General features: G+C 71.1%; 51 protein-coding genes. 23 read left to right on the forward strand and 28 right to left on the reverse strand.

Annotated elements, in window-relative coordinates:
- Positions 1–126: 126 nt before the first annotated feature.
- Positions 127–1,107, forward strand: coding sequence for an alpha/beta hydrolase family protein (locus ADK66_RS08540; protein ID WP_053653379.1), 981 nt, complete (start codon positions 127–129; stop codon positions 1,105–1,107).
- Between the two features lie 88 nt (positions 1,108–1,195).
- Here ADK66_RS08540 and ADK66_RS08545 read toward each other — a convergent pair whose 3' ends face one another.
- The 3 genes from ADK66_RS08545 to ADK66_RS08555 are packed head-to-tail and all read right to left on the reverse strand — an operon-like array spanning position 1,196 to position 4,579.
- Positions 1,196–1,960: a succinate dehydrogenase/fumarate reductase iron-sulfur subunit gene (locus ADK66_RS08545; RefSeq protein WP_053653380.1), complete on the reverse strand. Its 765-nt coding sequence runs from the start codon at positions 1,958–1,960 to the stop codon at positions 1,196–1,198.
- A complete protein-coding gene (locus ADK66_RS08550; protein ID WP_053653381.1) occupies positions 1,957–3,894 on the reverse strand; it encodes a fumarate reductase/succinate dehydrogenase flavoprotein subunit in 1,938 nt (645 codons plus the stop codon). Before ADK66_RS08550 ends, ADK66_RS08545 begins: the two co-directional genes overlap by 4 nt.
- Before the next feature lies 1 nt (position 3,895).
- Positions 3,896–4,579: a succinate dehydrogenase cytochrome b subunit gene (locus ADK66_RS08555; protein ID WP_082377338.1), complete on the reverse strand. Its 684-nt coding sequence runs from the start codon at positions 4,577–4,579 to the stop codon at positions 3,896–3,898.
- An 83-nt stretch (positions 4,580–4,662) separates the two neighbouring features.
- Here ADK66_RS08555 and ADK66_RS08560 point away from each other — a divergent pair, with 83 nt between their 5' ends.
- The gene (locus tag ADK66_RS08560) at positions 4,663–5,592 is read left to right on the forward strand and encodes a LysR family transcriptional regulator (protein WP_053653382.1); all 930 of its coding nucleotides are present in this window, start codon (positions 4,663–4,665) and stop codon (positions 5,590–5,592) included.
- 9 nt (positions 5,593–5,601) lie between these two features.
- Here ADK66_RS08560 and hrpA read toward each other — a convergent pair whose 3' ends face one another.
- Positions 5,602–9,663 (reverse strand): ATP-dependent RNA helicase HrpA, encoded by a 4,062-nt coding sequence (gene hrpA, locus ADK66_RS08565; protein ID WP_053653383.1) that lies wholly within the window; start codon positions 9,661–9,663, stop codon positions 5,602–5,604.
- A 135-nt stretch (positions 9,664–9,798) separates the two neighbouring features.
- Here hrpA and ADK66_RS08570 point away from each other — a divergent pair, with 135 nt between their 5' ends.
- Positions 9,799–10,155, forward strand: coding sequence for a cytidine deaminase (locus tag ADK66_RS08570; protein WP_053653384.1), 357 nt, complete (start codon positions 9,799–9,801; stop codon positions 10,153–10,155).
- Positions 10,156–10,178: 23 nt separating this feature from the next.
- On the opposite strand, the gene ADK66_RS08575 is transcribed toward ADK66_RS08570, so the two are convergent.
- Positions 10,179–10,538 (reverse strand): YciI family protein, encoded by a 360-nt coding sequence (locus ADK66_RS08575; RefSeq protein ID WP_053653385.1) that lies wholly within the window; start codon positions 10,536–10,538, stop codon positions 10,179–10,181.
- Positions 10,539–10,680: 142 nt separating this feature from the next.
- On the opposite strand from ADK66_RS08575, the gene ADK66_RS08580 reads away from it, so the two are divergent.
- From ADK66_RS08580 to ADK66_RS08600, 5 genes are all read left to right on the forward strand, one after another.
- Complete coding sequence (locus tag ADK66_RS08580; protein WP_053653386.1) at positions 10,681–11,727, forward strand: iron ABC transporter permease; 1,047 nt, start codon at positions 10,681–10,683, stop codon at positions 11,725–11,727.
- Positions 11,724–12,839, forward strand: a complete 1,116-nt coding sequence (locus ADK66_RS08585; protein WP_231639969.1) for an iron chelate uptake ABC transporter family permease subunit — start codon at positions 11,724–11,726, stop codon at positions 12,837–12,839. The genes ADK66_RS08580 and ADK66_RS08585 overlap by 4 nt, the downstream gene beginning before the upstream one ends.
- Before the next feature lie 86 nt (positions 12,840–12,925).
- Positions 12,926–13,873 carry an ABC transporter ATP-binding protein gene (locus tag ADK66_RS08590; RefSeq protein WP_053653387.1) on the forward strand — a complete coding sequence of 316 codons (948 nt, stop codon included), beginning with the start codon at positions 12,926–12,928 and terminating at the stop codon, positions 13,871–13,873.
- Complete coding sequence (locus ADK66_RS08595) at positions 13,873–14,823, forward strand: ABC transporter substrate-binding protein (RefSeq protein WP_053653388.1); 951 nt, start codon at positions 13,873–13,875, stop codon at positions 14,821–14,823. Before ADK66_RS08590 ends, ADK66_RS08595 begins: the two co-directional genes overlap by 1 nt.
- A 107-nt stretch (positions 14,824–14,930) precedes the next feature.
- Positions 14,931–17,048 (forward strand): acyltransferase family protein, encoded by a 2,118-nt coding sequence (locus tag ADK66_RS08600; RefSeq protein WP_053653389.1) that lies wholly within the window; start codon positions 14,931–14,933, stop codon positions 17,046–17,048.
- Between the two features lie 84 nt (positions 17,049–17,132).
- Here the strand turns inward: ADK66_RS08600 and ADK66_RS08605 are convergent, their stop codons facing one another.
- Complete coding sequence (locus ADK66_RS08605) at positions 17,133–17,777, reverse strand: hypothetical protein (RefSeq protein WP_053653390.1); 645 nt, start codon at positions 17,775–17,777, stop codon at positions 17,133–17,135.
- A gap of 336 nt (positions 17,778–18,113) precedes the next feature.
- Between ADK66_RS08605 and ADK66_RS08610 the strand changes: the two genes are divergently transcribed.
- Positions 18,114–18,824: a class I SAM-dependent methyltransferase gene (locus ADK66_RS08610; RefSeq protein WP_053653391.1), complete on the forward strand. Its 711-nt coding sequence runs from the start codon at positions 18,114–18,116 to the stop codon at positions 18,822–18,824.
- Between the two features lie 203 nt (positions 18,825–19,027).
- Here the strand turns inward: ADK66_RS08610 and ADK66_RS08615 are convergent, their stop codons facing one another.
- The 8 genes from ADK66_RS08615 to ADK66_RS08650 all read right to left on the reverse strand — a co-directional run bounded on the left by ADK66_RS08615 (position 19,028) and on the right by ADK66_RS08650 (position 27,315).
- On the reverse strand, positions 19,028–19,846 hold the full coding sequence (locus tag ADK66_RS08615; protein ID WP_053653392.1) for a phytanoyl-CoA dioxygenase family protein: 819 nt from the start codon (positions 19,844–19,846) through the stop codon (positions 19,028–19,030).
- A complete protein-coding gene (locus tag ADK66_RS08620; protein ID WP_053653393.1) occupies positions 19,843–21,264 on the reverse strand; it encodes a glycosyltransferase in 1,422 nt (473 codons plus the stop codon). Before ADK66_RS08620 ends, ADK66_RS08615 begins: the two co-directional genes overlap by 4 nt.
- 18 nt (positions 21,265–21,282) lie before the next feature.
- Positions 21,283–21,942 carry an SIS domain-containing protein gene (locus tag ADK66_RS08625; RefSeq protein ID WP_053653394.1) on the reverse strand — a complete coding sequence of 220 codons (660 nt, stop codon included), beginning with the start codon at positions 21,940–21,942 and terminating at the stop codon, positions 21,283–21,285.
- Positions 21,939–22,727: a hypothetical protein gene (locus tag ADK66_RS08630; RefSeq protein ID WP_053653395.1), complete on the reverse strand. Its 789-nt coding sequence runs from the start codon at positions 22,725–22,727 to the stop codon at positions 21,939–21,941. Before ADK66_RS08630 ends, ADK66_RS08625 begins: the two co-directional genes overlap by 4 nt.
- Positions 22,724–23,674 (reverse strand): transketolase family protein, encoded by a 951-nt coding sequence (locus ADK66_RS08635; RefSeq protein WP_053653396.1) that lies wholly within the window; start codon positions 23,672–23,674, stop codon positions 22,724–22,726. Before ADK66_RS08635 ends, ADK66_RS08630 begins: the two co-directional genes overlap by 4 nt.
- Complete coding sequence (locus ADK66_RS08640) at positions 23,671–24,552, reverse strand: transketolase (protein ID WP_167945049.1); 882 nt, start codon at positions 24,550–24,552, stop codon at positions 23,671–23,673. Before ADK66_RS08640 ends, ADK66_RS08635 begins: the two co-directional genes overlap by 4 nt.
- Positions 24,553–25,073: 521 nt before the next feature.
- Positions 25,074–26,054: an aldo/keto reductase gene (locus ADK66_RS08645; protein WP_053653398.1), complete on the reverse strand. Its 981-nt coding sequence runs from the start codon at positions 26,052–26,054 to the stop codon at positions 25,074–25,076.
- Positions 26,055–26,106: 52 nt separating this feature from the next.
- Complete coding sequence (locus ADK66_RS08650) at positions 26,107–27,315, reverse strand: MFS transporter (RefSeq protein WP_053653399.1); 1,209 nt, start codon at positions 27,313–27,315, stop codon at positions 26,107–26,109.
- Positions 27,316–27,368: 53 nt separating this feature from the next.
- On the opposite strand from ADK66_RS08650, the gene ADK66_RS08655 reads away from it, so the two are divergent.
- Positions 27,369–28,430: a LacI family DNA-binding transcriptional regulator gene (locus tag ADK66_RS08655; protein WP_231639970.1), complete on the forward strand. Its 1,062-nt coding sequence runs from the start codon at positions 27,369–27,371 to the stop codon at positions 28,428–28,430.
- A 30-nt stretch (positions 28,431–28,460) separates the two neighbouring features.
- Here ADK66_RS08655 and ADK66_RS08660 read toward each other — a convergent pair whose 3' ends face one another.
- Positions 28,461–29,033, reverse strand: a complete 573-nt coding sequence (locus ADK66_RS08660) for a TetR/AcrR family transcriptional regulator (protein WP_053653401.1) — start codon at positions 29,031–29,033, stop codon at positions 28,461–28,463.
- 112 nt (positions 29,034–29,145) lie between these two features.
- Here ADK66_RS08660 and ADK66_RS08665 point away from each other — a divergent pair, with 112 nt between their 5' ends.
- The gene (locus ADK66_RS08665; protein ID WP_053653402.1) at positions 29,146–29,865 is read left to right on the forward strand and encodes an MBL fold metallo-hydrolase; all 720 of its coding nucleotides are present in this window, start codon (positions 29,146–29,148) and stop codon (positions 29,863–29,865) included.
- A gap of 9 nt (positions 29,866–29,874) precedes the next feature.
- Here the strand turns inward: ADK66_RS08665 and ADK66_RS08670 are convergent, their stop codons facing one another.
- Both ADK66_RS08670 and trmB read right to left on the reverse strand, forming a co-directional pair.
- On the reverse strand, positions 29,875–32,388 hold the full coding sequence (locus tag ADK66_RS08670; RefSeq protein WP_053653403.1) for an RNA helicase: 2,514 nt from the start codon (positions 32,386–32,388) through the stop codon (positions 29,875–29,877).
- 52 nt (positions 32,389–32,440) lie between these two features.
- Positions 32,441–33,139 carry a tRNA (guanosine(46)-N7)-methyltransferase TrmB gene (trmB, locus tag ADK66_RS08675; protein WP_053653404.1) on the reverse strand — a complete coding sequence of 233 codons (699 nt, stop codon included), beginning with the start codon at positions 33,137–33,139 and terminating at the stop codon, positions 32,441–32,443.
- A gap of 130 nt (positions 33,140–33,269) precedes the next feature.
- On the opposite strand from trmB, the gene ADK66_RS08680 reads away from it, so the two are divergent.
- Together ADK66_RS08680 and ADK66_RS08685 are read left to right on the forward strand one after the other, a co-directional pair.
- On the forward strand, positions 33,270–33,851 hold the full coding sequence (locus tag ADK66_RS08680; protein ID WP_053653405.1) for a hypothetical protein: 582 nt from the start codon (positions 33,270–33,272) through the stop codon (positions 33,849–33,851).
- 187 nt (positions 33,852–34,038) lie between these two features.
- A complete protein-coding gene (locus tag ADK66_RS08685) occupies positions 34,039–34,704 on the forward strand; it encodes a class F sortase (protein WP_053653406.1) in 666 nt (221 codons plus the stop codon).
- Between the two features lie 81 nt (positions 34,705–34,785).
- On the opposite strand, the gene ADK66_RS08690 is transcribed toward ADK66_RS08685, so the two are convergent.
- The 3 genes from ADK66_RS08690 to ADK66_RS08700 are packed head-to-tail and all read right to left on the reverse strand — an operon-like array spanning position 34,786 to position 36,893.
- Positions 34,786–35,103, reverse strand: a complete 318-nt coding sequence (locus ADK66_RS08690) for an antibiotic biosynthesis monooxygenase (RefSeq protein ID WP_053653407.1) — start codon at positions 35,101–35,103, stop codon at positions 34,786–34,788.
- A gap of 34 nt (positions 35,104–35,137) precedes the next feature.
- Positions 35,138–35,935: an exodeoxyribonuclease III gene (locus ADK66_RS08695; RefSeq protein ID WP_053653408.1), complete on the reverse strand. Its 798-nt coding sequence runs from the start codon at positions 35,933–35,935 to the stop codon at positions 35,138–35,140.
- A gap of 37 nt (positions 35,936–35,972) precedes the next feature.
- Complete coding sequence (locus ADK66_RS08700) at positions 35,973–36,893, reverse strand: proteasome assembly chaperone family protein (RefSeq protein WP_053653409.1); 921 nt, start codon at positions 36,891–36,893, stop codon at positions 35,973–35,975.
- Positions 36,894–37,292: 399 nt separating this feature from the next.
- Between ADK66_RS08700 and ADK66_RS08705 the strand changes: the two genes are divergently transcribed.
- From ADK66_RS08705 to ADK66_RS08710, 3 genes are all read left to right on the forward strand, one after another.
- Complete coding sequence (locus tag ADK66_RS08705; protein WP_082377334.1) at positions 37,293–38,156, forward strand: peptidase M23; 864 nt, start codon at positions 37,293–37,295, stop codon at positions 38,154–38,156.
- A 108-nt stretch (positions 38,157–38,264) separates the two neighbouring features.
- Entirely contained in the window at positions 38,265–38,411 is a 147-nt protein-coding gene (locus tag ADK66_RS31820; protein WP_167945039.1) for a hypothetical protein, read from the forward strand.
- A gap of 43 nt (positions 38,412–38,454) precedes the next feature.
- Positions 38,455–39,210: an EcsC family protein gene (locus tag ADK66_RS08710; protein ID WP_053653410.1), complete on the forward strand. Its 756-nt coding sequence runs from the start codon at positions 38,455–38,457 to the stop codon at positions 39,208–39,210.
- A 143-nt stretch (positions 39,211–39,353) separates the two neighbouring features.
- On the opposite strand, the gene ADK66_RS08715 is transcribed toward ADK66_RS08710, so the two are convergent.
- Complete coding sequence (locus ADK66_RS08715; RefSeq protein ID WP_053653411.1) at positions 39,354–40,205, reverse strand: GDSL-type esterase/lipase family protein; 852 nt, start codon at positions 40,203–40,205, stop codon at positions 39,354–39,356.
- A gap of 194 nt (positions 40,206–40,399) precedes the next feature.
- On the opposite strand from ADK66_RS08715, the gene ADK66_RS08720 reads away from it, so the two are divergent.
- The 3 genes from ADK66_RS08720 (at position 40,400) to ADK66_RS08730 (ending at position 43,158) form a co-directional block, all read left to right on the forward strand.
- Entirely contained in the window at positions 40,400–40,663 is a 264-nt protein-coding gene (locus ADK66_RS08720) for a DUF6343 family protein (protein ID WP_053653412.1), read from the forward strand.
- Positions 40,664–40,675: 12 nt separating this feature from the next.
- The gene (locus ADK66_RS08725; protein ID WP_053653413.1) at positions 40,676–42,091 is read left to right on the forward strand and encodes an NADP-dependent succinic semialdehyde dehydrogenase; all 1,416 of its coding nucleotides are present in this window, start codon (positions 40,676–40,678) and stop codon (positions 42,089–42,091) included.
- A gap of 101 nt (positions 42,092–42,192) precedes the next feature.
- Complete coding sequence (locus ADK66_RS08730) at positions 42,193–43,158, forward strand: TIGR03885 family FMN-dependent LLM class oxidoreductase (protein ID WP_053653414.1); 966 nt, start codon at positions 42,193–42,195, stop codon at positions 43,156–43,158.
- A 103-nt stretch (positions 43,159–43,261) separates the two neighbouring features.
- Here the strand turns inward: ADK66_RS08730 and ADK66_RS08735 are convergent, their stop codons facing one another.
- The 4 genes from ADK66_RS08735 to ADK66_RS08750 form a co-directional block, all read right to left on the reverse strand.
- Entirely contained in the window at positions 43,262–43,921 is a 660-nt protein-coding gene (locus tag ADK66_RS08735) for a GNAT family N-acetyltransferase (RefSeq protein WP_231639971.1), read from the reverse strand.
- A 64-nt stretch (positions 43,922–43,985) separates the two neighbouring features.
- Positions 43,986–44,534, reverse strand: coding sequence for a YciI family protein (locus tag ADK66_RS08740; protein ID WP_053653415.1), 549 nt, complete (start codon positions 44,532–44,534; stop codon positions 43,986–43,988).
- A gap of 351 nt (positions 44,535–44,885) precedes the next feature.
- Positions 44,886–45,839, reverse strand: coding sequence for a hypothetical protein (locus tag ADK66_RS08745; protein ID WP_053653480.1), 954 nt, complete (start codon positions 45,837–45,839; stop codon positions 44,886–44,888).
- A gap of 178 nt (positions 45,840–46,017) precedes the next feature.
- A complete protein-coding gene (locus tag ADK66_RS08750; protein WP_053653416.1) occupies positions 46,018–48,627 on the reverse strand; it encodes a glycoside hydrolase family 9 protein in 2,610 nt (869 codons plus the stop codon).
- A 263-nt stretch (positions 48,628–48,890) separates the two neighbouring features.
- Here ADK66_RS08750 and ADK66_RS08755 point away from each other — a divergent pair, with 263 nt between their 5' ends.
- Entirely contained in the window at positions 48,891–49,616 is a 726-nt protein-coding gene (locus tag ADK66_RS08755; protein ID WP_053653417.1) for a PP2C family serine/threonine-protein phosphatase, read from the forward strand.
- Positions 49,617–49,623: 7 nt separating this feature from the next.
- Here the strand turns inward: ADK66_RS08755 and hrpB are convergent, their stop codons facing one another.
- The 3 genes from hrpB to ADK66_RS08770 form a co-directional block, all read right to left on the reverse strand.
- Positions 49,624–52,161, reverse strand: coding sequence for an ATP-dependent helicase HrpB (gene hrpB, locus ADK66_RS08760; protein WP_053653481.1), 2,538 nt, complete (start codon positions 52,159–52,161; stop codon positions 49,624–49,626).
- Positions 52,162–52,242: 81 nt separating this feature from the next.
- A complete protein-coding gene (locus tag ADK66_RS08765; RefSeq protein WP_053653418.1) occupies positions 52,243–52,443 on the reverse strand; it encodes a DUF397 domain-containing protein in 201 nt (66 codons plus the stop codon).
- 39 nt (positions 52,444–52,482) lie between these two features.
- Positions 52,483–53,307, reverse strand: coding sequence for a helix-turn-helix transcriptional regulator (locus ADK66_RS08770; protein ID WP_255353025.1), 825 nt, complete (start codon positions 53,305–53,307; stop codon positions 52,483–52,485).
- Positions 53,308–53,487: 180 nt separating this feature from the next.
- Between ADK66_RS08770 and ADK66_RS08775 the strand changes: the two genes are divergently transcribed.
- From ADK66_RS08775 to ADK66_RS08785, 3 genes are read left to right on the forward strand one after another with little or no spacing between them, the layout of a single operon-like run.
- Positions 53,488–54,114, forward strand: a complete 627-nt coding sequence (locus tag ADK66_RS08775; RefSeq protein WP_053653420.1) for a GPP34 family phosphoprotein — start codon at positions 53,488–53,490, stop codon at positions 54,112–54,114.
- A gap of 43 nt (positions 54,115–54,157) precedes the next feature.
- Positions 54,158–55,672 (forward strand): APC family permease, encoded by a 1,515-nt coding sequence (locus ADK66_RS08780; protein WP_053653421.1) that lies wholly within the window; start codon positions 54,158–54,160, stop codon positions 55,670–55,672.
- Entirely contained in the window at positions 55,669–56,259 is a 591-nt protein-coding gene (locus tag ADK66_RS08785; protein ID WP_053653422.1) for an N-acetyltransferase, read from the forward strand. Before ADK66_RS08780 ends, ADK66_RS08785 begins: the two co-directional genes overlap by 4 nt.
- Positions 56,260–56,336 lie beyond the last annotated feature (77 nt).

The raw sequence follows: 56,336 nt of genomic DNA on the forward strand, positions 1-56,336 counted from the left end.
CCACAAACGACATCTACGTCGCCCTCTCCACCGGCACCGGATTCGCCCCCAGCACCAAATGGCACGACCACTTCGGCCTCAACGGCGAAACCACCCTCTAATCCCGACAGACCGCCAGGAGGATCCATGGATCACCACCCCGTGAGCAGGCGACGACTCCTCACCGGCGCTGCCGGCGTCGCCGCGGCCGGTGCCCTCGCCGGTGCCTTCTCCGCGCCGACCTCGGCAAGCGCCGCAGGCAACGGGTACGGCCTGCGCATCGTCGCGCGGAACGAGAACGGCGGCCGGTTGCAGTACTACCGGTTCGCCACCGACGCCATCGAGTGGGACCCCGCGGTCAACGTGCTGCTGCCGGACGGCTACCACACCAGCGGCAAGCGATACCCGGTGCTCTACCTGCTGCACGGCGGCAACGCCGACTTCCGCACCTTCCACATGCAGGACAACATCATCAACCTCACCGCCGGCCGGGACATCATCGTCGTCATGCCGGACGCCTCCACCGGCTGGTATTCCAACCCGGTCACCAGCAACACCGGACCCCGCAACTGGGAGACGTTCCACATCGCCCAGTTGCTGCCCTGGATCGATGCCAACTTCCGGACCTTCGCCGAGTACAACGGCCGCGCGGTGGCCGGCTTCTCGATGGGCGGCTTCGGCGCTCTCAAGTACGCCGCGAAGTACTACGGCCATTTCTGCTCGGTGAGTTCCCACTCGGGGCCGGCCAGCCTGCGCCGCGACTTCGGTCTCGTCGTGCACTGGGCAAACGCCACATCGGCCGCCCTCGACCTCGGCGGCGGCACCGTCTACGGCGCGCCGCTGTGGGACGAGGCCCGGGTCAGCGCCGACAACCCGGTGCAGCGCATCGAGAGCTACCGCAACAAGCGCATCTTCCTGGCCGCCGGCACCTCACCCGACCCGGTCAACTGGTTCGACACCGTCAACGAGACCCAGGTCCTGGCGGGCCAACGCGAGTTCCGCGGCGCGCTGGCCCAGGCCGGCATCCCGCACGAGTGGCGGGAGGTTCCGGGCGGCCACTACTTCCGTCACGAACTGTTCGTCCAGGATCTCGGCGGCATGCTGGGACGGCTGCGTCGCGCCGGCTGACCCCGTACAGGGCGGTCGCCCGACCCCGTGTAGAGCACAGGCCGCCGTACCCGGAAAGGTACGGCGGCCTGGTCGGCGCGGTGGAGCCTCAGGAGCCGGGTGTGTTGCCGGCGCCCTTGGTGGTGGCAGTGAGGTAGTCGCGGTTGAGCCGGCCGATCGTGTTCAGTGGAATGCCCTTCGGGCAGACCACGGTGCACTCGCCAGCGTTGGTGCAGCCGCCGAAGCCGGCCTCGTCGTGCGCGTCGACCATGCCGATGACCCGGGTGTAGCGCTCCGGCTGGCCCTGCGGCAGCAGTGAGAGCTGGGTGAGCTTGGCGGCAGTGAAGAGCATGCCGGAGCCGTTCGGGCAGGCCGCCACGCAGGCGCCGCAGCCGATGCAGGCGGCCGACTCGAAGGCGGCGTCCGCGTTGGCCTTGGCCACCGGCGTGGAGTGCGCCTCGGGCGCGCTGCCGGTCGGCGCGGTGACGTAGCCACCAGCAGCGATGATCTTGTCGAAGGCGTCCCGGTTGACCACCAGGTCCTTGATGACCGGGAAGGCGCTGGCCCGCCACGGCTCGATGTCGATCGTCTCGCCGTCGGAGAACTGCCGCATGTGCAGCTGACAGGCGGTGGTACCGCGCTGCGGGCCGTGCGCGTCACCGTTGATCATCAGACCGCACATGCCGCAGATGCCCTCGCGACAGTCGTGGTCGAACGCCACCGGGTCCTCGCCGTCGAGGATCAACCGCTCGTTGAGCACGTCGAGCATCTCCAGGAACGACATGTCCGGGGACACGTCGTTGACCGGGTAGGTCACCATCCGACCCTTGTCCTCAGGGCCCTTCTGGCGCCAGATGCGCAGGGTCAGGTTCACTTGTAGCTCCGCTGCGTGGGGTGGACGTATTCGAACTTCAGGTCTTCCTTGTGCAGCACCGACGGCTCGCCGGTGGCGGTGAACTCCCACGCCGCCACGTACGCGAACCGGTCGTCGTCGCGCTGCGCCTCACCGTCGGGCGTCTGGTGCTCGGCCCGGAAGTGGCCGCCGCAGGACTCCTCGCGGTGCAGGGCGTCGATGCACATCAGCTCGGCCAGCTCGAAGAAGTCGGCGACACGGCCGGCCTTCTCCAGCGACTGGTTGAACTCCTCGCCGGTGCCGGACACCTTGACCCGCTGCCAGAACTGCTCGCGCAGGGCGCGGATCTCGTCGATCGCCTTGCGCAGGCCGGCCTCACTGCGCTCCATGCCGCAGTGCTCCCACATGATCTGGCCCAGCTCCCGGTGGAACGAGTCCACCGTCCGGTCGCCGTTGACCCCCAGCAGCCGCTGGATGCGGTCCTCGACGTCGGTGCGCGCCTCCACCGCCGCCGGGTGGCTGGCGTCGACCTTCTCCAGCGGGCCGGAGGCCAGGTAGTTGGCGAGCGTGGTGGGCAGCACGAAGTAGCCGTCGGCGAGGCCCTGCATCAGCGCGGACGCGCCGAGCCGGTTCGCGCCGTGGTCGGAGAAGTTCGCCTCCCCGATCACGAACAGGCCCGGGATGCTCGACTGGAGGTCGTAGTCGACCCACAGGCCACCCATCGTGTAGTGCACGGCGGGGTAGATCCGCATCGGCACCTCGTACGGGTCCTCGCCGGTGATCCGCTCGTACATCTCGAAGAGGTTGCCGTACTTGGCCTCGATGGCCTTGCGGCCCAGGCGGTTGATCGCGTCGGCGAAGTCGAGGTAGACGCCGAGCTTCGTCGGTCCCACGCCCCGACCCTCGTCGCAGACGTTCTTGGCGGCACGGGAGGCGATGTCGCGGGGGACCAGGTTGCCGAAGGAGGGGTAGATCCGCTCCAGGTAGTAGTCCCGCTCGTTCTCGGGGATGTCCTTCGGGCTGCGGTCGTCGCCCTTTGTCTTCGGCACCCAGACCCGGCCGTCGTTGCGCAGCGACTCGCTCATCAGGGTCAGCTTCGACTGGTGGTCGCCGGAGACCGGGATGCAGGTCGGGTGGATCTGCGTGTAGCAGGGGTTGGCGAAGTACGCGCCCTTGCGGTGCGCCCGCCAGGTGGCGGTGACGTTGCAGCCCTTGGCGTTCGTGGAGAGGTAGAAGACGTTGCCGTAACCGCCGGAGGCGAGCACGACGGCGTCGGCCATCTCGGTGGTGATCTCGCCGGTGACCATGTCCCGGACGACGATGCCCCGGGCCTTGCCGTCGATGACGACAAGCTCCAGCATCTCGTGCCGGGCGTTCATCTCCACGTTGCCCAGGCCGATCTGCCGCTCCAGGGCCTGGTACGCGCCGAGCAGCAGCTGCTGACCCGTCTGGCCCCGGGCGTAGAAGGTGCGCTGCACCTGGGCGCCACCGAAGGAGCGGGTGTCCAGCAGGCCGCCGTACTCGCGGGCGAACGGCACGCCCTGGGCGACGCACTGGTCGATGATGTTCACCGACACCTCGGCGAGCCGGTGCACGTTCGACTCCCGGGAGCGGAAGTCGCCGCCCTTGACGGTGTCGTAGAACAGCCGGTGCACCGAGTCGCCGTCGTTGCGGTAGTTCTTCGCGGCGTTGATGCCGCCCTGCGCCGCGATCGAGTGCGCCCGACGCGGGCTGTCCTGGTAGCAGTAGGACTTGACGTGGTAGCCCTGCTCGGCCAGCGTGGCGGCGGCGGACCCGCCGGCCAGGCCGGTGCCGACCACGATCACCGTCATCTTGCGGCGGTTGGCCGGGTTGACGAGCTTGGCCTCGAAGCGGCGGGTCTCCCAGCGCTTGTCGATCGGGCCGTCGGGAGCCCTGGTGTCGGCGATCGGGTCGCCCTCGGTGAAGAGTTCCATGTCAGGACACCAATCCGGTGAGAACGGCGAACGGGACCACCAGGTATCCGGCGCAGAGCGCCACGGAGAAGACCAGCGCGGCGTTGCGCGCCCGACGCTCACCTCGCGGCGTCTGCTGGCCGAGGCTGCGGAACGCGCTGAAGGCGCCGTGGCGCAGGTGGAAGCCGAGCGTGACGATCGCCAGGGTGTAGAAGAGCGTGACGTACCAGCGCTCCGGCGCGAAGTCGGCGACGACGTTGCCGAACGGCTTGGTGGGGTCGCCGACCGGGTTGAGCGTGCCGGTGGTCAGGTCCAGGATGTGGTAGATCACGAAGAGCAGGATGATCACCCCGCCCCACCGCATCGTGCGGGCCGCGTAGCTGCCCCGGACCTTCTTACGGTGGGCGTAGCGCACCGGGCGGGCGGCGCGGGCACGCAGCGCCAGCACCGTCGCGGCCCAGATGTGGCCGACGGCGGCCACCACCAGCCCGATGCGCATGATCCACAGGAACCACACACCGGGCAGCAGCGGCTTTCCGATGTCGCGCAGCCAGTGCGCGTAGCTGTCGAACGAGGATGCCCCCGCGAAGACCTTCAGGTTCCCGAGCATGTGCGCGATCAGGAACAGCACCAGCACAATGCCCGTCACCGCCATGACGGCCTTGAGACCGACGTTCGTGCGGATGGGCGACCGAGTTTTCGTCATGACCACGTGACCGACGCTAGGAGCACTTCAATCAGTCGTCCAATGCATCAAACTCGTAGTGTTGATAGCCGTAGGCTATGTAGATGCAGCTCCATCAGCTCCGGTACTTCGTCGCGGTGGCCGAAGTACGACATTTCACCCAAGCCGCCGACCTGGTAGGCATCACTCAGCCTTCTCTCAGTAAGCAAATTCACGCTCTGGAAACCGACCTCGGCGCCCCCCTCTTCGAGCGGGTAAGGGGAAACATCACACTGACCGCGGCCGGTGAGGTGCTGCTGCCGTTGGCGACCCGCATCCTCGCCGACGTGGAGACCGCCACCCGCGAGGTGCAGGAGCTGGTCGGGCTCCGGCGGGGCCGCGTGCGGCTGGGCGCCACCCCGAGCCTGGCCACCTCGCTCGCCCCGCCTGTGCTCCGCCGGTTCCGGGACGCCCACCCCACAGTCGACCTGCGCGTCGAGGAGGGCGGCTCCCAGGACCTGGTCCGCGACCTGCTCCGCGGTGACCTTGACCTGGCACTGATCATCATGCCGGCCCAGGGCGCGGACCCGGGCCTGCGCGTCGACCCGATCCTGCGGGAGAGCCTCGTGGTGGCCTCGGTGCACGAGGTGCCGACCGCTTCGGCGACCGGCGAGCTGCACATCACCGACCTGCGCGACCAGCCGATGGTGATGTTCCGGGAGGGCTACGACCTGCGCGACGCCACCATCCAGGCGTGCCGCGAGGCCGGCTTCGAGCCGACCTTCGCTGTCGACGGCGGCGAGATGGACGCCGTCCTCAGCTTCGTCGAGGCCGGGCTCGGCATCGCGCTGGTGCCGGGCATCGTGCTGGCCCGCCGCCCCGGGGTACGGATCACCCCACTGGCCCCGCCCGGGGTGCGACGGACCATCGCGGTGGCCCGCCGGAAGGACGTGGTGCCCACCCACGCCGGGCGGGAGCTGCGCCGGATCCTGCTCGACTACATCCAGTCCGCTATCGACCGCGACGACCTGCCGCCGGGCGTCGACCCGCGCTGACCCGCGAGGTCAGCGGCCCTCGGCGTCGTCCATGGCCCGGTAGATCCGCTGCTCCGAGACCGGGTACGGAGTGCCCAACGCCTGCGCGAAGACGTTCACCCGCAACTCCTCGATCATCCAGCGGATCTGGCGGACGGCGGCCTCCTGCCGGCGCGCGGGCGGCAGCGCGGCGAGCAGATCGTCGTACTCCTTCTGCACCACAGCGATCCGGTCCTGTTGCTGACGGTCGCGCTGCGGGTTGCCGCCGAGGCGGTCCATCCGGCGCTCGATGGCGGTCAGGTAGCGCAGCAGGTCGGGCAGGCGGGCGTACCCGGTCTCGGTGATGAACCCGGCGTGCACCAGGCCGGCGAGCTGCTTGCGGATGTCCGCCAACGCCGCCACCACGGCGAGGTTGCGGGTGGCGCCGAGCCGCTGCTCGACGGTGTACGCGGCGGCGAGGACCCTGCGCACCCGGTCCATCACCTCGACCACCGTGTCGACCAGGTCCGCCCGGACCTTCTCGCGCAACGCGGCGAAGCCCTCGGCGTCCCACGCCGGTCCACCGGCATCGCCGATCAGCCGGTCGATGGCAGCGCCCGCCGCGTCCTCGATCAGTTGCTGCACACCGCCGTGCGGGTTGCGGCTCAGCGCCAGCTTCGCCTCGTTGCTCAGCCGACCCTGGAGGAACCGGGCCGGGGAGGGCACTGTGAGCCGCAGCAGCCGCCGGGTGCCCGCCCACTGCGCCGCCTCCGCCTCGGCGGGGGAGTCGAACACCCGTACCCCGACCGTGGCGCCCTCGTCGACGAGCGCCGGATAGGCGGTCACCGCGTAGCCGGCGCGGACCTGTTCGATGGTCCGTGGCAGTGTGCCGATGCTCCACTCGCGCAGCCCGGTACGGGCCACCTCCGGCGCGGCGGCGGCCACCACCTGGCGTACCTCCTGGCGGAGTTGACGTTGCAGGGCCGGCAGATCCTTGCCCTCGGCGACCGGCTTCTCGTCGTCGCCCAGCACCCGGAACGTGACCCGCAGGTGGGCGGGCAGCTTCGCCGGCTCCCAGGCGTCCCGGGGCACTGTCACCCCGGTCATTCGCCGTAGTTGCCGGGTGAGCGCGTCAAGCAGCGGCTCCTCGCCCGGGGTGATCGCCGCCAGGGCGGCCCGCGCGAAGTCCGGCACCGGCACGAAGTTGCGGCGGATCGGCTTGGGCAGCGCGCGGATCAGCGCTATGACAAGCTCCTCGCGCAGCCCCGGCACCTGCCAGTCGAAGCTCTCCGCCGGCACCTGGTTGAGCAGCGGCAGCGGGATGTCCACTGTGACGCCGTCAGTGGGGGTGCCCGGCTCGAACCGGTAGGTCAGCGGCAGGGTCACCCCTTCGGCCTGCCACTCGTCCGGGTAGTCGCCCTCGTCCACCCCCGCCTTGCCGTCGTTTACCAGCAGGTCGCGGGTGAACGTGAGCAGCTCGGGCTGCTCCCGGCGGGTCTTCTTCCACCAGGTGTCGAAGTGCCGGCCGGAGACCACGTCGGCCGGGATCCGCTGGTCGTAGAAGCCGAAGATGGTCTCGTCGTCGACAAGGATGTCCCGGCGTCGGGCGCGGCTCTCCAACTCCTCGATCTCGCCGAGCAGGCGCTTGTTGTCGGCCCAGAAATGGTGGTGGGTCTGCCAGTCGCCCTCGACGAGCGCGTGCCTGATGAACAGCTCCCGGCTCAGCGCCGGGTCGATCCGCCCGAAGTTGACCTTGCGCGAGCTGACCAGCGGAACGCCGTACAGGGTGACCTTCTCGTAGGCCATCACCGCGGCCTGATTCTTCTCCCAGTGCGGCTCGCTGTAGCTGCGCTTGACCAGGTGCTGCGCGAGCGGCTCGACCCACTCCGGCTCGACCCGGCCGGCGATCCGACCCCACAGCCGCGACGTCTCCACCAGCTCGGCGGCCATCACCCAGCGCGGCGGCTTCTTGAACAGCGCCGAGCCGGGAAAGAGCGCGAACTTCGCGCCCCGGGCACCGAGGTACTCGTGCTTCTGGGCGTCCTTCAGGCCGATGTGCGACAGCAGGCCGGGCAGCAGCGACTGGTGCACCTTCGGGGTGTCGATCTCCTCCGGCAGGTCGGCCGCGTGCCGAGCCCGGCCGGCGTCCGCCTCACCGGAGGTGTCCCGCGCCGGCCGCCCGCCGCGCCTCTCGCCCTCGGCCGGGGTACGCAGCACCTGGCGCAGTTGACTGACGATGTCCTGCCACTCGCGGACCCGCAGGTAGTTCAGGTACTCCGCCTTGCACATCCGACGGAACGCGCTGGAGGACAACTCCCGCTGCTGCTCGCGCAGGTAGCGCCACAGGTTGAGGTACGCGACGAAGTCCGACTCCTTGTCGGCGAACCGGGCGTGCGCCTGGTCGGCCTGGGCCTGCTTCTCCGCCGGCCGCTCGCGCGGGTCCTGGATGGAGAGCGCGGCGGTGATCACCAGCACCTCGGCAGCGCAGCCGTTGCGCTCGCCCTCGACCACCATCCGGGCCAGCCGCGGGTCGACAGGCAGCTGCGCCAGCCGCCGGCCCAGCGCGGTGAGCCGCTTCGCCGGGTCGGCCTCGGTCGGGTCCAGAGCGCCCAACTCGTGCAGCAGGTTGACGCCGTCGGTGATGTTGCGCTTGTCCGGTGGGTCGATGAACGGGAACGCGGCCAGGTCGCCGAGTCCGATCGCGGTCATCTGGAGGATCACCGACGCCAGGTTGGTACGCAGGATCTCCGGGTCGGTGAACTCCGGCCGCGACAGGAAGTCCTGCTCGTCGTAGAGGCGGATACAGATGCCGTCCGACGTACGCCCGCAGCGCCCCTTGCGCTGGTTGGCCGACGCCTGGGAGACCGGCTCGATCGGCAGCCGCTGCACCTTGAGCCGGCTGGAGTAGCGGGAGATCCGCGCGGTGCCCGGATCCACCACGTACTTGATGCCGGGCACTGTCAGCGAGGTCTCCGCGACGTTCGTGGCGAGCACCACGCGCCGCGAGGTGTGCGCCGCGAAGACGCGGTGCTGCTCGGCGCTGGAGAGCCGCGCGTACAGGGGCAGGATCTCGGTGCCGAGCAGCGACCGTTTCTTCTGCACCAGTTTGGCCAGGGCGTCGGCGGTGTCCCGGATCTCCCGTTCGCCGCTGAGGAAGACCAGGATGTCGCCCGGCCCCTCGGCGGCCAACTCCTCGACGGCGTCGCCGATCGCCTGGATCTGGTCGCGGACGTTCTCCTCGTCACCGTCGCCGTCCTCCTCACCCTCGGCCAGCTCGACAAGCGGCCGGTAGCGCACCTCGACCGGGTAGGTCCGCCCGGACACCTCCACCACCGGCGCCGGTACGCCGTCGGGCTCGTCGGCGGTGGGCGGCCCGGCGAAGTGCCTGGCGAACCGGTCGGTCTCGATGGTGGCCGAGGTGATGATCACCTTGAGGTCGGGTCGTCGGGGCAGCAGCTCCCGCAGGTACCCGAGGATGAAGTCGATGTTGAGGCTGCGCTCGTGGGCCTCGTCGATGATCAACGTGTCGTACTGGCGCAGCATCCGGTCGGTCTGCAACTCGGCCAGCAGGATGCCGTCGGTCATGAGCTTGACCAGGCTGCGCTCGCTGACCTGGTCGGTGAAACGCACCTTGTAACCGACCACGTCACCCAGCTCGGTGCCCAACTCGTCGGCGATCCGGTCGGCCACCGTCCGGGCCGCCAGCCGCCGGGGCTGCGTGTGCCCGATGAGGCCGTGCACGCCACGCCCCAACTCCAGGCAGATCTTCGGCAGCTGGGTCGTCTTGCCGGAGCCGGTCTCGCCGGCCACGATCACCACCTGGTGATCGCGGATCGCGGCGGCGATGTCGTCCTTGCGCTCGCTGACCGGCAACCCCGCCGGGTACGTGATCACCGGCACCGCCGCGCGCCGGGCGGCGAGCCGCTGCTCGGCCCTTGCCACCTCGGCGGTGATCTCCGCGAGGGCAGCCTCCCGGCGCTGCGGGTCACGCAGCTTGCGGGCACCGTCCAGGCGCCGCTGGAGCCGGCGCTGGTCGCGGAACATCAGGGGAGTGAGGCGGCGGTGCAGCTCGCGTACCGGATCGGTCGCGGCGGCGGCGGCTTGATTCTGCATGTCGTGCCCAAGAATAGGCAGCGCGGCGGCGCAGCGCCCCCGGGTTACCGGCCCGACGGCCGCCCGGCGGGCCGGGGTCGGGCGGGCACGCCGCCGTCTAGAGTTGGCGGCCGACGTCGAGCGCTGGGGGCCGGGATGGAGCTGCGGGACACCGACCGTGCGCTGGTGCAGGCCGCCTCGGCGGTCGCCAAGCTGCGTTGCCGCAGCCAGCGCCACACCGTCGCGTCCGCGGCGCGTACCGCCGACGGGCGGGTCTTCACAGGCGTGAACGTCCACCACGAGACCGGCGGGACCTGTGCCGAGCTTGTCGTCATCGGCACTGCCGCGACGCAGGGCGTCACCGAGTTGGAGACGATCGTCACGGTCGCCGACCGGGGCCGCGAGGTCGTCGCGCCGTGCGAGCGGTGCCAGGCCGTCCTGCGCGACCACTTCCCGTCGCTGCGGGTGATCACCGGCCCGGTGGACGACCTGCGGGTGACCCCGCTGGGCTGAGCCGGTCTGGTCCGGCGGTGGGGTCAGTCGCCGGACGCCGCCTCCAGCATCGACCGGGGCATCGGCACGCCCTCGAACCGTACGTTGCCCTCCGGCACCATCCAGCTCATCACCCGCACGGCCAGCAGGCCGGCCCGTACCGCCGGATCGTTGTGGAACAGCTCGCGGGCCTCGTCCGGGCCGATCGAGAGCACGACGAAGCCCCGCAACCGCTCGTCGTCGCCGGCCAGGAACGGGCCGGCCGCGAGCACGAGGCCCTGCTCCACGAGGCCGGCCTGGTGGGCCAGGTGGGCGTCCCGCAACCGGTCGGCCGCGTCCAGCGGCAGCTCGGGGGCGTCCGCCGGCCGGACCAGGAGTACGACCGTGTGCTGGTCGAATCGCATGAGCCCACCCTAGGCGCGCCAGTCCTCCCGCGCGGGCGTCCGCCCTGGTCAGCCCTCCTCGGATAGACAGGTACCAGTTAGGCCCCCCTCAACGGTTCAGCTAAGGTAAGGCGAACCTAAGCGCGAAACGTGCAGGAGAATCGTGACCACCCTCGCCAGCCGGCCGGCCATGGCCCGCAGCCGGTCCGGCACCCGTACCGGCCGTCGGGTGGCAGTCACCGCCGGAGCCGCGCTCGTGCTGCTGCTCGCCGTACTGGCCAGCTTCGCGCTCGGCAGCCGGCAACTCGGCGTCGACCAGGTGTGGCACGCCCTCGTCGCGCCGGACAGCGGCGACGCCACAGTAATCGTCCGCGAGCTGCGGATGCCGCGTACCGCGCTCGGACTCGCCGTCGGGCTCGCGCTCGCGATGGCCGGCGTGCTGTTCCAGGCGCTCACCCGCAACCCCCTCGCCGAGCCGCGCATCCTCGGCATCAGCGCCGGCGCGTCGTTCGGCGTGGTCCTCGCCATCTCCGTCTTCGGCGTCGGGACCCTCGCCGGGTACGTCTGGTTCGGCATCGCCGGGGCACTCCTCGCCGGCCTGCTGGTCTTCGCCATCGCCGCCCGAGCCCGCGAAGGCGCCAGCCCGGTCACCCTCGCGCTCGTCGGCGCGGCGCTCGACGCCAGTCTCGCCTCCGGGGTGTACGCGCTGCTCAGCATCGACGCCCGCACCTTCGAGGAGTACCGGTTCTGGGTGGTCGGCGGACTCGCCGGCCGCGACCTGACCGTCACCGCCCAACTGCTGCCTTTCGTCGTCGTCGGGCTGGTGCTGGCCGCCGTCGTCGCCCGTGGACTCGACGCGCTGGCCCTCGGCGACGACGTGGCCCGCGGCCTCGGCCACCGCATCGGCCTGGTCCGCCTCGGCGGTGGCCTGGCCGCCGTGCTGCTGACCGGGGCGGCGGTGGCGGCAGCCGGGCCGATCGCCTTCGTGGGGCTCGCCGTGCCGCACCTGGCACGAGCCCTGGTCGGCGCCGACCACCGCTGGACGCTCGCCGTGTCCGCCCTGCTCGGGCCGGCGTTGCTGCTCAGCGCCGATGTCGTCGGCCGGCTCGTCGCCCCACCCGGCGAGATACCGGCCGGGATCGTCACCGCCCTGATCGGCGCGCCGCTGCTGGCGTTCCTGGTCCGTCGCGCCCGGGTGGTGACCGCATGACCACCACCACCCACCGCCCGGCTGACCCCTCTGGTCCGGCTGACTCTTCTGGCCTGCCTGGTCCGGCTGGTGCCCGTGGCGCGCTGCTGCCCGGACGGTCGCTGCTGCGGATCGGCCCGGTCAGCCTCCAGGTGCGCCGCCGCGCGGTACTTGTCGCCGTCGCGCTGACAGTCCTGCTCCTGCTGGCGATGCTGCTGAGCCTCTCGCTGGGCACCCCGTACGTCGCCGCGGGCGACGTCATCCGCTCGCTCTCCGGCGCCGGCACCCCGTACGACCTCGTTGTCCTTGATCTTCGGTTGCCCCGGATCCTGCTGGCCGCTGTGGCCGGCGCGGCCTTCGGTGTGGCCGGCACGCTCATCCAGAGCGTGGCCCGCAACCCCCTCGCGAGCCCCGACGTCATCGGCATCACCCAGGGCGCCGGCCTCGCCGCGACAGTGGCGCTGACCAGCGGGGCCGCCGCGGTCCTCGTGGCACCCAGCGCGCTTGTCGGTGGTCTGGTCGCGGCGGCCCTGCTGTTCGCCCTCGGGGCCCGGCACGGGCTTGCCGCCCAGCGGTTCGTGCTCGCCGGGGTGGCCGTGGCGTTCGCGTTCCGGGCGCTGATCGAGGTGGTCATGCTGACCGCCGACCCGATCGACGGGTTGCGCGCGCAGATCTGGCTGATCGGCACCCTTGCCGGCAAGGGCTGGACCGAGGCCGCCTGGATCGCCGGCACCCTGCTGGTGCTGCTGCCCGTGCTGGCCTGGGCCGGCTGGGCGCTCAACAGCACCGCCCTGGACGACGACACCGCACGAGGCGTCGGGCTGCGGCCGGTGGCCCGCCGGATCGGTCTCGCCAGCACCGGCGTGCTCGTCGCCGCGATGGTCACCGCCCAGGTCGGCGCCGTCGACTTCGTGGCGCTCGTCGCCCCCCAGTTGGCCCGCCGGCTGGTACGCGCCGAACGGCCGCCGCTGGTCTGCGCCGCTCTGCTCGGCGCGCTGCTGCTGGTGCTCGCGGACCTCGCCGGCCGGCGGCTGTTCGCGCCCACCCAACTGCCCGCCGGTGTGCTGACCGCCGCGATCGGCGGTCCGTACCTGATCTTCCTACTGCTGCGCGGACGGCGGCGGCCGTCGTGACGTCGCCCAGCCCGCCGCACAGCACCGAGACGTCGCACGGCACCGTGACGCCGCAACAGACCGTGACGCCTCGAAGGAGTGGTGCGATGCTCTCCACCCGCGACCTGGTCGCAGGCTACGACGAGCGGACCGTGCTCGACGGGCTCAACCTGGACCTGCCCACCGACGCCTTCACCGTCATCGTCGGGCCCAACGCGTGCGGCAAGTCCACCCTGCTGCGCACAATGGCCCGGCTGCTCACCCCGCGGCGCGGCGCGGTGCTTCTGGACGGCACGGCGATCCGCGACCTACCGACCCGGGAGGTCGCCCGCCGGCTCGGTGTGCTGCCGCAGAGCCCACTCGTGCCCGAGGGCGTCACGGTTGCCGACCTGGTCGGGCGGGGCCGGCAGCCGTACCAGCGGTGGTGGCGGCAGTGGTCGTCGGAGGACGGCGCGGCGGTCGACGAGGCGATGGCCCTGGCCGACGTGGCGGACCTCGCGGACCGCCCGGTGGACAGCCTCTCCGGCGGCCAGCGGCAGCGGGTCTGGATCGCCATGACACTCGCCCAGGACACCGACGCCCTCCTGCTGGACGAACCCACCACCTTCCTCGACCTGGCACACCAGGTCGAGGTGCTGGACCTGCTGCACCGGCTGCGCGTCGAGCGCGGACGCACAGTGGTCGCCGTGCTGCACGACCTCAACCAGGCCGCCCGCTACGCCGACCACCTGGTCGCGATGCGCGATGGCGCGGTGGTGGCCGTCGGACCGCCCCGGGAGATCCTCACGGCCGACCTGGTCCGTGACGTCTTCGGTCTGGCCTGCGTGGTCGTACCCTGCCCGGTCACCGGCGCGCCCCTGGTGGTGCCCGCACACACCGGCGGCACCGCCCCGGCCGCCGCTCCACCCGCGCGGTCCGCTGCCGCTGCCGCTCCGTCCGCCGCGTCGGCCGTTGCTGGCGACCCCGATCTGTCGGATGCGTCCACGACGGACGCCCGACCCGCTGGCGACGCGGTCAAGCCGCTCGCCATCTCGTACCCCTCGAAAGGACTCTGATGCGTCGTCGTCTCGTCGCCGCTCTCGCCGCGGCCGCTGCCCTGAGCGTCGGACTCACCGCCTGCGGTGAGAGCGACCCGGTCGCCAACTCCACCACCGCGGAGACCCGGGAGATCACCCACGCCATGGGCACCACAAAGGTGCCGGCGGACCCCAAGCGCGTCGTGGTGCTCGACACCGACAAGATCGACACGGCGCTGTCGCTGGGCATCACACCGATCGGCGCCGCCACCGCCGGTGAGGCCAAGAGTTGGCCGACCTACTTCGGCGAGGACAAGCTCACCGGCATCAAGGAGGTCGGGGTCCTCACCGAGCCCGACCTGGAGGCGATCAACGCGCTGAAGCCGGACCTCATCCTGGGCAGCAAGTTCCGCCAGGAGAAGTTCTACGACGAGCTGGCCGCCATCGCGCCCACCGTCTTCACCGAGAAGGTGGGCATCACCTGGAAGGAGAACTTCCTCCTCGACGGCAAGACGCTCGGCCGTGAGCAGCAGGCCAAGGACCTCCTCGCCACGTACGAGAAGCGGGCCAAGGACTTCGGCGCGACCCTCGGCGACCCCGCCGCCCGCAAGGTGTCCATCGTGCGGTTCATCCCGGGCAACATCCGGGTGTACGGCCCCGACTCCTTCTCCGGCATCGTCATCGGCGACACCGGCCTCGGCCGCCCCGAGCGGCAGATGCTCGCCAACAAGGAGGACAAGCGCTTCGACCTGGTCAGCCCCGAGCGGATCAACGAGGTCGACGGTGACGTCATCTTCGTGACCGCGTACGGCGAGAAGGCCGCGGCCGAGCAGGCCAAGGTCGGCGGCGGCACTCTGTGGAAGGGCCTCGGCGCCGTCAAGGCCGGCAAGGCGTACCCGGTCTCCGACGAGATCTGGATGACCGGCATCGGTGTCGGCGCCGCGAACAAGATCCTCGACGACCTGGCCAAGTACCTCCCCGCCGCCTGACACAACCCCGAGGCGAAACCCTGCCAAACAGCTAATTTGGGTCGTAACCATCCCCGCCCATGCCGAGTTGTGCCAGCGACGCGAATTCGGCATGGGGCGGGGAGCGAATGACACGAACGGCTGTGCGGCAGGAGGCCAGTCCTCGGGCGGGATACCGGGGTGACGTGGAAGGGCTACGCGCCCTTGCCGTGATTCTGGTCCTGGCGGGACATGCCGGCCAGCAACTGGTGCCAGGCGGTTTCGTCGGCGTCGACGTCTTCTTCGTCATCTCCGGATTCCTGATCACCGGGCTGCTTGTGGCCGAGGTGAACCGGACGGGGCGCCTCTCGCTTATCGACTTCTACGCCCGGCGCGCCAGGCGGCTCCTGCCAGCCGCGGTGGTGGTTCTCGTCGGGAGCCTGCTGCTCACGTTCGCCTTCCTGCCCCGCACCCGCTGGTCGGCCACCGGTTGGGACGCGGTGTTCAGCGGGTTGTACGCCATGAACTGGCGGCTCGCCGAACAGTCCGTCGACTATCTGGCGGCCAATCGGGCGCCCAGCATCCTCCAACACTTCTGGTCCCTCGGGGTGGAGGAGCAGTTCTACCTGGTGTGGCCACTACTGCTGGCCGCAGCCGTGTGGCTCGGGCGGCGGCGGAACGCCCGCACCGGATACCTGCTCGCCGCCCTCACGCTGGTCGCGGTGCCGTCCTTCGCCTGGTCCGTCTGGCTGACCGACGACAATCCCGCCCGCGCGTACTTCGTGACCACGACCCGGATGTGGGAGTTGGCTCTCGGCGGCTTCCTGGCCCTGCTCGCCGGGCATCTGCAGCGTCTGCCCCGGCTGACAGCGGCCCTGCTCGCCTGGTGCGGCCTAGCCGCCATCGTGGCGTCCGCCGTTCTCCTGACGCACGATTCCGCGTTCCCCGGATACCTGGCCCTGGCCCCCACCCTGGGCACGGCAGCGGTCATCGCCGGGGGTCTGGCCGCAGGCGGTATCGGACCTGCCATGCTGCTGGCGCTGCGGCCGGTACGCGCTGTGGGAGCGATTTCCTACTCCCTCTACCTCTGGCACTGGCCACTCCTCATCGTTGCCGAGGCCCGGTTCGGTGAACTCACCACCGTCGCCGGCCTCGCCGTTGCCGCGATCTCAGTGGTGCCGGCGGCGCTCACCTACCGATTCATCGAGAACCCGATCCGGATGTCGCCGACGCTCGCGTGGGAACCCGCGCGGTCACTGCGACTCGGGGCGCTCTGCACCGGAGTTTCCCTCCTGGCCGGGCTGGCGTTCCAGCTCACGGTGCCAGTGGCGAGTTCGCCGGTGCCACCCGCTCTGGCGGTGCCGACGGCGGGCGGTACCGCCGTCCCGGTGGCCGTGTCACCTAACGTTCTGGGCGCCGCAGCCCTGGGTAACTCTCCGGCCAACAGCGCTGCCGGGCTTCCGGTCGACCGCGTCGGACCGTTCGTGCCGGATCCGCTGGTGGCCAGCAAGGACGGCCCCGACGCGTGGCGGGACGGCTGCCACACGGACCAGCGCAGTAGTGCGGTCAGGGCCTGCCAGTACGGGGACCCGAACGCGTCATTCACAGTGGCTCTCGCCGGGGACTCCCACGCCGCCCAGTGGCTTCCGGCGCTGCAGCGGGTAGCCGAGTCGAAAAAGTGGCGCCTCAAGAGCTACACGAAGTCTTCCTGCCCGTTCATCGACGGCGAAGTCGCCTTGGACAACCGGCCGTACCCCAGTTGCACCGAGTGGAACGAGAAGCTTCGCGGTCAATTGAGCGGGGCTGAGCGGCCTGATGTGCTGGTGGTGAGCACGTCCTTGTACGTGATGATCCAGAACGGCGAGAGGGTCACCAGTCAAGCGCAGACCGCGTTCGCGAACGCACTCAGGCGGACGTGGGCCGAAATGACGGCGGCCGGGATTCCCGTGGTAGTGATGCGCGACACCCCTTACCACGACATGGACATCGCGGAGTGCGTGTCCGCCAACGCGCAGAAGCTGACCCGCTGCGCATCGCCCCGCGACAAGGTGCTCGCGGCCGGCGGAGGCCCGGCCCACGAAGCCGCCGCCCGCAACAACAACAAGGTGTACCTGGTGGACCTGAACCCGGCGATCTGCCCGCGTGAGCGGTGCTCGCCGGTCATTGGCGGCGTGCTCGTCTACCGCGACAACAACCACCTCACCGCCACGTACGCCGCCACCCTCGCGCCACGGTTGGCCACGGCGCTTGACCGCGTGCTCAGCTGAGGGCTGGCTGCCTCGGCCGTCAGGCCGCCGCCCGAGCGCCGAACCGCCAGCGGCGGCAGGATGCTCGGGCGGCGGCGTGTTGTCTCAGGCGGCGGTGGACCAGATGGCGCGGAAGGCGGCGGCTTCGCCGGCCAGCCAGCGTTCGATCTGCTCGGGCTTGGCGTCGGTGGGCATGCGGTGGGCCTGACCACGCCGGACGTCGACAAGGACGGGCTCGGCGTGCGGGAGAACGGCGTCCATGTGTCGGGCCATCAGGTGCAGGGTCGCGAGCACTGATTCCTCGCTCGGTGGTGCCTCGTCGAAGTGCAGGCGGACCGCTTCGGCGCGGCCGTCGTTGTGGCGTACGCCGAAATGGGGATTGATCTTGACGGGGAGGTCACCCAGCATGGCCAGGGCGTCGCGGGTCTGTGCGAGGTCGATGGCGGCCGGGTCGCCGAGCGAGTGCAGCCAGGCGGTGGCACCGGGCACCAGGGCCTGGTAGAGCGGACGCCAGCGTGGCTTGACCACGTCGACCACCCCCGTCAGGTGGGTGCCGCCGGTGTGGAAGGCGATGTCGGCCTTGAGCGCCTTGACGAACTGGCCGTGCGGGTTGAAGCCGGAGCGGCTGGCGCGCTGCTTGCGCAACCCGCCCACGAAGGTGGCCTTGGTGGGGCCGGTGCGGTCGACGTAGCGGGTGAAGCCGAGCAGGGTGGCGTAGGGCGTGAGGGGCGTGGAGGCGGGCGCGGTCACGGGCGTCCTCCCAGGTCAGGGGCCTTGATTAGTACATACATTCTAATCGACGCCACTGACATTGCCCAATGAATCTGACGCTCTGAGTGTCCGGTCCACTTGAAGCTGGCACCGTCCACGGTTGTTGGCACCAGTGGTGGCGCCGTCCGGATTGTGTTGGCACTGGTCTCCGGTCTCCGACATCTGGCGTCTGTCTCGCTGTAGCTGGTGACGGCCAGGGCGGTGTCAAACCTCGAAGGTGGGTGCTCGGTTCACCGAAGTTGGCTTGGAAACTGGTAGCGTGCGCGGCTTCCGAGACCTACGCGTCCGCACCAGTTCACGAGGAGGAGCCGAACGATGACGGATACCGGAACGCGGTTGGAAGGCGGCGGCACTTCTGGGTCACGGAGCAGGCGAGCGGACGACTGGTTGGCAGACATCCGGATCTCCTACGACACGGTCGCCGACAGTTACTCCGACTACACACGGGTGGCTTTGGCTGGGGAGCCCTATCTGCTCGCGGCGTTGGCGTTGTTCGCCGATCTGGTCCACACCGCCGGCGGTGGCCCGGTGGCGGACGTGGGCTGCGGACCAGGCCATGTCACTGCCCACCTGCATAAGCTGGGCGTCGATGCCTTCGGCGTCGATTTGTCACCCGCGATGATCGACATCGCTCGGCGGGAGCACCCCGACCTGCGGTTCGAGGTGGGTTCGATGACGGACCTACAACTCGCTGACGCCTCGATCACTGCCCTGCTCGCCTTCTGGTCGTTGATCCACATCCCCGACGACGAGATCCCGGCGGTTCTTAGCCACTTTCGGCGGGTGCTGCGTCCCGATGGACCTCTGTTGCTCGGCTTTCACGTCGGAGATGAGTCACGGCTGAAGACGGAAGGCTACGGCGGTCATCCGATGAAGGTCTACGTGCACCGCCGTCAGCCGGACCGGATGGCGACCTGGCTGCGCGATGCCGGATTCACGGTCAAGGCCCAGATGCTGCTCGGCCTCGACGAGAGCCTTCCAGGAGCGGTCCTCTTTGCACACCGCCGGCAAGAAGGTGCCAACTAAACCTGGACGGAAACGCTTCCGCCGTCCGCACCTAGTTGGCACCGCAACTGCTCACGCGCGACGATTAGTGCCACCTTCACGTGGACCGGACACTGAGGTTGTCCGTTCACGCACGTCGCGTCCGGGTCCGGGGCCCCCGGGGGGAGCCGGGGCGCCCGGACCCGGTCCCGCCACAGGGGGCGGGCCGTCGTGCTGATCAGTGGTCAGCGCTCGGCGCCGACGAACCGCTGACCGCCGCCCCGCGTCTGCACCAGCTCGGGGTACGCCCGGCTCGGATCGGCGTAGGTGTTGCCGGCGCGGTCCCTGCCGCGGGCTAGGAAGATCTGGTGCTTGTGGCCCACCCCGTCGTGGTTGAAACGGACGCTCGTGCTGATGTACCGCATGGTGAAACCGCACCGTCGCATCGCGCTGCGGTTCACCTCGCTGCTGTGCACGAGGCCGCCCGAGTGGATGCTGAACTGGTTGGGTTGCAGCTGCACCGGGACCGCCTGGCTGGCGTCGATGCGACTCTGGTCCAACTCCTCGTCGAAGACACTGGTGTCGTCGGTCACCCGCCGGTAGCTGCCCTCACCGCTGACGTGGCTGCCAGGGATGACCTTCATGCATCCGTTCTCCAGTGTGGACGGGTCGATCGCCAGCCAGATCGTCATCGCCTGGCCCGCGGGCTCGATCATCTCCCGCCAGAAGTAGCCGTCGGTGTGCCACGGGACGCTCTTGCCGTCGCCCGCCGGCTTGCAGAAGAAGTGCGACGTGAACAGGGCGATGTCCGGCCCCAGCACGCTCTCGACGACGTCGAGGACGTCCGGGTCGAGCAGCCACCGGAACAGTTCCGGGTCGGTGAAGTGTGGAACGTCCATGTCCTCCGGCCGCTCGCCCTCGGGCAGCGCCGCGAGCTTGCGCTCGAAGTGGTCCTTCAGCGCGAGAAAGGCGTCCGGCTTGAGAAGTCCGTCGCCGATGACGTATCCGTCGGTGCGGAACGCCGCCACCTGTTCCGGGTCGAGTCCTCGCTTGCTGGTGCTCATCGCGTCACCATCCTCTCTGGCGCCAGCATCGACGCCGTCGTCGTCACCTCCCGGTCGGGGAGGAAGTCGTCCCGCACCCGCTGGTGCGCCCGTACACCGATCTCCTGGCGGTCCACCGCGCCGCTCAGGGTGGTCGTGATGATGCGGCCCAGACCGCGCAGGTCCGCCGGGTCGGTCAGCAGGTAACCGTCGACCCCGTCGGTGATCTGGGCCCGGATGCCGCCGACAGCGCTGCCCACCACCACCCGCGACTTCCACATCGCCTCCGCCACGGTGAGCCCGAACCCCTCGGCGAGGCTCTTCTGCACCACCACGTCGGAGGCCCGCTGGATCGCGTTGACCAGCAGCGCGTTCTCCGTCTGATCCGCCATGGGCAGGCTGACCAGGCTCACCCGCCGGCGCTGCGGCGAGGGCAGCTTCCGCCACCGGTCCAGGCAGTCCGCGTACCAGAAGCCCTGCTCGACGTCGTCGGCGATGGCGTCCGGGTCCGGGCCGACCAGGGCGAGGTGACCGACCGGTACGTGGTCGGTGACGGCGGTGAGGACACCGGCCATGTCCTTGAGCCGGTCCCACCGTGATACCTGGGTGATCAGCGGCTCGCCGAGCTGACGACCGCCACCGGAGATCACGGTCGGCGTCGAGTGGAGTCGGACGGTCCCCGCCGCCGTCTGCACCGACAGCGGCGATCTCGCCGGTTCGCCGTTCGGATCCAGGCCGCACTGCGCCAGACAGGCGCGGACGGTGTCGGCCGGAAGGTCGACGTTCTTGGCGTCGAACGGCGAGATGAACGGTGGCTGGATCCGTACGGGCCTGTGGCGCAGCCGGGTCGGAACGTGGTCGGCCACCGAGAAGATCAACGAGTCGGCGGCGTCCAGCAGTTCGGCGAGGAACTCCCACCCGCGTTCCGAGGCGTCGGTGGGCTCGTCGACACCGACGTGGCAGCGCCAGTGCACCGACGCGACCCGGTCCGCCAGCAACGGGGCCATGCCCGCGGTCTGGTGGTCGTGGAGGATGACCACGTCGCGGCGGTCGACGTTTTCGACGAGCCGGTCGGCGGCCGGGGCGAGGGCGTGCAGGTACGCCTCGCGCTCAGCAGGGCCGAGCGGCCCCCCGTCGCCGTCGCTGCCGTAGAGCGCCACGCCGAGCCGCTTGGTGATCCGGAAGAACGCGTCGTCGCCGCTCACCACCGCCCACCGGGACCGGACGCCCAACTCGTCGTGGAGGGGCAGCAGGGTGCGCAGCATCTCGGCCACCCCACCGCCGGTCGGGGTGGAGTTGACGTGCCAGAGGGTGCCGCCCCGCAGCCTGTCCTGGATCTCCGCGGCGGCCTTCCGGAGCCGGTCGGACCGCTGCGGGCCGATGAGCCGTTCGAGAGAGGTGAGCACGGGTCGCGACCGGACCGGGTTGATCGTCAGCATCGGACCATCCCCGTTCTGTTATCCGGACACCTGGACGCGGTCGGCCGCTTCCTGACCGACACGCTGCTTGAGGAGGCCGACCAGGATGTGGTTGACCGAGAGCATCGCGTCCTCGAAGTGGAAGTTGTTGTCGTTGCTGCCGGTCTGCCCGGGAAACCGGGAGGTGCCCGGCACGACGAGGCACACGTCGGCGAGCGTCCGGCAGCGACCGCCGTCGCCCTTGGTCATCGCGAAGGTGCGCGCCCCGGCCTTCGCCGCGGCCTCCAGCGCGCGTACGACGTTGGGGGAGTTGCCGCTTCCGCTGTACGCCATGACCAGGTCGCGTTCGGTGGCGAACGGTTCGAGCGACGCGGCGAACATGTTGTCCGGACCGAGGTCGTTCACCAGCCCGCTCAGCTCCGCTGACGAACCGCACAGGTTGACGAAGGTGAGTCGCCGCACCGCCGACGACACCGGGCGGCTCTTGTCCTCGGAGACGAACGGGTGGTGCTTGAAGTCGCAGTAGGCGTGGTCGAGGGTGCCGGCGTTGCCGCCGTTGCCCATCGCGTAGACGGTGCCGCCCTCGTCGTACGTGCGGAACAGCATCTCCGCTGCCGCCGCGACAGCGTCGACCGGGAACTGGTCGATGATGGCCCGCTTCTCCGCCAGGTACAGCCGGATGTCGTCGTCGATGCTCATACCCGCGCTCCCGCGTGCTCGACCTCGATGCGACCGTTGCCACGGTTGGTGTCGTCGGCCCACCTGATGACGTCGTCCAGCTCCGGGGTGGAGACCTCGACGGAGGTGTAGTCCGATTCGGCGATCACCCGGTGCAGGACGTTCGCCGCCGACGACCAGCCGGACCTGCGGGAGTGCACGGCGCGGGGGAGGACGTCGGTGTCGATGACGGCGTCGGTGTCGTGGGGGGCCGGAGTGCCGTTGAGGACTGTCGCCTGGCCGTCGACGACGTAGTTGGTCTCCACCTTCTGCTGGTGCGACTGCAACGACGACTGGTGGCCGGCCGTCATGTGGATCTGCTTGAGGGCGTACGGGACGCCGTCGAGGTTGTTGGTGTACCAGACCTCGTGCCCCCACGGCTTGTCGACGCGGTAGAGGTCAACGTCGCGGCAGCGGGCGGCCTCGGCAGCGCCGGAGGGCGCGATGTCCCAGGACTCGTGAACCGGCCCGGTCTGCGATCCGGCTTCCACGACCACTGCCGGCTCGACGCCGACCTGGGCGAAACGGTAGGTCGCGCCCGGCTCGGCGTGCCAGCCCCGCAGGTAGCCGTACTCACGGTGCCCGCTGCCGTCGGCGTGCCGCGACTCGAGGCGGACCCGGCCGCCGATGACGATGAAGCTGCGGTGGTCCCCGGGGTGGTGCCGGTACGGCGAAACGGCCCCGGGCGCGAGTTCGTGCTCGACGAAGAGGTAGGGGGCGTGGTCGAGGTCGTGGGCGAGGTTCTTCGGCTGGTCGGCTCTCGTCATTGCTTGCTGCCTCCGATCTCGGGGGTGTTGGCGCCGGTCACGGCCCGGATCCGGCTGGCCACACCCGGCGCGTCCAGTTCGTAGCGTTCGTAGAGTTCCTCAGGGGACCCGGCCTGCCCGTAGTCGTCGACTCCCCAGGCGTGGAACCTGATGTGCCTGTCGAGACCCAGCACGATGCGGCCGATCTCGTCGATCAGGCCACCACGGATGAAGTGGTCCTCGAAGACCAGGACGTGCCGGTACTGCCGGAGCAGGTCGCCGGTGGCCGGCACGTCCAGGGGCAGGGACGAGGCGTTCACGACTGTGGGTCGCAGCCCGGTCGGGGCGAGCAGTTCGACAGCGTCGAGCACCACGGGCACCATCGCGCCCATGGTCACGACGGCGACCTCGGTGCCGTGGCTGACGACGTCGGGATGCCCGGGACGGAACTGGTAGTCCTGGTCGTGCACCTCGCGCTGCGGTTGCCGGCACAACCGCAGGTAGATGGGACGATCGTGGGTCACGGCGTACGCCAGCATGGCGCGGGTCTCCACCCCGTCGGCGGGCTGGAGCACCTCCACGTTGGGCAGGCTGCGCATCAGGGCCAGGTCGCGCAGACCCATCTGGGTGGGGCCGTCCTTGCCGATGGCGAGCCCGGCGTGCGTGCCGACGAGCACGACGCCCGCGTTGTTGAGCCCCACCGACTGGAAGATCTCCAGGAACTTGCCGGTCAGGAAGTGGCCGAAGCTGGCGATGAACGGCCGGTACCCCTCCTGCGCCAGCCCGGCAGCGACGCCGATGGCGTTGGCCTCGGCGATGCCGATCTCGAAGAACCGTTCGGGAAAGGTCTGCTTGAACCTGGTCGTCTTGGTCGCCGAGGCGAGGTCGCAGTTGACGACCAGGACGTTCTCGTGGTCGGCGGCGACGTCCACCAGGGCGTCCCCGAACCAGTCGCGTGTCGCCTTCACACGCTCACCTGCCCCAGGTAGCTGATGGCGTCCTCGTACACCTCAGGTGTCAGGGCGCCGCTGTGCGAGCCGTTCAGCAGGATCTGCCCCGGGCCCAGATAGCCCTTACGGGTGTGCGCGATGATCACGGAGGGCTGCATCCAGTTCTCCCGCGCGTTGGCGACGGCGTCCCGGATCGCCAGGTGGGAGTGGCCGTTGACCTCCTGGACGTGCCAGTGGAACGACCGCAGCTTCTCCGGTAGCGGATGCAGAGGCATGATCTCTTCGAGCGTTCCGTCGTTCTGACTGCGGTTGTAGTCGACGATCAGCACCACGTTGGCCAGGCCCCGGGCCCCGGCGTACATGAGGGCCTCCCACATCTGCCCTTCCTGAAGCTCGCCGTCGCCGACGAGGCAGTAGACGAAGGAGTCCGCCCCCCGCAGGCGTCGCGCCTGGGCGCGTCCCAGGGCGACCGACAGCCCCTGGCCGAGAGCCCCGGTGCTCACCGCCACGAGGTCGAGCCGGGTGCGGTCGGGGTGCCCCTGGAGCCGGCTGTCGATCCGGCGCAGGGTGCCGATTTCCGCCGGGTCGAGTTCGCCCGCGACCATCAGGGCGGCGTACCAGGTCGGTGCGGCGTGCCCCTTGGACAGGACGAAGACGTCCTTTCCGGAGGCGTCCATCTGGTCGAACTTGAGCACACTGACCAGGTCGACGCAGGAGAGCGACGAACCGACGTGGCCGGATCCGGCGAGATGGATCATCTTGAGCAGATGTGCGCGCACATCGTTTGACAACTGGGCGATCCGGGAGAGCCGGTACGGTAACTCGAATCCGTCGTCCACCAGATTGGGGTGACGATCCGGTGGTAACGCGTCGAGGTACGTGATGCTTGCGGTCAACGAAATCCCTCCTTTGTGGTGCGCCAGGTCTTCGAGGCTTTCGAGGAATGCATTCCGGGCAGGGTGAAGCCTGCGATTCTGTCACCATTTAGTGGGCAGAATGCGCGCCGGATCAGCCGTGCCAATTGCGCACGGCTCGTCGATAAACAGATCTTCAGTGCGATTGTGGAGGCGGTCCACCTGCCGCCAGAACGCCTACCGCGAGCGCGTCAACGCCCGGTAGCGCTACAGTCCATGGAATCCCCCGGTAATAGATATTGGCAGATCTCTTCCTGTACCCGAGATTTCCACACAGCGCCAGAGGCGTCAAGTCTCCAGCCGTAATGACCATTGATGGAGCAGCTGTTTATTTCCTAAACCGTGATCTGGGTCACATCAATTCAATGCAATTCCCACGACCTATCGAGGGTGTCTTTCGGGCGACACGACTGTGTCATTCAGTCGAAACATGACGTGTTGACCATGGCCGCATTCTTGCAATTGATCACGCCCGTCACGAAGTGGGCAGGACGACCCGAGAGTCAGCCCAGGGCCACCACGGCGTGCGGCTCGTAGCACCGCTCAAGCTGGGCGACCTCGTCCGACGAGAGCACGACATCGAGCGCGCCCAGCGCCTCGTCGAGCTGCCCCACGTTCGTCACGCCGAGGATCGGTGCGCTCACCACGGGCTGACGCAGCAACCACGCGAGCGCCACCTGCGCCCGGGGCGCCCCTCGCCTTTCGGCGACCTCGGCGAGCTGTGCCGCAACCGCCCTGTCCGACTTCTCGGTCCGGGCGTACAGGCTGTGCCCGAAGGCGTCGTCGGCGGTGCGGGGGGTGCTCGCCGTCCAGTCGCGGGCCAGCTTGCCCCGGGCCAGCGGACTCCACGGCAGGGTGCCGATCCCTCGGTCCCGGCAGAGCGGAAGCATCTCCCGCTCCTCCTCGCGGTAGATCAGGTTGTGGTAGTTCTGCATGCTCACGAACCTGGTCCAGCCGTGCCGCTCGGCGACCTGCAACGCCGTGGCGAACTGCCACGCGTACATCGAGGAAGCGCCCAGATAGCGGACCTTGCCGGCGCGGACGACGTCGTGCAGGGTCTCCAACGTCTCCTCGATCGGGGTCTCCGGATCCCAGCGGTGGATCTGATACAGGTCCACATAGTCCGTCCGGAGCCGGCGCAGGCTGTTGTCCAACTCGGCGAGGATCGCCTTGCGGGACAATCCGCGCTGGTTGGGCCCCGGCCCCATCGGGCCGAAGACCTTGGTGGCGATGACGACGTCGTCGCGACGCGCGTACTCGCCAAGGGCGCGGCCGAGGATCTCCTCGCTGGAGCCATCGGAATAGACGTTCGCCGTGTCGAAGAAGGTGATGCCCGCGTCCAGTGCCCGGCGGATCACCTCTCGGCTCTCCTGCTCGGGCAGTGTCCACGAGTCGGCTCCCCGGTGCGGCTCGCCGAAGCTCATCCCGCCCAGGCAGAGCCGGGAGACGGAAAGCCCAGTGGAGCCGAGCCGCGTGTACCGCATCACCGAACCTCCTGTCGCCGTGCCCGTTGACGATTGCGTATCGGCGGCCTGGTCACCGGACCGCCCGGGGCAGCGCGCCCAGCACCAGTGCGGCACCGACCGCCATGATCGCGAAGACCATCCCCATGCCGAACGCGTCGGTCAGCGGCCCCACCACGATCGGCGCCGAGATCGCACCGACGCGGGACAGCGCCGACACCATGGACGCGGTGCGGGCAGGAGCAATGCCGTGCCGCACGCTGAGGTAGTCCGCCGCGCCGAACAGCAGGGGGAAGGCCGGCCCGGCTCCGAATCCGGCCACCGCCACCGCGGCCAGCGCCCACCACGCCGGCGCGCCCGCGAGCGTCGACAGCAGACCGGCGCCGACCGCCGCCATCATCGTGGCGCCGCTGACAGTGGCGACCCTCGCCTGACCGATGCGGGCCACCGCCGCGTCCAGGAGCAGGCGGGAGGCGAGCAGGCCAGCGCCGAAGAGGACCGGCGCCGCCGCCGCCACCTGCGGTGTCGCGTCGAAGCCGCGGCTGAGCAGGAGCCCGGTCCACTCCTGCCCAGGGCTCTCCACGTAACTCGCGGCCACCGCCGCCAGACCCAACACCGGCAGTACGTACCGCAGGCGACCTCTCGACCGTCGCGGCTGCGCCGGTTTGCCGGTCGATGCCGGTGCGGGTGGGCCGCCGGCCACCACGCCTCTGCGGCTGATGGCGATCGCCACCTGGACGACAAGCGCGATCGCGGCGGCGATGCCGACGTGCAGGGCGACCGGCACCCGGAGCCCGGCGGCGATCGTGCCCAGCACACCCGCTCCGGCCAGGGACAGTGACCAGGTGGCGTGCATCCGGCCCATCAGTGTCGTGGCGCGGTGCTGCTGCACCCGGACCGCGAAAGCGTTCATCACCACGTCGTGCGCGCCGTCGAGAACACCCAGCAGGAGCAGGGCCCCGCCGAGCAGGATCAGTTGGGGCGCCCACGCCACACCCACAGCCAGCAGCGCGTAGCCCGCGCCGGCGAGCAGGGTGGCCGATCGTTCACCGACCGCGCGGGCGAGCAGGGGAGCGACAAGCGACCCGAGCAGTCCACCGATCGCCGCCGCGAAGAGCACCACACCGAACTGGGTCTCGCTGGCGGACACCCGGTCGGCGATCTCGGGATAGCGGGTGAGCAGGCTGCCGTAGAGTGCGCCGTTGACCGCGAACGCGGACGCGGGAACGAGCCAGTCGCTGCTCGTACGGCCGCGCACACCGTCCGCCACATCGACGCCCATGGGGCTAACTTATACGTATCAGAGAGCCGGCACAACGCAGTGGAGTCTCCGAGATGAGCAACGTTCCACCCCCGCGGATGCGAGACGTCGCGAAGGCGGTAGGCGTCAGTCAGGCCACTGTGAGCAATGCGTTCAACAGGCCCGACCAGCTCAGTCGCGAGCTGCGCGACCGGATCCTCGACGCCGCACAGGCCCTCGGCTACCCGGGTCCCGACCCGCTGTCGAACACGTTTCGCAGTGGGCGGACCGGTGCCGTCGGGCTGATCATCCACGAGCCCCTGCAGTACCTCTTCGAGGACCCGGCGGCGCGACTGACCACGGCCGGAGTGGCCCGCATCTGCGGCGAGCACGGCTCCTCGCTGGTGCTGGTTCCCCGCGCCGAGCCGGGCCTTCCGGACATCGTTCCCAATGCTCTGGTGGACGGCTTCGTCGCCTTCTGTGACCCGCTGGAGCCCGAGCGGCGCGAGCTGCTGCGCGCCCGCCGCCTGCCGGTCGTCGGGCTCGACGCCCCGGTGGCGCCGGGGGAGCCGTACGTCGGCATCGACGACCGGGCCGCCGCCCGATCCGCGGCGGCCCACCTGGTCGACCTGGGCCACCGCCGCGTCGGCGTGATCAGCTTCGCCCTGGCCCGGCGTTCGGAGACGACTCTGGTGCCCGCCGGTCTCGACGCCCCCACCGGGTACGTCGCCAACCGCGCCCGCCTCGACGGCTACCGGGACACCCTCGCGCCCGTACTCGCCGATGGTGGCCGTGTCGTCGTCGTGGCGGCCCGAGGGGTCGAGGAGGCCGACGGTGCCGCCGCGGCAGCACCTCTGCTGGATCTCGCCGAGCCGCCCACGGCGATCCTGGCGATGAGCGACAGGCTGGCGCTCGGCGTCGTCGCCGAGGCGACCCGCCGTGGCATCGGGGTTCCCGATCGGCTCTCCGTCGTCGGGTTCGACGACGTACCGGAAGCGGCGGCCGCCACGCCGGCCCTGACGACAGTGCGGCAGCCGCACGCCCGCAAGGGCGCCGAGGCCGTCCGCATGCTGCTGCGGCCGGCCCTCACCCGTACGACGCTGATCCTGCCCACCGAGGTCGTCGTGCGCGCGTCGACGGCGCCGCCCCGCGGGTGAGGCCGGCCGGCAGTCGGGGAGGCGCGGTGGTCAGGTCGTTCGGGGCAGGTTAGCCAGGGCTGCGGTCAGGCGGTCGATGCCGAACTCGAACGCCTCGTCGAGATCGCCGCCGAGGTTGAAGGCGCCGGCGAGTTCCATGCTGACGAAGCCGTTGGCCCAGGCGGTGAGCATGCGGGCGCCCGCCAGCGCGTGCTCGGGTCCGGCGAGGTCGGCGGCGACGCGGAGCGCTGGTGCGCTGGCCAGGGTCAGGCTTTCGAGGCTGGGGCGGGTCTCGGCGGGGCCGTTGCTGAACATCAGGTGGTAGCCGGCCGGTTGGGCGTGGGCGAACGCGCGGAAAGCGCGGGCCAGCTCGGCGAGGTCCCGGCCCGGGTCGCCGCTGCCGGCGACGGCGCTGAGCCGCTCACCGAAGTCGCGGACGATGGCCTCGGCGACGAGCCGGATCAGGTCGTCGCGGTTGCGGACCCGCTTGTACAGCGAGGGGGCGCGTACGCCGACCCGCTCGGCGACCGCCTGCATGGTCAGGCGTGGGAGCCCTTCGGCCTCCAGGATCTGGCGGGCGGCCGTGACGATGTCGGCGAGGGACGTCCGGTCGGGGGTGGGCATGTGGTGGTCCTTCCAGGTGGGCGACGACCGTCACCCATGATAGCTATGGCGCTTAGGCATGATGGCTATGTATCGTAGCCATCAGAGCGGGACGCCACACCTGGAGGAAGCCATGAAGCTCGGACCACACCTGCACCGCATCGGCAACGACATCGTCGCCGCCTACCTGATCGACACCGAGGAGGGCGTGACAGTCGTGGACGCCGGCCTCGCCGGCCACTGGTCCGACCTCGTCGCGGAGCTGTCCGCCATGGGCCGCTCGCTCGCCGACGTCAAGGGTCTGATCCTCACCCACGGCGACACCGACCACATCGGTTTCGCCGAACGGCTCCGGCGCGACCACAGAGTACCGGTCTACGTGCACGAAGCGGACGCCGCCCGGGCCCGCGGCGAGGTCAAGTCCAAGGCGCCCTTCGGGACGTTCAAGGTCGGGGCGACGGCAGGTTTCATCTGGTACGCGGGCCGCAAGGGCGGGCTGCTCACGACCTACCTCACCGAGGTGATCGCCGTGCAGGACGGTCAGGTGCTCGACCTGCCCGGCGCTCCCCGCATCATCGGCATGCCCGGCCACTCGCCGGGCAGCGTCGCCGTGCACGTGCCGGTCGCCGACGCCGTGTTCGTCGGCGACGCGCTCACCACCCGACACGTGCTGACCGGCCAGCCGGGTCCGCAGCCGGCGCCGTTCACCGACGACCCGGCGCAGGCGCTCGCCTCGCTCGCCCGCATCGAGGACCTGCGGGCCACCTGGATCCTCCCTGGCCACGGCACCCCGTGGAACCAGGGCGCCGCCGAGGCCGTACGCCGGATCAAGGCCGCCGCCCAGACCCGGTGACGGTGGACGTCAGAGCTGGCCGACGTCGGTGACCCGGATGACCGCGGCACCGACCTCGTCGGACGCGACCAGGTCGACCTCCGCGCTGATGCCCCAGTCGTGGTCGCCGTCGGGGTCGTCGAAGATCTGCCGGACCTTCCAGCGCTCCCGGCCCTGCTCGATCATCAGCAGCGCCGGCCCCCGGGCGTCCGGACCGATGCCGATCGAGTCGTACGCCTCGAAGTACGGCCCCAGCGCGTCGGCCCACGCGTCGTAGTCCCAGCCGTCGCCGGCGTCCAGTTCGGCGAGCAGGTCCCAGCGGCGCAGCGCGGCCAGCTCGACGCGGCGGAACAGCGCGTTGCGCACCAGCACCCGGAACGCCCGCGCGTTGCGGGTGACCGCCGGTGGCCGGTCGGTGAGGGCGGCGTGCGCCTGGGCCACCTCGGCCACGTCCGACGGGTTGCGCAGCCGTTCCCACTCGTCGATGAGGCTGGAGTCGACCTGGCGCACCAGTTCGCCGAGCCACTCGATGAGGTCGATCAGTTCCTCGGTCTTGGCATCCTCGGGGACGGTCTGGCGCAGCGTCTTGTACGCGTCGGCCAGGTAGCGCAGGACCAGCCCTTCCGAGCGGGTCAGCCCGTAGAACTGGACGTACTCGGTGAAGGTCATTGCCCGCTCGTACATGTCGCGGACGACGGCCTTGGGGGAGAGTTCGTGGTCGGCGACCCAGGGGTGCCCCTGCCGGTACATCTCGTACGCGGCTCCCAGCAGTTCGGCGAGCGGCTTGGGGTAGGTCACCTCGTCGAGCAGTTCGAGGCGGGCCTCGTACTCGATGCCCTCGGCCTTCATGGCGGCCACCGCCTCGCCGCGCGCCTTGAACTGCTGCGCGGAGAGGATCTGCCGGGGGTCGTCGAGGATCGACTCGATGACGCTGAGCACGTCCAGGGCGTACGACGGGGACTCGGCGTCGAGCAACTCGATGGTGGCCAGGGCGAGGGGGGAGAGCGGCTGGTTGAGGGCGAAGTCGAGCTGGAGGTCGACGGTGAGTCGGATCCGCCGGCCCGTCTCGTCCGGCTCGGGCAGCTCCTCGACAACTCCACCGGCGCGCAGGGCCCGGTAGATGGCGATGGCCCGGCGGATGTGCCGGCGCTTGGCGGCGGGCTCCTCGTGGTTGTCGGTGAGCAGGTGCCGCATGGCGGTGAACGCGTCCCCGGGGCGGCCGATGACGTTGAGCAGCATCGAGTGGCTGACCTGGAAGCTGGACGTCAGCGGCTCCGGCTCGGCCTCGACCAGCCTGTCGAAGGTGGGCTGGCCCCAGCCGATCGAGCCCTCCGGCGGCTTCTTGCGGACCACCTTGCGGCGCTTCTTCGGGTCGTCGCCGGCCTTCGCGAGGGCCTTCTCGTTGTCGATGACGTGCTCGGGTGCCTGCACCACGACCCGGCCGATGGTGTCGTAGCCGGCCCGCCCGGCCCGCCCGGCGATCTGGTGGAACTCCCGGTTCTTGAGCAGCCGGGTGCGTACCCCGTCGTACTTGGACAGGCCGGTGAACAGCACCGTGCGGATCGGCACGTTGATGCCGACGCCGAGCGTGTCGGTGCCGCAGATGACCTTGAGTAGGCCGGCCTGGGCGAGGGTCTCCACGAGCCGGCGGTACTTGGGCAGCATGCCGGCGTGGTGCACGCCGATGCCGTGCCGGACCAGCCGGGACAGCGTCTTGCCGAAGCCCGAGGTGAACCGGAAGCCACCGATCGCGCTCGCGATCATGTCCTTCTCGGCGCGGGTGCAGACGTTGACGCTCATCAGCGCCTGCGCGCGCTCCAGCGCGGCGGCCTGGGTGAAGTGCACGACGTACACCGGGGCCTGCTTGGTCTCCAGCAGCTCTTCGAGCGTCTCGTGCAGCGGCGTCATCGCGTACGAGAAGATCAGCGGGACCGGCCGCTCGGCCGAGCGGACGACGGCGGTCGGCCGCCCGGTACGCCGGGTCAGGTCGTCGACGAACCGGGTGGTGTCCCCCAGGGTGGCCGACATCAGGATGAACTGCGCCTGCGGCAGCTCGATGATCGGCACCTGCCACGCCCAGCCCCGGTCGGGCTCGGCGTAGAAGTGGAACTCGTCCATGATCACCTGGCCGACGTCGGCCCGGTCGCCCTCGCGCAGCGCCAGATTGGCAAGGATCTCCGCGGTGCAGCAGATGATCGGGGCGTCGGCGTTGACACTCGCGTCGCCGGTGAGCATGCCGACGTTCTCGGCGCCGAAGACCTCGCACAGCGCGAAGAACTTCTCCGACACCAGGGCCTTGATGGGCGCGGTGTAGAAGGTCGTCCGGCTGTCGGCGAGGGCGGCGAAGTGCGCGGCGACCGCCACCAGGCTCTTACCGGAGCCGGTGGGCGTGTTCATGATCAGGTTGGCGCCGGAGACGATCTCGATGACCGCCTCCTCCTGATGGGGATAGAGGTCGAGGCCGCGATCCTTCGCCCAGCCGGCGAACGCGTCGAAGAGGGTGTCGGGGTCGGCGCTTGTCGGCAGCGCGGCGGTGAGCGTCATATCCCGTCCATGGTGCCTGGATCATGCCCTCCGGCGCCAACCGGCCTTCGTCTCACCGGCGCCGGTAGATCAGGTCGGCGACCGGCCGCCCGGCGGTGATCGCCCGCCGTTCGAACTTCGTCACCGGCCGGTGGGCCGGACGAGGTGCGAAACCGCCGTACGCGTCCACCAGCTCCGGGTCAGCGTCCAGGGTCTCCCGCATCGCCTCGGCGTACTCGGCCCAGTCGGTCGCGCAGTGCAGCGTGCCACCCGGCGCCAGACGGGAGCGCAGCAGTGCCACGTGCGCCGGCTGGATGATCCGCCGCTTGTGGTGGCGGGCCTTGGGCCACGGGTCCGGGAAATAGACGTGCACAGCGGCCAGCGCACCCTCGGGCAGGCCCCTGACCAGGTCCAACGCATCGCCCCGCGCGATTCGCACATTGTCCAGGTCACCGCGCTCCACCAGGTCGAGCAGGTTCGCGATTCCCGGCGTGTGCACCTCGACCGCCAGATAATCTCGACCCGGGTCAGCGGCGGCCATCGCGGCGGTGCTGTCCCCCATGCCCGAGCCGATCTCCAACACCACAGGTGCCCGGCGGCCGAACAGTTGCGCGAGGTCGACGGACGCGTCCGACACGTCCAGGCCGTACCGGGACCAGAGCCGGTCGAGCGCGTCGGTCTGCCGGCCGCTCATCCGGCCACGACGGGGGTGGAAGGTGCGGATGTGGCCCACGGGCGGAACTGCGGCGGGATCATGGTCGGTGGCGGTCACAACCACCCGAGGGTACGCGACGCCGTCGGCGGATCGGATGTGATGTGCGACCGGGAGTGAGAGGATCCATCTGGTACGGCAGGCCGGGCGGTCCGCTGCCCGGCGCGGTCCTAGCGCGTCGAGAGGGGGCATCGTGACAGTGACCCGTGGCGGCGTGATCCTGGCCGTGGTGACAGTGCTCGCCGGCCCCCTGCTGGCCGCCGCCCCCGCGTATGCGGCTCCCGGGCCGGACGCGTCCCAGCCGGCTGGACTGCCGGTGTCCGCGCCCCAGCCGCCGTCTCCGGTCGACGTGTTCGTCGAGGTGACCCCCAGCACTGTGCAGCCCGGCTACCTCGTCGGCATCCGGGCCAGTTGCCGGGACAACTCGGTGGGCGCCACTGTCGTCTCCGACGCCTTCGGTGCGATCGGCGTCCAACCGCAGCGCGGCGTCCTCACCGCCGCACCGATGGTGCGCGAGCGCACCCGCCCCGGCAACTACCGGGTCAAGTTGGAGTGCCGCGACGGCGAGACCGCCTCGACGATGCTCCAGGTGGTCAAGAAGGTGCCGGAACACCCGAGCCGAGGGCCGGCCACCGGCTTCGGCGGCGGCTCCGGCGGCATGACCGGCAAACTGCTGCTGCCCGGCGGTGCGGCGCTCACCATCACCGGACTGATCGTCGCGGTGCTGGCCCTGCGTCGACCGCGTACCGTCCGTGGCGCCGTCCGCCGCTGAGCCCGCCATGGAGATCTTCCACCCCACACCGCCGCCCGCCGGTTCGCGACCGCCCGCCGGCTCACGACCTTCTGCCGGCTCGGGACCGTCTGCCGAGCGGTCGTCCGCCGGTACGCGACCGTCTGCCGGGCGGTCGTCCGCCGAGCGGTCCTCTGCCGGCTCGTCGGCTTCCCCGGGCCGGCCGTCCGTGGCCGCGCGCCCGGCGACGGTCGTCGCGCCCCGGCGCAGCCGTCCGTCCGGGCGCAGCCCCTGGTCGGTGCCCCTGGCCGTGGTGCTGGTGCTGGCCGGCGTGTTCGCGACCGGTGCAGGGTTGGGCCGGTCGGTCGGCCCCCTCGACTGGGCTCCGGCCGGCGGCGACCGCCCGACCCGCAGCGAGACGGTCGGGCTGTCGGCCAGCCGCCCGGTACGCCTCACGGTGCCGGCGATCAAGGTGGCCGCGCCGGTGGCACCCGTCGGGCAGGCACGCGACGGCTCGATCGCCGTACCGCCGTTGGAGCGGCACAACGAGACCGGCTGGTACGACCGCGGCCCGACCCCGGGCGAGCCCGGCCCGGCCGTGATCGTCGGGCACGTGGACACCAAGAGCGGTCCGTCGGTCTTCTACGACCTGGGCAAACTCAAGCCCGGGGATCTGATCGAGGTCGCCCGCGCGGACCGGTCGGTGGTGGTCTTCAAAGTCGACACCGTCGAGCACTTCCCGAAGGACAGGCTGCCCGCCGAACGCATCTACGGGCACGACGGCCCGGCCGGGCTGCGATTGATCACCTGTGGTGGCCAGTTCATCGGGGGCCGGACCGGCTACGCCGACAACGTGATCGCGTTCGCCAGCATGCAGTCGTCCCGCAAGCCCTGACTAGTCCGCGGGCGGGGTTCACGGAAACCGCGGTATCCCATAGCACCGGACACCCCGATCTCCGTGCACCCGCGCCCGGGGTCAGGGCTGGGGGACGTGCAGCGCCACCTCGAACTCCAGGAGGCTCGCGCCACTGGCGACCGGCGGGCGGGGCTTCTCGCCGGGGGTGGTGGCGTGCGCGGCACGGGACGGCCCGGCGGCCCACGCCTGGTACGCCTCTTCGCTCTCCCATTTGGTGTACACGAAATAGCGGGTCTCGCCTGCCACCGGCCGGAGCAGTTCGAAGCCGAGGAAGCCGGGGGAGTTCTCCACGGTGCCTGCGCGGGCGGCGAACCGCTTCTCCAGCTCCTCGCCAGCGCCAGGCGGAACGTCGATTGCGTTGATCTTCACGACTGCCATCTGCCCACCCTAGCCACCAGCAGGGGAGCGGGGCTCAGAACGTCTCGACCGCCGGAACGAGGTCGGCGTCCACGACGATCGGGGCATGGTCGGAGGGGCCCTTGCCCTTGCGGGCCTCCCGGTCGACGTACGCCGAGCGGACCGCGCGGGCGAACGGCGCGGACGCGTACACAAGGTCGATCCGCATGCCCTTGTTCTGGTGGAACATCCCGGCCCGGTAGTCCCAGTAGGTGAACGGGTGTGGCCCCTTCATCGGGGTCGGCACCACGTCGCTGAGCCCCAGGTCACGCAGGGCCGCGAGAGCCGCCCGCTCGGGCGGGGTGACGTGCGTGGAGTGGGTGAAGACCGCCGGGTCCCAGACGTCGGCGTCGGTCGGGGCGACGTTGAAGTCCCCGCAGACGGCGAGCGGGAGGCCGTCGGTCAGCTCCGCGTCCAGCGCGTCGCGCAGCGCCGCGAACCAGGCCAGCTTGTACGCGTAGTGCGGGTCGTCAGGCGTCCGGCCGTTCGGGACGTACACCGACCAGACCCGCACCCCGTCGCAGGTGGCGGAGACGGCCCGGGCCTCCGGTTCGGGGAAGCCCGGCTCGCCCGCGAACCCGACCCGGACGTCGGCCAGGCCGATCCGGGACAGGATCGCCACCCCGTTCCACCGGCCGTTGCTGTGGTTGGCCACGGTGTAGCCCAGGTCGCCGACCTCGGCCACCGGGAAGGCGTCGTCGGGGCACTTGGTCTCCTGCAGGCAGACGACGTCGGGGGCGGTGCCGGCCAGCCACTCCAACAGCCGGGGCAGGCGGGCCTTCACCGAGTTCACGTTCCAGGTCGCCAGACGCATGTCCCCAGCCTGCCCCATGCACCCCCGCGTCGCCGGGTCAGCCGCCCGGGGTGTCGCCGGGGCGTGTCTGCTCGGCCAGGAACCGTTCCAGCTCCGCGCCGAGTTCGTCGGCGGTGGGCAGCGGGCCGGCGTCCGGGGCGAGCAGGTTCTTCTCGCCGCGCCCGCGGGCAAACGCGTCGTACTGCTCCTCAAGGGCCTGGACCAGGGCGGCGGCGTCCTCGGTCTGGGCGACCTGCCTGTCGATCTCCACCCGGACCACCTCCGCGGCGGACCGCAGCCCATCGCCGGGCAGGAGCAGCCCGGTGCTGCGTGAGACCGAGGTGAGCAGCACCTCGGCGGCGGCCGGGTACTCCGTCTGGGCCACGTAGTGCGGCACGTGCGCGGCGAAGCCGAGCGCGTCGCGGCCCTGCTCGCCGAGGCGGAACTCCAGCAGATGACCGACGCTGCCGGGCACCTGGACCCGTTGCAGCCAGGGCTCGTACCCGGCGATCAGCTCCGGTCGGGTGGCGTGCGCGGTCACACCGGTCGGCCGGGTGTGCGGCACCGCCATCGGGATCGAGTTGAGCCCGACGGTGAGCCGTACGTCCAGCCGGGCGGCGAGCCCGGCGACCGCGGCGGTGAACCGTTCCCACTGAAGGTCCGGTTCGGGGCCGGTGAGCAGCAGGAAGGGCGTCTCGTCGTCGTCGTGCAGCAGGTGCAGCTCCAACGCGGGCGCGTCGAAGCTCTCCCAGTGGTCCTCGACGAAGGTCATCACCGGCCGGCGGGAGCGGTAGTCGAAGAGCTGGTCGACATCGAAGGTGGCGATCGGCCTGCTCTCCAGCGAGGTGAGCAGTTGCTCGCGGGCCAGCCGGCTGGCGTTGCCGGCGTCCACGAAGCCGGTGAGGGCCTGGATCAGGACCGGTTGCCCGAGGTCGGGCAGATCGTCGGTGAGCTGGTAGAGCTCATGTGGGTCGAGCACCGGTGCGGACCTCCCTGAAATGTGCCTACGGAATGCCGACGCGACGGACGGCACCCGGTTCGGGCAACGTACCCGCCATCCTTGTGCATTCCTTCGCCGGGCGATCCGTTGCCTGCCGGTGGGCACGATCGGACCAACCATCCCAATACGCCTTTCGGACGATGGATGGTTCGGCTCAAAGGCCGAGTTTGTCGATCATGCGGGTGCGGCTGGCCCGATGTCCGCGCCTGTCACCGCCTGTGCCGGCCTGCGTGCGACACCTGCTTCATCCGGTACGCGAGGTCCGTTCCCCGGGCGCGTCCGGCCGCCCCACTCGTCCACCAGGGCACCCCGAATCTGTGGCGAGGACCACGTGATCACCCTGCGTGATCGGGGAGGTCGTCTGCCTAGCCTCGGCTGATGCGTGACGACGGCACCCTCGACGACCCGAACGCCCCGAGCAGCCCCACTGCCGAAATGGAGGATGGCACCTCAGCCGAACGGACAACCCCCGCGAGTCGGCTCCGCGCGTACGCCCGCGACCTGACCGGCCGTCGCCGGGCACAGGTGGCGCTCGCCACCGGCGTGGTCTGCTGCCTCGGCCTGGCCGCCGTGGCCCAGGTCCGCGACGGGGACGCCGGCGTGGCGACCCGCGACGTGGCCAGCTCGGAGCTGGCGCAGCGCGCCGAGCAGCAGAGCGCCTCCCGTGGTCTCGACCGTTCGGCCGCGCCGACGGCCCCCGCCGCGACCTCCAGCGCGACCCCGTCGCCGTCCGCGACCACCGCCGACCCGGACACCACCGCGCGGGCGCGCAAGGTCGTCACGGCGAAGCCGACCGACCCGGCGCCGGTCGCCGGGCTGGACAAGGAGCAGATGGACAACGCCAAGGTGATCGTGCGGACCGGTCGCGACATGGGCATTCCGCGGCGTGGCCTGGTGATCGCGGTGGCCACCGCCATGCAGGAGAGCAACCTCTACAACGTCGCCAGCGGGGTCCTGCCCGAGTCGCGGAACTACCCGCACCAGGGTGTCGGCTGGGACCACGACTCGGTGGGGCTGTTCCAGCAGCGCTCCAGCAGTGGGTGGGGCCCGGTCGGCCGGTTGATGGACCCCGCGTTCGCCACCCGCCAGTTCCTCGCCGCGTTGCAACAGGTGCCCGGTTGGCAGCAGATGCGGCTCACCGACGCCGCCCAGGCGGTGCAGATCTCCGCCTATCCCGAGCACTACCAGCAGCACGAATGGCGGGCCACCCGGGTCGTCGACGCCATCGTTCCGGCCAGGTAGTAGCCTACCGACCACTGTGGATGGTGGGGTTGAACCTGTCGCGTCCCGGGTACAACCGTTGCGGGCACGGAGTACACATGACCCAGGCACCACCGACAGGAGGACGTCATGTCACTGATGCAGCGGATCAGCACCTTCTTGCGATCACCCAAGGGGCAGCAGCTGGTCGACAGGGGTCGGCGCGAGATGGCCAAGCCCGGCACCCAGCAGAAGCTCAAGGGGTTGGCGGCGCGGCTGTCCAACCGCCGCCGCTGACCGCAGCGGTCGTCCTGCCCGCCGTGACCCCTGGGGAGACCCGGTGACCGACACCCCACCCGTCGGCGGTCAGCCCGCCGTGCCCACCTCTGAGCCGTCCGCCGACACGCCGGAGGCGCCGCCGGCCGCGCCGGAAGGTCCGCCGGCGCGGCTGTGGGACCGGATGCGCGACGATCCGCAGTACGCCCCGGAGCACCTCGCCCTGGAGGCGGTGCGCCGACTCGGGCCGGAGGCCGCGCAGTGGGCCGCCCGGGCCCGTGCCGAGCACCCCGGCGTCTCGGCCGATGCCCTCGCCGACCAGGCTGCCCGCAAGTTCGTCAACTTGGCCCGCCTCTCCGGTGCGGTTTCCGGTGCGGCCGGGCTGCCCGGCGCCGTGCTCGACGTGGGCGTGCTGGCCTGGACCCAGGCGCGGATGGTGCTGCACATCGCCGCCGCGTACGAGGTGGACCCCCTGCACAACGACCGGGCCACCGACCTGCTCGTGCTGCAACGGGTGCACAAGGTCGCCGAGAGCGCCCGGCTGGCGCTCGGGGTGGCCGCAGGCCGGGAGCGCGCCGATGCGCTGTTCGGGCCCGGCGGCCAGCGTCCGCTCGGCCGGGTCATGCTGCAACTCGGCGTCCGGCTGGCGCAGATGGCCGGCGTCCGGGCGGCCAAGCGCATGGTCGCCAAGATCGTGCCGGGTGCGGCGATAGTCCTCGGCACCTGGGCCAACTCGTCCGCCACCAAGGACCTCGCGCAGCGATCCCGCGCGCTCTACGGCCAGCGCGGCGTCGCCGTTCCGGAGCCGCGCCGCCGGTGAGCCGCTGGCTGCTGGCCCGTGTGCCGCTACCGGTGAGCCGCTGGCTGCTGGCCCGTGTGCCGCTACCGGTGAGCCGCTGGCTGCTGGCCCGCTCGTCGGTGTGCCGCTGCTGGTGAGCCGCTGGCAGAGGGCGGCCCGGTGGCTCAGCCGGCCAGGCCGGAGGCCCGCCAGGTCACCTCGGCGAGCCGGCCCTGCCCTGTGGCATTCGGGTGGAACCAGTCCAGCGGGTTGAGCAGGTCCAGGGTGAACCGCACCTTGTGCACCGCGCCGCCGTCGTGCCGGCACCGGGAGCCGTACGCCCGGCAGGCCGCCACCAACTGCGCGTTGTACGCCTCGATCCGCTCCCGTACTGCCGCCCGGCGGGCACGGTCGGCGGGTGCCGTCGACGTGGCGTCGGCCAGCAGGGCCGGGCAGATGCCCCGCCGCCACGCGCGTGTCGCCCGCGGGTCGTCGTGCCCGACCTCCCAGAGCCGGTACAGGTCGGGAATGCTCACCACGAGCACCCGCGCCTTCGGCCGGCCGGTCCGCAGCGCCCGCAGACCCCGATCGACGTCGGCCCGGAACTGCGCAACCGGGGTCATCGCGTCGACCCCGCCCCGGCAGATGTCGTTGGCGCCGATCAGCACCGTGACGTAGTCGACGCGGTCGCGTACCGCCGCTTGGGCTTGGCCTTCGAGGGCGTCGGCGCGGGCACCCGGCCGGGCATGGTTGTACGCCCGCCCGCGGATCTTGGGGTTCTGGTCGAGCAGCCGCCGGTAGTGGCTCTGCACCCGCAGCCCGTCGCCTGTCGACCAGGAGTTGCGCTCGCAGGAGGTGAGCACCAGGCAGGAGGCGAAACCGGCGGTTATCGAGTCGCCGAGTGCGGCGATGCCGCCCGGCCCGCCGGACTGCGGCGCGCTCTTCGTGGGGCGGGGTGTCGCCGACGTGCCGCCTTCACAGGCCAGCGCGACGAGAGCCGCGAGGCAGGCCAGGGCGGCGACCCAGCGTCGAGGCATGACAACCCCCGTCTCGCAGCACAGAGCGACAGCGCGGTAACTCTATGCGCAGGGCGTGGTGCGGAGGGAACATGCTGTCGGATATGTGGCGAAGTGGCAGCGTCGAGGCTGCTGGGATGCTATGGCGGTGCCAGCCGGCCAGCGCGGCGTCCGGCGCCCGGTTAACGCTCCGGATCGAGGGTAGATCGTGGGGTATGACGAGATCGCAGCCCCGGCGTGCCCGTGGCACGGTCGGCCATGCTTACAGCGCGTTGAACCTTCGCCTCACCCTGGCCAGCTTCGGGCTGGTGATCATGGTGCTCTTCGCGGTCCTGGCGTTCTGGGCCGGGATCGCCTGGCTCGGCGTCGTCTGCGCGATCTTCGCGGTTGTCGCAGTGGTCGACCTGGTCGTGATCCAGCGCCGTCGCGCCGCCCGCCGCCGCGAGGAACCGGGCGTACGACACTCGCTGTTCGAGTGACAGGAGGACGACATGCCCCACATCGCCACCACCAACCCCGCCACCGGACAGGTGCTCAAGACCTACGAGGCGATGTCCACCGAGCAGATCGACGAGGCCATCGAACGCACCGACCTCGCGTACCAGCAGCTGCGCGGAACCACCGTCGACAAGCGTGCCCGTTGGATGAGGGCGGCCGCCGACCTGCTGGACGCCGAGCGGGACGAGATCGCCCGGATCATGACCACCGAAATGGGCAAGACGTACGTCGCGGCGCAGGCCGAGGTGACCAAGTGCGCCACGGCCGCCCGCTTCTACGCCGACAAGGCGCCCGCGTTCCTCGCCGACGAGCCGGCCGACTCCAGCGCGGTCAAGGCCACCAGGGCCTTCATCCGCTACCAGCCGATCGGCGTGGTACTCGCGGTGATGCCGTGGAACTTCCCGCTCTGGCAGGTGATGCGCTTCGCCGCACCGGCGCTGATGGCCGGCAACACCGGCCTGCTCAAGCACGCCTCCAACGTGCCGCAGACCGCGCTGCTGCTGGAGGACGTGTTCCGCCGCGCCGGGTTCCCCGAGGGGGCGTTCACCACCCTGCTGGTCGGCTCGGAGGCCGTCGAACGGATCCTCGCCGACCCCCGGGTACGCGCCGCCACCCTCACCGGCAGCGAGGCCGCAGGCCGTTCCATCGCCCAGATCGCCGGCCGGGAGCTGAAGAAGACAGTCCTGGAACTCGGCGGCAGCGACCCGTTCGTGGTGATGCCCTCGGCCGACGTCGACCGGGCGGCCGAGGTCGCCACCACCGCCCGCTGCCAGAACAACGGCCAGTCCTGCATCGCCGCGAAACGCTTCATCGTGCACACCGACGTCTTCGACGCGTTCGCCGAGAAGTTCGCCGCTAACATGGCCGCGCTGCGCGTCGGCGACCCCATGGACCCGGACACCGACGTGGGTCCGCTGGCAAGCGAGCGCGGTCGGGACGAGGTGCACGCCCAGGTACGCGACGCGGCCGACAACGGCGCCACCATCCTCTGCGGCGGGGAGCTGCCGGCGGGCGACGGATGGTTCTACCCACCGACGGTGGTCACCGACCTCACCCCGCAGATGCGCATGTGGTCCGAGGAGGTCTTCGGCCCGGCCGCCGGCCTGTACCGGGTGTCCTCGTACGAGGAGGCCATCGAGGTCGCCAACGGCACCAGCTTCGGGCTCGGCTCGAACGCCTGGACCCGGGACAAGGCCGAGCAGGAACGCTTCGCCACCGACCTGGACGCCGGCAACGTCTTCATCAACGGCATGACCACGTCCTATCCGGAGCTGCCGTTCGGCGGCGTGAAGAACTCCGGCTACGGCCGGGAGCTGTCCGCTCTGGGCATGCGGGAGTTCTGCAACACCAAGACGGTCTGGGTGGGCGAGGGCGCGGCCTCCGCGGGCGCCGGCGCGCACGCCGAGTAGCTCGCCGCCTGCAAGGAAGGGCCCCCTGTTAGCGCCACGGCGTTAACAGGGCCCTTCCTTGCAGGCATCAGGCGGTGCGAGCCTGGGTAGGAAGAGCCGGCATGACGTCGTTCGCTTTCCACGCCTCGCATGAACAGATCGGTCCGCGCGCCCTGCTGGAGTCGGTGATCCACGCCGAACGGGCCGGCTTCGACGCCGCCATGTGCTCCGACCACTTCGCGCCGTGGAGCGCCCGGCAGGGCGAGTCAGGCTTCGCCTGGTCCTGGCTCGGCGCCGCCCTGCAGGCCACCGGCCTGTCCTTCGGCGTGGTCAACGCGCCCGGCCAGCGCTACCACCCGGCGATCATCGCGCAGGCGATCGGCACCCTGGGCGCGATGTACCCGGGCCGGTTCTGGGCAGCGCTGGGCACCGGCGAGGCATGCAACGAACACATCACCGGGGACGGGTGGCCGCGCAAGGACATCCGCACGGCCCGGTTGCGTGAGTGCGTGGACGTGATCCGCGCGCTGCTGGCCGGTGAGGAGGTCAGCCACGACGGCCTGGTCCGGGTGGACCGCGCCCGACTGTGGACCCGCCCCGAGCAGCCGCCCGCTCTCGTCGGTGCGGCAGTCAGCGTCGCCACCGCCCGGTGGTGCGCCGAGTGGGCCGACGGGCTGATCACCGTGAACGCGCCGGTCAAGCACCTGCGCGAGATGATCGACGCGTACCGGGGCGCCGGCGGGCGGGGGCCACTGCACCTCCAGGTGCACGTCTCCTGGGCGCCGGAGCAGGAGCAGGCGGAGGCGATCGCGTACGACCAGTGGCGTAGCAACGTCTTCGCCCCGCCGGTCTGCTGGGACCTGGACTCACCCGAGCACTTCGACGTCGTCTCGGCCGACGTGCCGCTCGAACGGGTCGCCGAGGTGGTGAACATCTCCGCCGATCTGGGCCGGCACGTCGGGTGGCTCGAGGAGTACCTGGAGTTGGGCTTCGACCAGATCGCACTGCACCACGTCGGGCAGGAGCAGCGCGGGTTCATCGACACGTTCGGCGCGGAGGTGCTGCCGAAGCTGCGCACCAACGGCTGATCGGGCTCGACCCAGTGGCCCGTACCCTCTGGGAAGCCTGCCGCCGGTCGCGGCTCGGTGCGGGAAACCCGCTTCAGGCGCGGCGGTTTGACCTCGGAGGCGCTCAGTCGAGCCGGCGGACGAGGACTTGCCCGGGCCACGGGTCGAGTCCCGGTCGGGTGACAGTGAACGAGTCGGTCGCGGTGAAACCGCAGCCCTCGTAGAAGCGGACCAACGCCCGGTCGTCGCCGCCGTAGCAGTCCACCCGCAGCAGCCCCAGCCCACGCGACCGGGCCAGGTCGGCGGCGTGCTCCAGCAGCCGCGCCCCGATCCCCAGGCCGGTGTGCTCCCGGTCGGTGACCAGTAGCCGCACGTAGAGTTCCGGCTCGGTGGCCGGTGGTACGTAGTCGCTTGCGGCGCCGACGACCAGCGCACCGACCGGGCGGTCGCCGAACATCGCCAGGTAGAGGCCGCCACCGGAGGCCCAGTCGTCGGCCTGGGCGATCCGGCGCGGATCGGTCGACGGGCGTGCGGTGCCCCACTGACCGGTGCGGCCACGCGCGACCAGCCAGGCGGTGGCACCGTCGAGCAGCCGCAGCACGGCCCCGGTGTCCTCGGGCCCGCCGGGGCGAATGGCGATGGTCTGTTGACTGGGCATGCCCGCCATGGTGCTACACCAGGGGCGGGTGGCCAATGCCCACCGGGTCAACGCCGGGCTGACCAGGCCCACCACGGCGAAGAGCCCTCCGAGGGCCAGCCAGCCGGCCACACCGCCGTCGAGCACCGCAATCGCTGGCGCACAGCCGCCGTGACATAGCCCTGTTGCGGCGCCCGACCCCGGTCCCGTCTCAGTTCGGGCGCCCACCGAACCGCCACTGATGTACCTCGATTCCGGCGTATCGGTCAGCGGAGAGTACTTCCCGCGCGGCGTCCGCGTCGGGCGCCTCCAGCAGAACTGCCGCCCCGAGCACCAGGGAACCGTCATCGGACAGGAGCGGTCCGCTGGCGATCAGCTCATCGCGGATCGGCGGGTCGGCGGCGTCCGCCGCAGGCTCCAACGTGAACCCGAGGACGAGGAAACGGTGGTAGTCAGGCTGGCCGGCGTTGAAGTCCCACATCCGGCGACCCAGGGAGTTGTGCCACCGCCGCAGCAGCACGTCGCGGTAGGCGCCAGCCTGGTAGCCGGGTTCATCGAACGCGAAGGCGCGGGCAGCGGTGGGATCTGGCAGATCGAGGATGTGCACGCTGCCGGTCAGAGTTCCGTCGCTGGTGAAGGTGGGACCGCGGGCGATCATCGTCGCTGCGAATCGATCCATGTACGACCAGTGCTGCTCCACCATCCGGCTCCGCAGCGGTGTCGAACCGGGACGATCGCGGTGGTAGCAGAAGAATTCCATGGGCCGAGCGTCGCCGAGGCCCCTGACGCACGCAAGGAGATTGCTGTGCAGTTCGGGCTTGCCCGCCCAACCCCGGGCCGCCGCACGGGCGGAAGGGGTTGAACCGCTGCGGATCTTGGACAGTTTCCGTTCCATCCGGACGGCAACTGTCCAAGATCTCGCGTTTCAGGCGCGGTGGGGTACCTGACTGATCGACGGTCCCGTTGCTGCTGGCGCCGGTAGCTGGGTTGGGATCCGACTGACGGGCGCCGGGCCTGGTGGCGCAGTTCCTACTCATATGGCGGTTCGGCGACGACGGGGAGTCCGTGGCTGACCGCGCCGAACAGTTGGCCGCTACTCGGGAATGTCGGCTCAGCGCGCTCCGCTGTCGACGAGGCGTTCGGTGGCGAGGCAGGAGACGAGGCAGCGTTCCTTGGCGTCGCCGCTCAACCGGGCGGTCCAGTCGGTGAGGCCGCCATCGCCGACCTCCAGGCTGCCGCCCCGCACTGTGATCCGGATGGCGCAACCGGTGTAGTAGCTCCGGCCGCGTCGCCGCTCCGGCTCGTCCACGAGCGGCACCAAGGGCTGGCCGAGGGCCTGCGCGTCGCCCGCCGACGCGGCGTTTCCGTCCAGTGCCGGTCGGACGGTGTCGGCCAAGCGCTCCCGGATGACCTCGTCGTCGAAGACAGTGATGTGCAGTTGGGGTACGGCCGCTGGTGCCAGGTCGGTGAGGACTGTCCGCCAGTAGGTGAGGTGCCGGATCAGCAGCCGTGCCTGCGTGCTGCCCGAGCCGGCGTCGCGTGCGCTGGAGACCAGGGCGAAGAGCCGGAAGTGCGCCGACGCGCCGCCGCCGAAGTCCTGTGCCCGCAGCACCCGGTGGGCGGCGGCGAGGTGCACCTCGCCGCCCCGGCGGCGACGTAGGGCCGCCTCGATCGCGAGGGCGTTCGTGGGATCGCTCAGGACCTCGCTGGCGCGCATGGTGGTGACGATCCTGTTCTGGCTGACAGGTGCGACCGCCGTGCAGGTGCCCACCGGTACGACCGGCGACAGCTCCACTCCGCAGACGTCGGCCGGTAGCAGTTGCCACATCCGCGCTTCGAGCTGAGCGAGCGCGCGGGGGTCGGCGCGGGCCGGTCGGACGAAGCGGTCCTCGCGCCAGCGGCGGACCACGTCGGCCGGGTGCACGGTGGCCGCGCGGTCGCGGGCCACGCCCAGCAGGAGGGTACGCAGGTCCGCGCCGGACAGGCCGGTCAGCGCGGCCCGCGTCCCGGCCGGCACCGCCGCCCACACTCGGCGTTCGGCGTCGGTCAGTTCGTGGCCGTCCATGGCCACCACCATCGGGTACGCCGTCGGCAGAGGTCCACCGGATTTGGTGAATCGCTCACGTCATCGGGGCTCGAAAGCGTCGCAGGAGCCACAGGGGAGCGGCAGTGCCCGAGGCTCGCGGTGCGGGGCTGGTGGCCGCCCGGGGGAGCGGCCACCAGCCGTACCGATCAGGTCAGGGTCAGCTCAGTGAGCAGGCCCCGCCGTTGACGGTGACCAGGCCCGGGTTGGGGTTGGCCCCGCCCGATGTGGTCGCGTTGAAGCCGAACGTCACAGTGCCGCCGGGAGCAATCTTGGCGTTGTGCGACTCGTTCTTCGCGGTCACCGTCGCGCCGGCCTGGGTGACCTTTGCCAGCCACGCCTCACGGACACGCTGGTCGCCGGTGAACGCGAACCGCACGCTCCAGCCGTTGACCGCCGTGGTGCCGGTGTTCTTGATGGTCAACTGCGCGGTGAATCCGGTGCCGCCCTGCCAGGTGCCGTAGTTGCTGTAGCTCACCGAGCACGTGGTGGCCGGCACCGCACCGGCGTCGCCCTGGTCGGCAAGGAACGAGGAGATCCACGCCAGCGCCGAGTTCCAGTTGATCGCCACCTCGTTCGTGGAGTACGAGTTGATGTCGTCGACGTAGCAGAACATCGGCTCGCAGCCGGCGAGCAACTTCGCCACGAACGGGTCCTGGAGGGCCGCGTTCGGGCCACCGGCGATGGAGCCGGCGGGCGGTCGGGGCATGCTGGGGTCGAGCTGGTGGCCGAAGATCCGGCTGTGCTGGTTCTGGGCGGCGTGCTCGCCCCAGCCGGTGACGTAGGAGATGTTCAGGGCGTTGCGACCGAAGATGTAGTCCATGGCCTGCACGGCACCGTCGCGGTAGGCGGGGTTGCGGGTCAGGTCGAACGCGGTGGCCAGCACCACGGCGTTGTTGATGACGTTGCTGTTGCCGCCCCAGAAGTAGCTGTTGGCGTCACCGGGCATCGGCAGCCCGTACGCCTGCCGGCGCAGCTCGGCGAGGTACGCGTCGGCGGCGGCGGTGACCGAGGCGCGGATCCGGGTCACGTCGGCGGTGGGCAGCCCGTTGGGCACTGTGGCCAGGTCGAGGCGGCCCAGCGCGGCGACGCTCTGCCAGCCGAAGCCACGGCTGTCGAACACGTCCCCGGTGTGGTGCGGCGAGGCGGTCAGGTCGGTCAGGTAGGTCTGCGCCCCGGTGGTGAGGTACAGCTCGGCCGCCGCCCAGTAGAACTCGTCGGTGACGTTGCTGTCGTCGTACGCGCCGCCGCCCGTGCCGTCGGTCGGGCTGGCGTACACCGCAGGGTGTGCCTTGGCGGCGCTGTAGGCCGTCTTCGCGGCAGTGCCGCAGCGGGCCGCGAACGCCGCGTCGTAGGGGGCGTAGAGCCGCGCGCACTGGGCGGCGGTGGCGGCGAGGTTGAGGGTGGCAGCCGTCGACGGCGCGTGCAGCTCGCGCGGCTGCGGGTCGTCCTCCGGGGCGAGCGGCAGGCCCGTCCAGTTCCGGTCGTGGATCTTGTGGTGGACCATTCCGGCGAGCGGCTTTCCGGCGGGGACCTGCATGCGCAGCAGGAACTCCAGCTCCCAGCGGGCCTCGTCGAGGATGTCCGGCACGGCGTTGCCGCGCTCGGGGACCCGCAGCGTGCTGTCTGCCAGCGCGGCGCCGCCGGCCGCGGTGGCCGCCGTCTTGGTCCGCTCGAAGGTGTTCAGCAGCTGGTAGGTGGCGATGCCGCCGTTGACCACGTACTTGCCGTGGTCGCCGGCGTCGTACCAGCCGCCGCGCACGTCCAGCGAGTAGTCGCAGACGCCCGGCTGGCACGGCACGTTGGTGTCGCCCTGGTTGGGGGCCACGTCGAGGTGACCGGCGGGGCGGGCGTACTCGTCGCCGATCAGGTCGCCGTCGATGGCGATGCCGCTGCGCTGGGCGTAGAAGAACTGCAGCGAGTCGGAGCGCAGCTGGTTGTAGAGGGTGCCGGAGATGTCGAACGGGTGGCTGGTCTCACCGTCCACGGTGAGCGTCAGCCCGCTGCCGGGCGTGCGGTAGCTGGAGAAGTCGAGGGTCTGCACGTTCTGCCCGGAGGCTTCGTCGACGCCCCGCGCTGTGGTGGTGCCGCTGGCCAGGACGGCGCCGGCGGCCGAGCGCAGCTGCCACGGCAGCGGCTCGGTGGCCTCCGTGACCACTGTGGCGTTCTTCGGCCCGCCGGGCAGGTAGCCGACCTGGTTGACGCGTACCCGTGGCCCGGTGTCCGGCACGTACGGCTCAGGGGGTTCGCCGCCGCGCAGCGACACGTCGTCGAGGCAGACTGTCTGCGCCGCGGCGCTGCCGCCGACCTGGAAGATCAGCTGGGCACCGGAGTTGTCGTCCGGGACGGTGAAGGTCTGCTCGAACCGCTGGGCGGTGCCGGTGGCGGCGGCGTCCACTGCGGCGTAGGTCGTGTAGGGGGCGCTGCCGAGTTGCAACACCGCCTTGACGGCGGTGCCGGGAGTGGCGGAGATGTCGAAGCCGAGGGTGTATTCGGCGCCGGCGATGAGCGGCACGCCGTCCTGGCCGATGCCGGCGTCCCACGGGTTGGCAAGCCCACCGGGGACGGTGGTGCAGAGCCGGCCGTCGGTCACCGTGAGCGCGTCGGTGCCGTAGGAGAACCAGGGGCTCACACCGGCGCTGAAGTCGCCGTTCTCGATCTGTTCGGGGGCATCCGGGGGTGGGGCGGCGTAGGCCGCGCCGGCACCCGCGCCGGTGAGGGCCAGTGTGGTCGCCGCAGCCAGTAGGAGGCGGCGTCGGTGTGGCGTCACGGGGGAGTCCTTCCGGGACGGGAAGTGAGGCAGGTGGTGGTGGAAAAACCTGGGAGCGCTCCCAGGTATCGGCTCGATGTTTCCAGTGGCGCTACCTCCTGTCAATTGATCCGACTGGATGGGTTGTCGCGTTCGACGAGGGCGGCAGGAGAGGCCGGGCGGGCGCGAAACGACGGCGCGCGAACGTGAGATTCACCGCGCCACGCACCGTCGTCCTGATCTCCTAGAGACAACTGCGCCCTTCGCCTGGCAGGCTGCCACCCATGACCCTGAAGCTGCGTTCCGTGGGAACGAGCGACCGTGGGCTGATCCGCAGCGGAAACCAGGACGCCCTGCACGCCGGCACCTGGCTCGTCGCCGTCGCCGACGGTATGGGCGGAATGGCCGCCGGTGACCTGGCCAGCGCGCTCACCATCGACGCGGTCGCTCCGCTGGACGTGGAGACACCCGAGGACGCCCTGGTGGCCGCGCTCGAAGGCGGCATCGCGCTGGCCACCGCCCGGATCAGTGCGGCTGTCGCCGAGGACCCGGAGCGCCAGGGCATGGGCACCACCCTGACCGCCCTGCTCTTCGCCCGTACCGGCACCTGCCTGGCCCTGGCACACATCGGCGACTCGCGGGCCTACCTGTTCCGCGAGGGTGTGCTCAAACAGGTCACCCGCGACGACACCTTCGTCCAGATGCTTGTCGACCAGGGTGTGATCACCGCCGACCAGGCCAGCAGCCACCCACGCCGGGCGGTCGTCACCCAGGCGTTGCAGGGCGAGGACGTGAACCCGTCGTACGCGACGATGGTGCCCCGCGCCGGCGACCGGTGGCTGCTGTGCAGCGACGGCCTCTCCAACGTCGTCCGCCCGGACACCCTCGCCGAGGTGCTCACCACCTATCCGGACCGGGACGCCTGCGCCGGCAAGCTCATCGACCTGGCGCTGCACGCGGGCGCGCCGGACAACGTCACAGTGGTGGTGGCCGACGTCGTCGAGGAATAGCGGGCCGTCAGCGCCGCCGGGGCGCGGCACGCCGGGTGGGTGTCGCGGTGCCCGGGTCCTCCGGCCACGGGTGGCGCGGATAGCGTCCCCGCAGCTCCGAGCGGACCTGCGGATAGCCCGTCCGCCAGAACGACGCCAGGTCGGCGGTGACCGCCACCGGCCGGCCCGCCGGGGAGAGCAGGTGCAGCAGCACCGGCACCCGGCCACCGGCGACGCGCGGGGCCGCCGGCCAGCCGAACGTCTCCTGGAGTTTCACCGCCAGAACCGGCGCCGCCGGGTCGGCGTAGTCCACCCGGATCCGTGACCCGCTGGGCACCTCGATGCGCTCCGGGGCCAACTCGTCCAGCCGGGCGGCCTGCGCCCAGGGCAGCAGACGGCGCAGCGCCGAGGTCACGTCGACCCGCCCCAGGTCGGCGCGTCGCCGGGCGGCGGCGAGTTCCGGGCCGAGCCAGGTCGGCGCGGCGGCGAGAAGCGCCTCGTCGCCGACGTCCGGCCACTCGTGGCCGAGGTGGTGCCTGCAGAATGCCATCCGCTCGCGCAGTGCCCGCGCCGCCGGCGTCCAGGGCAGCAGCCCCAACCCCTCCTGGCCCAGACCGGCAAGCAACGCCGCCGCCACGTCCGCCCGGTCCGGGCGGTCCAGCCGCCGCGCCACCAGCTCGATCGCGCCCAGCCGGGTCACCTCCCGGGCCACCACGTCCCCGTCGGCCCAGCCGACCTCCCTCCGCGTGGACAGCAACGGGCCGGCGGCCTCGCGGGCGGTCGCCTCGTCCAGTGGGACGGCCCGGCGGATCCGCGCCGACGGAGCGCCGGGGGAGCGGTCCGCGACGGCCACCGCCAGCCAGTCCGACCCGGTCAACCCCGACCCGACCGCCAGCTCCGCGGCGGTGCCACCCGTCATGAGGTACGCCGACCCGCCCGGCCGCCGCACCCGCGCCAACCGCTCGGGGTACGCGAGACCGACAAGCAGCCCGGCGGCCAGATCGTCGGTGAGCTCTGCCGAGCCGGCCCGCCCCTGCCGAGGGGCGTCGGAGGGCAGCGCGGCGCGCAGCCGGCGTACCTCGGTGCGCCAACGCGCCGTGGCGCCCGCGTCGACCCCGCCGCGCAGCCGTCGCCAGCCGGCCACCAGGTCGTCGCCCGGGCCGGCCGCGCTGTCCTCGGCGAGCACTGCCACCACCTCGGCCGCCCGGTCGGCGCCGACCCGACCGGCGCCGTCGAGCAGCGCGCGGGCCAGCCGTGGGTGCGCGCCGGCAGCGGCGATGGCCCGCCCCCGCGCGGTGATCCGACCGTCCGCGTCGATCGCGCCCAACGTCTGCAGGGTGTCCCGGGCCACCGCCATGGCGGCGGCCGGCGGCGGGTCGGGCAGCGCGAGTCCGACCCCGTCGGGCCGGCCCCAGGCGGCCAGCTCCAGTGCGAACCCGGTCAGGTCGGCGGTGGCGATCTCCGGCTCCGGCCGGGCGGGCAGACGCTCGTGGGTGGCCTCCGACCAGCAGCGGTAGACGTACCCCGGTGCCTCCCGGCCGGCTCGCCCGGCGCGCTGGGTGGCGGCGGCCCGGGAGACCGGCACGGTGACCAGCGCGCCCAGTCCACGGGCCAGGTCGATGCGCGGCACCCGGGACAGTCCCGCGTCCACCACCACCCGCACGCCCGGCACGGTGAGGCTGGTCTCGGCCAGCGCGGTCGCCAGCACCACGCGCCGCCCGCCGTCGGAAGCGCCGCCCCGGGGCCGCAGGGCCGCGTCCTGCTCGGTGGCCCGCTGACGACCGTGCAGCGGCAGCAGCGCGACTGTGCCCCGAAGGTCGGCGAGCCGGCCGGTGACAGCGGCGATCTCACCGGCGCCCGGCAGGAACACCAGGACGTCACCCTCGTGCTCGCGCAGTGCCCGGCGAACGGTGGCCGCCACGTGGTCGAGCAGCGCGCGGTCCACAGGCCCGGCGCCGGGCGGTGCGATCGGCCGGGTCGGCGGCGCCCAGATCCGTCGTACCGGGTGCAGCGCCGACTCGGCACGGACCACCGGGGCCGCGCTGGTGCCGCCGAGCAGCGCGGCGAACCGGTCGGTGTCCGGGGTGGCGGACATGGCCAGGAGCCACAGGTCCGGCCGGAGGGCTGCCCGCGCCTCCACAGTGAAGGCCAGCGCGAGGTCGGCGTCGAGCTGTCGCTCGTGGCACTCGTCGAGCAGCACGGCGCCCGTGCCGGGCAACTCCGGATCGTGGTGCAGCCGGCGGACCAGCAGGCCGGTGGTGACCACTTCGATCCGTGTGGCAGGGCCGACCCGGCGCTCACCGCGTACCGCGTAGCCGACGCGCTCACCCACGCGCTCACCGAGCAGCTCGGCCATCCGGCGGGCCGCGGCGCGCGCCGCCACCCGGCGTGGTTGCGCGATGACCACCCGCCCGTCGACCCGGTCGGCCACGGCCAGCGGGGCGAGGGTCGTCTTACCGGTACCCGGCGGGGCCACCAGGACCGCGGCGCCGGCCGCGTCGAGCGCGGCCGTCAGCGCCGGCAGCGCCGGGCGTACCGGCAGGTCCAGGGTTACGTCGGAGAGCACGGCCCAGTCTCGCACCGGCTCCACGGGCTCAGCCGTCGCACCGGCTCGGCGGGCGTAGTCCTCGCACCGGCTCGGGAGGGCTCAGCCTCTCTGGTCCTCGCCGAGACTCCGCAGGAAGAGGCGCCAGGTTGTCGGGCCGAAGGCGAGCACCGGTCCGGAGCGGTCCTTGCTGTCCCGGACGGCGACCTGACCGTCGACTGTCGCGACCTCCACGCAGTTTCCGTTGCCACTGCTGCGCGTGCTGGTGCGCCAGTCCGCCCGGGTCAGGTCGAGCGCCGTCATCCGCCGTACCTCTCGTCTGTCGGCGTGCCACAGATGCGGTCACGCAAAGTTACGAGAAGCCTCCTCGAGACGGGTCATCGATGCCCCCGGATCGAGTGCCATCCGGCACAGCTCCTCGTGCAGAAGGCTATACCCGTGCACATGATCGGCATCCTCCAGAGCCAGCCCGACCGTGAGGTTATCCAGGTAAACCACTGAAGCGTCGGCGGCGTCGGCGAAGTTGAGGATCACGTACGGGGTGCTCATCGCCGGGTGCCCGCCGGCCGCGAACGGAAGTACCTGGATTGTCACGTTGGGTAGCTGGGCGATCTGGATCATGTGAGCCAGTTGTTCGGCCATCACCGTCGGGCCGCCGACCGGGCGCAGCAGCACCGCCTCGTTGAGCACCACCGACAGTTCGACGGGCTCGTCGCGGCGCAGCACCCCCTGCCGGTGCAGCCGGGCCGCGACCTTGCGCTCCAGGCCGTCCTCGCCAGCGGTGCGGCGGAAGATGGCCCGGGCGTACGCCTCGGTCTGCAACAGGCCGGGAACCGACTCGGCCTCGTACGTGCGCAGTGCCGCCGCCTCGGCCTCCAGCCCGACGTAGAACTCGAACCACTCCGGCAGCACGTCGCTGTAGTTCTGCCACCAGCCGCGTTGCTGTGCGCCCCGGGCGATCTCGATGAGTGCCTCGGCGTCCGCTCCGGTGACCGCGTAGAGGGCGAGTGCCGCCCGGACGTCGCGGGGCTTGATGCCGATCTGCGCGTTCTCGATCCGCGAGAGGTTGCTCTTGGACATGTCGAGTTGGCGGGCGGCCACATCAAGTGTCATTCCCGCGCGTTCCCGAAGCTGGCGGAGCTCCCGGGCGATGCGTCGACGGCGCACTGTGGGGCTGGCGGCGGGCCGGAGAGGACGGGTGGTGGTCACCCTCCGAGTCTGACACGACAAGATCCGCAGGTCGCGAGTGCACGGAGTGCAACTTTCAAATCTGGGAGTTGCATTGCGGTAGCTGTGGGTGCATCCTTTCCCGGTCGCGAACACTGTGGACGCCGTGCGGGAGGGCCGTTGCTCATCGCTGACGAGTTCTTCCTCATCGCTCACAACGACAGTCGTGGCAAGGCCAAGCTCCATCCGGCGGCGACCGGGCTCGGCCTGGCCGGTGGGCTGCTCGGCGAGCTGATCCTCTATGGACACATCACCGTCTCCGGCGGGCAGGTCGCCGTCCTCGACCGACGTCCACCAGCCGACGCGCTGGCGCACACAGTGCTCGACCAGTTGATCGGCGAGTCCCAGCACCACGCCGTCACCACCTGGCTCAGCTTCCTGGCGCAGAGCGCGACGACCTCGGTGGGCGAGCGGCTGGCCCGGGCGGGTGTGATGCGCCGCCAGGAGAGCCGCCGGTTGCTGCGTACCACTGTCAGCTACCTGCCCGTGGACCTCAACGCCGTGGCGTGGCCGGCCACGCGGCTGCGGGCCCTGCTGGACCGCCCGGAACCGCCGAGCGTGCCGGACGCGCTGCTACTCGGCCTGGTCGTGGCCGCCGGGCTGACCCGCGAGGTGCTGTGGAGCGCCGGACCGCGCGCGCACCACCGGTTGAGCGTCCTCATCCCCGCGCTTCCGGCACCTCTGAAGGAACTCGTCGGGCACACCGAAGCGGCCGTCGGCGCCGCCGTGCTGCGCGGCGTTCCGTGACCCCCCGGTAACCCCCAACCCTCTCGACATCCGGAGTAGTCGTATGCCATCGACAGGCGACAGACCCAGCAACGTCTCCGAAGCCCTCGCCCGAGGCCGCCTCGGCATCCCGTCGGTCATCTTCTTCGTGCTCTCCGCCGCCGCGCCGCTGACAGTGGTGGCCGGCGTCGTCACCACCGGGTACGGCGTCATCGGCGTGACCGGCATCCCGCTGGCCTTCCTGCTGATCGCGGCGGTGCTCGCCCTGTTCTCGGTGGGCTACGTGGCGATGTCCCGCCGCGTGGAGAACGCCGGCGCGTTCTACGCCTACATTTCCCGTGGCCTGGGCCGCCCGGCCGGCGTGGGGGCGGCCTGGATGGCACTTGTGGCGTACAACGCGCTCCAGGTCGGGCTCTACGGCACCATCGGCGTCGCCGCCGAGCCGGTCCTCGACCGGATCTTCGGTGGGCACCCGCACTGGTCGATCGTCGCCCTCGTGGCGTGGGCGATTGTCGGCCTGCTCGGCCTGCTCCGGGTGGACATCAACGGCCTGGTGCTGGCGGCGTTGCTTGTCGCCGAGATCGTGATCGTCCTGATCTTCGATCTCGGCCAGCTCGGCAACCCGGCCGGCGGCGAGGTCAACTTCGCCGGGTTCTCGCCGGACAACCTCTTCGTGCCCGGCGTGGGCGCGGTGCTGGTGCTGGCCATCCTCGGATTCGTCGGTTTCGAGTCCGCCGTGGTGTTCAGCGAGGAGAGCAAGGACCCGAAGCGCACGGTGCCGCTGGCGACGTACCTGTCGGTGGCCATCGTCGCCGCCCTGTACGCGCTGTCCTCCTGGTCCATGACCGTCGCGGTCGGGTCGGACCGGATCGTCGCGGAGGCCGGCGAGCAGAGCGTCGGGCTGATCTTCAACCTGGCCGCCGCGCAGCTGGGCGACACCGCTGTCACCATCGGCCAGGTGCTCTTCCTGACCTCGGTGCTGGCCGCGATGATCTCGTTCCACAACACCACGGCCCGGTACACGTTCGCGCTGGGCCGGGAGCGGGTGCTGCCGGCGGTGTTCGGGCGTACCTCACCGCGCAGCGGCGCGCCCCGGGCCGCCTCGCTGGCGCAGAGCGCTCTGGGCCTGCTGGTCATCGTTCTCTACGCCGTCAACGGCTGGGATCCGGTGGTCAAGCTGTTCTTCTGGGTCGGCACCAGCGGTGGCTTCGGCGTGCTTCTGTTGATCGCCACCACCTCGGTGGCCGTGATCGCCTACTTCGCCCGCTACGGCGGTGACGAGACGCTGTGGCGGCGGGCCATCGCTCCCGGCCTGGCCACCCTCGCGCTCGTCGTGATCATCTGGCTGGCCGTGTCGAACTTCGCCAACCTGCTCGGTGTCGCACCGGACTCCAACCTGCGCTGGATGCTGCCGGCCGTCTACCCGGTGGCGGCCGCGCTGGGCATCGGGTGGGCGCTGCTGTTGCGCCGCAACCGTCCGGACACGTACGCCCGGATCGGCCTCGGCGCGGCGAGCGCCGCCGCTGCCGCGCGACAGGCGGAGCAGCGGTCGGCGCCGCTGGGCGCGGAGATCCGATGAGCGCGGCCATCGAGCGGCTCGGGCCGGAGGACACAGCCCTGGTGGCCGGCCGGATCGCCGGGGCGTTCACCGCCCTGGAGGTGACCAGGTGGCTGGTCCCGGACGCGAGCAAGCGGGAGTCCGTGCTGGCCGGGGACTTCGAGATCATGGTCGACCACGCGATGCGGCACGGCCTGGTGTACGGAACCGCCGACCGGTCCGCTGTCGCGGTCTGGTTTCCGTCGGTCGGTGAGCCGGCCCCGCCGCCGCCGGACTACGACGCCCGGCTGGCAGCCGCCTGCGGGGAGTGGACCGACCGTTTCCAACACCTCGACGAGCTGTTCGCGGCGAACCACCCCCATGACGACCACCATCACCTGGCCTTCCTGGCGGTCGAGCCGGACCGGCAGGGGCACGGGTTGGGCACCGCGCTGCTGAAGCACCACCACGCCTGGCTGGACGCCAACGACATGCCGGCCTACCTGGAGGCGAGCGACCCCCGCAGCCGGGACCTGTACGCCCGGAACGGCTACCGGGCGCGCGAGCCGTTCCGGGTGCCGGACGGCACGCCGTTCTGGCCGATGTGGCGGGAGCCGGCAGGGCGCTGACGACACCGGCCGGGCCGCTGTCCTTCGGGGGAGCGACCCGGCCGGTACGCCGATGTCACATGCGTGAGGGCCGGGTC

Origin of the sequence: Micromonospora sp. NRRL B-16802 (assembly GCF_001279555.1) — a bacterium.
Classification (GTDB): domain Bacteria; phylum Actinomycetota; class Actinomycetes; order Mycobacteriales; family Micromonosporaceae; genus Micromonospora; species Micromonospora profundi.

Bases quoted from the DNA above. Each gene is read 5' to 3' on its own strand.
- ADK66_RS08540 (WP_053653379.1), top strand. From the start codon at position 127: ATGGATCACCACCCCGTGAGCAGGCGACGACTCCTCACCGGCGCTGCC.
- ADK66_RS08650 (WP_053653399.1), bottom strand. From the start codon at position 27,315: ATGGGCGTCGATGTGGCGGACGGTGTGCGCGGCCGTACGAGCAGCGAC.
- ADK66_RS08695 (WP_053653408.1), bottom strand. From the start codon at position 35,935: ATGCGTCTGGCGACCTGGAACGTGAACTCGGTGAAGGCCCGCCTGCCC.
- ADK66_RS08755 (WP_053653417.1), top strand. From the start codon at position 48,891: ATGACCCTGAAGCTGCGTTCCGTGGGAACGAGCGACCGTGGGCTGATC.
- ADK66_RS08600 (WP_053653389.1), top strand. From the start codon at position 14,931: ATGACACGAACGGCTGTGCGGCAGGAGGCCAGTCCTCGGGCGGGATAC.
- ADK66_RS08590 (WP_053653387.1), top strand. From the start codon at position 12,926: ATGCTCTCCACCCGCGACCTGGTCGCAGGCTACGACGAGCGGACCGTG.
- ADK66_RS08740 (WP_053653415.1), bottom strand. From the start codon at position 44,534: ATGGAATTCTTCTGCTACCACCGCGATCGTCCCGGTTCGACACCGCTG.
- ADK66_RS08595 (WP_053653388.1), top strand. From the start codon at position 13,873: ATGCGTCGTCGTCTCGTCGCCGCTCTCGCCGCGGCCGCTGCCCTGAGC.
- ADK66_RS08560 (WP_053653382.1), top strand. From the start codon at position 4,663: ATGCAGCTCCATCAGCTCCGGTACTTCGTCGCGGTGGCCGAAGTACGA.
- ADK66_RS08725 (WP_053653413.1), top strand. From the start codon at position 40,676: ATGCCCCACATCGCCACCACCAACCCCGCCACCGGACAGGTGCTCAAG.
- ADK66_RS08745 (WP_053653480.1), bottom strand. From the start codon at position 45,839: ATGGACGGCCACGAACTGACCGACGCCGAACGCCGAGTGTGGGCGGCG.
- ADK66_RS08780 (WP_053653421.1), top strand. From the start codon at position 54,158: ATGCCATCGACAGGCGACAGACCCAGCAACGTCTCCGAAGCCCTCGCC.
- ADK66_RS08550 (WP_053653381.1), bottom strand. From the start codon at position 3,894: ATGGAACTCTTCACCGAGGGCGACCCGATCGCCGACACCAGGGCTCCC.
- ADK66_RS08620 (WP_053653393.1), bottom strand. From the start codon at position 21,264: ATGCTGACGATCAACCCGGTCCGGTCGCGACCCGTGCTCACCTCTCTC.
- ADK66_RS08630 (WP_053653395.1), bottom strand. From the start codon at position 22,727: ATGACGAGAGCCGACCAGCCGAAGAACCTCGCCCACGACCTCGACCAC.
- ADK66_RS08610 (WP_053653391.1), top strand. From the start codon at position 18,114: ATGACGGATACCGGAACGCGGTTGGAAGGCGGCGGCACTTCTGGGTCA.
- ADK66_RS08690 (WP_053653407.1), bottom strand. From the start codon at position 35,103: ATGGCAGTCGTGAAGATCAACGCAATCGACGTTCCGCCTGGCGCTGGC.
- ADK66_RS08555 (WP_082377338.1), bottom strand. From the start codon at position 4,579: ATGACGAAAACTCGGTCGCCCATCCGCACGAACGTCGGTCTCAAGGCC.
- ADK66_RS08765 (WP_053653418.1), bottom strand. From the start codon at position 52,443: ATGACGGCGCTCGACCTGACCCGGGCGGACTGGCGCACCAGCACGCGC.
- ADK66_RS08570 (WP_053653384.1), top strand. From the start codon at position 9,799: ATGGAGCTGCGGGACACCGACCGTGCGCTGGTGCAGGCCGCCTCGGCG.
- ADK66_RS08665 (WP_053653402.1), top strand. From the start codon at position 29,146: ATGAAGCTCGGACCACACCTGCACCGCATCGGCAACGACATCGTCGCC.
- ADK66_RS08785 (WP_053653422.1), top strand. From the start codon at position 55,669: ATGAGCGCGGCCATCGAGCGGCTCGGGCCGGAGGACACAGCCCTGGTG.
- ADK66_RS08715 (WP_053653411.1), bottom strand. From the start codon at position 40,205: ATGCCTCGACGCTGGGTCGCCGCCCTGGCCTGCCTCGCGGCTCTCGTC.
- ADK66_RS31820 (WP_167945039.1), top strand. From the start codon at position 38,265: ATGTCACTGATGCAGCGGATCAGCACCTTCTTGCGATCACCCAAGGGG.
- ADK66_RS08615 (WP_053653392.1), bottom strand. From the start codon at position 19,846: ATGAGCACCAGCAAGCGAGGACTCGACCCGGAACAGGTGGCGGCGTTC.
- ADK66_RS08730 (WP_053653414.1), top strand. From the start codon at position 42,193: ATGACGTCGTTCGCTTTCCACGCCTCGCATGAACAGATCGGTCCGCGC.
- ADK66_RS08655 (WP_231639970.1), top strand. From the start codon at position 27,369: ATGAGCAACGTTCCACCCCCGCGGATGCGAGACGTCGCGAAGGCGGTA.
- ADK66_RS08645 (WP_053653398.1), bottom strand. From the start codon at position 26,054: ATGCGGTACACGCGGCTCGGCTCCACTGGGCTTTCCGTCTCCCGGCTC.
- ADK66_RS08720 (WP_053653412.1), top strand. From the start codon at position 40,400: ATGACGAGATCGCAGCCCCGGCGTGCCCGTGGCACGGTCGGCCATGCT.
- ADK66_RS08670 (WP_053653403.1), bottom strand. From the start codon at position 32,388: ATGACGCTCACCGCCGCGCTGCCGACAAGCGCCGACCCCGACACCCTC.
- ADK66_RS08625 (WP_053653394.1), bottom strand. From the start codon at position 21,942: ATGAGCATCGACGACGACATCCGGCTGTACCTGGCGGAGAAGCGGGCC.
- ADK66_RS08575 (WP_053653385.1), bottom strand. From the start codon at position 10,538: ATGCGATTCGACCAGCACACGGTCGTACTCCTGGTCCGGCCGGCGGAC.
- hrpA (WP_053653383.1), bottom strand. From the start codon at position 9,663: ATGCAGAATCAAGCCGCCGCCGCCGCGACCGATCCGGTACGCGAGCTG.
- ADK66_RS08660 (WP_053653401.1), bottom strand. From the start codon at position 29,033: ATGCCCACCCCCGACCGGACGTCCCTCGCCGACATCGTCACGGCCGCC.
- ADK66_RS08705 (WP_082377334.1), top strand. From the start codon at position 37,293: ATGCGTGACGACGGCACCCTCGACGACCCGAACGCCCCGAGCAGCCCC.
- ADK66_RS08585 (WP_231639969.1), top strand. From the start codon at position 11,724: ATGACCACCACCACCCACCGCCCGGCTGACCCCTCTGGTCCGGCTGAC.